Source organism: Peribacillus sp. FSL R5-0717, from assembly GCF_038002945.1.
GTDB lineage: Bacteria > Bacillota > Bacilli > Bacillales > DSM-1321 > Peribacillus > Peribacillus frigoritolerans.
Genome location: NZ_JBBOOF010000001.1, coordinates 4,953,356 through 5,011,026, shown reverse-complemented (window position 1 = coordinate 5,011,026; position 57,671 = coordinate 4,953,356). Strand labels below are relative to the sequence as shown.

The 57,671-nt window shown below is 40.9% G+C and carries 59 protein-coding genes and 1 riboswitch (1 of these 60 cut by a window edge); of the genes, 6 read left to right on the top strand and 53 right to left on the bottom strand.

Annotation, left to right across the window (positions count from 1 at the left end; translation table 11 throughout):
* Window positions 1-994: 994 nt before the first annotated feature.
* Together NYE65_RS24030 and NYE65_RS24025 are read right to left on the bottom strand one after the other, a co-directional pair.
* Window positions 995-2,584 carry a long-chain-fatty-acid--CoA ligase gene (locus NYE65_RS24030; protein ID WP_340861879.1) on the bottom strand — a complete coding sequence of 530 codons (1,590 nt, stop codon included), beginning with the start codon at window positions 2,582-2,584 and terminating at the stop codon, window positions 995-997.
* Between the two features lie 298 nt (window positions 2,585-2,882).
* Window positions 2,883-3,329, bottom strand: a complete 447-nt coding sequence (locus NYE65_RS24025; RefSeq protein ID WP_340861878.1) for a MarR family winged helix-turn-helix transcriptional regulator — start codon at window positions 3,327-3,329, stop codon at window positions 2,883-2,885.
* Window positions 3,330-3,450: 121 nt separating this feature from the next.
* Here NYE65_RS24025 and NYE65_RS24020 point away from each other — a divergent pair, with 121 nt between their 5' ends.
* Window positions 3,451-4,638: an MFS transporter gene (locus tag NYE65_RS24020; RefSeq protein ID WP_340861877.1), complete on the top strand. Its 1,188-nt coding sequence runs from the start codon at window positions 3,451-3,453 to the stop codon at window positions 4,636-4,638.
* 353 nt (window positions 4,639-4,991) lie between these two features.
* Here the strand turns inward: NYE65_RS24020 and NYE65_RS24015 are convergent, their stop codons facing one another.
* From NYE65_RS24015 to NYE65_RS23865, 31 genes are all read right to left on the bottom strand, one after another.
* Window positions 4,992-5,138, bottom strand: a complete 147-nt coding sequence (locus NYE65_RS24015; RefSeq protein ID WP_340861876.1) for a hypothetical protein — start codon at window positions 5,136-5,138, stop codon at window positions 4,992-4,994.
* 327 nt (window positions 5,139-5,465) lie between these two features.
* The gene (locus NYE65_RS24010; RefSeq protein ID WP_340861875.1) at window positions 5,466-6,509 is read right to left on the bottom strand and encodes an oxidoreductase; all 1,044 of its coding nucleotides are present in this window, start codon (window positions 6,507-6,509) and stop codon (window positions 5,466-5,468) included.
* Between the two features lie 45 nt (window positions 6,510-6,554).
* The gene (locus NYE65_RS24005; RefSeq protein WP_328177177.1) at window positions 6,555-6,983 is read right to left on the bottom strand and encodes a DUF1801 domain-containing protein; all 429 of its coding nucleotides are present in this window, start codon (window positions 6,981-6,983) and stop codon (window positions 6,555-6,557) included.
* Between the two features lie 365 nt (window positions 6,984-7,348).
* Window positions 7,349-8,824, bottom strand: a complete 1,476-nt coding sequence (gene nagE / locus NYE65_RS24000; protein WP_328177178.1) for an N-acetylglucosamine-specific PTS transporter subunit IIBC — start codon at window positions 8,822-8,824, stop codon at window positions 7,349-7,351.
* Between the two features lie 191 nt (window positions 8,825-9,015).
* Entirely contained in the window at window positions 9,016-10,221 is a 1,206-nt protein-coding gene (locus NYE65_RS23995; protein WP_340862179.1) for an exo-beta-N-acetylmuramidase NamZ family protein, read from the bottom strand.
* A 46-nt stretch (window positions 10,222-10,267) separates the two neighbouring features.
* The gene (locus NYE65_RS23990) at window positions 10,268-12,208 is read right to left on the bottom strand and encodes a glycoside hydrolase family 3 N-terminal domain-containing protein (RefSeq protein ID WP_445670435.1); all 1,941 of its coding nucleotides are present in this window, start codon (window positions 12,206-12,208) and stop codon (window positions 10,268-10,270) included.
* Between the two features lie 201 nt (window positions 12,209-12,409).
* Window positions 12,410-12,679, bottom strand: coding sequence for a DUF871 domain-containing protein (locus NYE65_RS23985; protein ID WP_340861874.1), 270 nt, complete (start codon window positions 12,677-12,679; stop codon window positions 12,410-12,412).
* A gap of 1 nt (window position 12,680) precedes the next feature.
* Complete coding sequence (locus tag NYE65_RS23980; RefSeq protein ID WP_340861873.1) at window positions 12,681-13,409, bottom strand: MupG family TIM beta-alpha barrel fold protein; 729 nt, start codon at window positions 13,407-13,409, stop codon at window positions 12,681-12,683.
* Complete coding sequence (locus tag NYE65_RS23975) at window positions 13,406-14,776, bottom strand: PTS transporter subunit EIIC (protein ID WP_262868797.1); 1,371 nt, start codon at window positions 14,774-14,776, stop codon at window positions 13,406-13,408. Before NYE65_RS23975 ends, NYE65_RS23980 begins: the two co-directional genes overlap by 4 nt.
* Window positions 14,777-14,808: 32 nt before the next feature.
* Entirely contained in the window at window positions 14,809-15,666 is an 858-nt protein-coding gene (locus NYE65_RS23970; RefSeq protein ID WP_340861872.1) for a MurR/RpiR family transcriptional regulator, read from the bottom strand.
* 10 nt (window positions 15,667-15,676) lie between these two features.
* The gene (gene murQ, locus NYE65_RS23965) at window positions 15,677-16,585 is read right to left on the bottom strand and encodes an N-acetylmuramic acid 6-phosphate etherase (RefSeq protein WP_340861871.1); all 909 of its coding nucleotides are present in this window, start codon (window positions 16,583-16,585) and stop codon (window positions 15,677-15,679) included.
* A gap of 351 nt (window positions 16,586-16,936) precedes the next feature.
* Entirely contained in the window at window positions 16,937-18,118 is a 1,182-nt protein-coding gene (locus NYE65_RS23960; RefSeq protein WP_053534847.1) for an ABC transporter substrate-binding protein, read from the bottom strand.
* A gap of 22 nt (window positions 18,119-18,140) precedes the next feature.
* A complete protein-coding gene (locus tag NYE65_RS23955; RefSeq protein WP_340861870.1) occupies window positions 18,141-18,848 on the bottom strand; it encodes an ABC transporter ATP-binding protein in 708 nt (235 codons plus the stop codon).
* Complete coding sequence (locus tag NYE65_RS23950; RefSeq protein ID WP_445670434.1) at window positions 18,841-19,611, bottom strand: ABC transporter ATP-binding protein; 771 nt, start codon at window positions 19,609-19,611, stop codon at window positions 18,841-18,843. Before NYE65_RS23950 ends, NYE65_RS23955 begins: the two co-directional genes overlap by 8 nt.
* Window positions 19,608-20,576: a branched-chain amino acid ABC transporter permease gene (locus tag NYE65_RS23945; RefSeq protein WP_340862177.1), complete on the bottom strand. Its 969-nt coding sequence runs from the start codon at window positions 20,574-20,576 to the stop codon at window positions 19,608-19,610. Before NYE65_RS23945 ends, NYE65_RS23950 begins: the two co-directional genes overlap by 4 nt.
* 28 nt (window positions 20,577-20,604) lie before the next feature.
* Window positions 20,605-21,468 carry a branched-chain amino acid ABC transporter permease gene (locus NYE65_RS23940; protein ID WP_034312368.1) on the bottom strand — a complete coding sequence of 288 codons (864 nt, stop codon included), beginning with the start codon at window positions 21,466-21,468 and terminating at the stop codon, window positions 20,605-20,607.
* Between the two features lie 1,062 nt (window positions 21,469-22,530).
* Complete coding sequence (locus NYE65_RS23935; RefSeq protein WP_340861868.1) at window positions 22,531-22,893, bottom strand: hypothetical protein; 363 nt, start codon at window positions 22,891-22,893, stop codon at window positions 22,531-22,533.
* A 12-nt stretch (window positions 22,894-22,905) separates the two neighbouring features.
* The gene (locus NYE65_RS23930; RefSeq protein WP_268592784.1) at window positions 22,906-23,436 is read right to left on the bottom strand and encodes an NAD(P)H-dependent oxidoreductase; all 531 of its coding nucleotides are present in this window, start codon (window positions 23,434-23,436) and stop codon (window positions 22,906-22,908) included.
* Between the two features lie 43 nt (window positions 23,437-23,479).
* On the bottom strand, window positions 23,480-24,112 hold the full coding sequence (locus NYE65_RS23925; RefSeq protein WP_340861867.1) for an efflux RND transporter periplasmic adaptor subunit: 633 nt from the start codon (window positions 24,110-24,112) through the stop codon (window positions 23,480-23,482).
* Entirely contained in the window at window positions 24,109-25,749 is a 1,641-nt protein-coding gene (locus NYE65_RS23920; RefSeq protein WP_340861866.1) for an MFS transporter, read from the bottom strand. Before NYE65_RS23920 ends, NYE65_RS23925 begins: the two co-directional genes overlap by 4 nt.
* 314 nt (window positions 25,750-26,063) lie before the next feature.
* The gene (locus tag NYE65_RS23915) at window positions 26,064-26,489 is read right to left on the bottom strand and encodes a MarR family winged helix-turn-helix transcriptional regulator (protein WP_328177189.1); all 426 of its coding nucleotides are present in this window, start codon (window positions 26,487-26,489) and stop codon (window positions 26,064-26,066) included.
* A gap of 579 nt (window positions 26,490-27,068) precedes the next feature.
* Window positions 27,069-28,766, bottom strand: a complete 1,698-nt coding sequence (locus NYE65_RS23910) for a sigma-54 interaction domain-containing protein (protein ID WP_268591855.1) — start codon at window positions 28,764-28,766, stop codon at window positions 27,069-27,071.
* 134 nt (window positions 28,767-28,900) lie between these two features.
* Window positions 28,901-29,302 (bottom strand): MaoC/PaaZ C-terminal domain-containing protein, encoded by a 402-nt coding sequence (locus NYE65_RS23905; RefSeq protein WP_053534836.1) that lies wholly within the window; start codon window positions 29,300-29,302, stop codon window positions 28,901-28,903.
* Window positions 29,299-29,751 carry a MaoC family dehydratase N-terminal domain-containing protein gene (locus tag NYE65_RS23900; protein WP_328177190.1) on the bottom strand — a complete coding sequence of 151 codons (453 nt, stop codon included), beginning with the start codon at window positions 29,749-29,751 and terminating at the stop codon, window positions 29,299-29,301. Before NYE65_RS23900 ends, NYE65_RS23905 begins: the two co-directional genes overlap by 4 nt.
* Window positions 29,752-29,769: 18 nt before the next feature.
* On the bottom strand, window positions 29,770-30,534 hold the full coding sequence (locus NYE65_RS23895; protein WP_340861865.1) for an SDR family oxidoreductase: 765 nt from the start codon (window positions 30,532-30,534) through the stop codon (window positions 29,770-29,772).
* Between the two features lie 20 nt (window positions 30,535-30,554).
* Window positions 30,555-31,730, bottom strand: a complete 1,176-nt coding sequence (locus NYE65_RS23890) for an acyl-CoA dehydrogenase family protein (protein ID WP_340861864.1) — start codon at window positions 31,728-31,730, stop codon at window positions 30,555-30,557.
* Window positions 31,731-31,756: 26 nt separating this feature from the next.
* Window positions 31,757-32,908 carry an acyl-CoA dehydrogenase family protein gene (locus tag NYE65_RS23885; protein WP_034312386.1) on the bottom strand — a complete coding sequence of 384 codons (1,152 nt, stop codon included), beginning with the start codon at window positions 32,906-32,908 and terminating at the stop codon, window positions 31,757-31,759.
* Between the two features lie 45 nt (window positions 32,909-32,953).
* Window positions 32,954-34,549: a long-chain-fatty-acid--CoA ligase gene (locus NYE65_RS23880; RefSeq protein ID WP_328134726.1), complete on the bottom strand. Its 1,596-nt coding sequence runs from the start codon at window positions 34,547-34,549 to the stop codon at window positions 32,954-32,956.
* 314 nt (window positions 34,550-34,863) lie between these two features.
* Complete coding sequence (parC, locus tag NYE65_RS23875; protein WP_268591850.1) at window positions 34,864-37,308, bottom strand: DNA topoisomerase IV subunit A; 2,445 nt, start codon at window positions 37,306-37,308, stop codon at window positions 34,864-34,866.
* Window positions 37,298-39,283, bottom strand: coding sequence for a DNA topoisomerase IV subunit B (gene parE / locus NYE65_RS23870; protein ID WP_048678600.1), 1,986 nt, complete (start codon window positions 39,281-39,283; stop codon window positions 37,298-37,300). The genes parC and parE overlap by 11 nt, the downstream gene beginning before the upstream one ends.
* Window positions 39,284-39,665: 382 nt before the next feature.
* The gene (locus NYE65_RS23865; RefSeq protein ID WP_328177194.1) at window positions 39,666-40,076 is read right to left on the bottom strand and encodes a CoA-binding protein; all 411 of its coding nucleotides are present in this window, start codon (window positions 40,074-40,076) and stop codon (window positions 39,666-39,668) included.
* Window positions 40,077-40,567: 491 nt separating this feature from the next.
* On the opposite strand from NYE65_RS23865, the gene plsY reads away from it, so the two are divergent.
* Window positions 40,568-41,155, top strand: coding sequence for a glycerol-3-phosphate 1-O-acyltransferase PlsY (gene plsY, locus NYE65_RS23860; RefSeq protein WP_034312400.1), 588 nt, complete (start codon window positions 40,568-40,570; stop codon window positions 41,153-41,155).
* 137 nt (window positions 41,156-41,292) lie between these two features.
* Here the strand turns inward: plsY and NYE65_RS27360 are convergent, their stop codons facing one another.
* Entirely contained in the window at window positions 41,293-41,421 is a 129-nt protein-coding gene (locus NYE65_RS27360; RefSeq protein ID WP_170956454.1) for a protoglobin domain-containing protein, read from the bottom strand.
* 119 nt (window positions 41,422-41,540) lie between these two features.
* The gene (locus NYE65_RS23855; protein WP_340861863.1) at window positions 41,541-41,753 is read right to left on the bottom strand and encodes a hypothetical protein; all 213 of its coding nucleotides are present in this window, start codon (window positions 41,751-41,753) and stop codon (window positions 41,541-41,543) included.
* 323 nt (window positions 41,754-42,076) lie between these two features.
* On the opposite strand from NYE65_RS23855, the gene NYE65_RS23850 reads away from it, so the two are divergent.
* Entirely contained in the window at window positions 42,077-42,226 is a 150-nt protein-coding gene (locus NYE65_RS23850; protein ID WP_082609358.1) for a YycC family protein, read from the top strand.
* 253 nt (window positions 42,227-42,479) lie between these two features.
* Here the strand turns inward: NYE65_RS23850 and NYE65_RS23845 are convergent, their stop codons facing one another.
* Window positions 42,480-42,965, bottom strand: a complete 486-nt coding sequence (locus NYE65_RS23845; RefSeq protein WP_328177196.1) for an NUDIX hydrolase — start codon at window positions 42,963-42,965, stop codon at window positions 42,480-42,482.
* A gap of 90 nt (window positions 42,966-43,055) precedes the next feature.
* On the opposite strand from NYE65_RS23845, the gene NYE65_RS23840 reads away from it, so the two are divergent.
* Window positions 43,056-43,352: a HesB/YadR/YfhF family protein gene (locus NYE65_RS23840; RefSeq protein ID WP_034312410.1), complete on the top strand. Its 297-nt coding sequence runs from the start codon at window positions 43,056-43,058 to the stop codon at window positions 43,350-43,352.
* A gap of 37 nt (window positions 43,353-43,389) precedes the next feature.
* On the opposite strand, the gene NYE65_RS23835 is transcribed toward NYE65_RS23840, so the two are convergent.
* From NYE65_RS23835 to acnA, 7 genes are all read right to left on the bottom strand, one after another.
* A complete protein-coding gene (locus NYE65_RS23835; RefSeq protein ID WP_034312413.1) occupies window positions 43,390-43,683 on the bottom strand; it encodes a hypothetical protein in 294 nt (97 codons plus the stop codon).
* 24 nt (window positions 43,684-43,707) lie between these two features.
* Entirely contained in the window at window positions 43,708-44,139 is a 432-nt protein-coding gene (locus tag NYE65_RS23830) for an acyl-CoA thioesterase (protein WP_034312417.1), read from the bottom strand.
* A gap of 157 nt (window positions 44,140-44,296) precedes the next feature.
* The gene (gene tlp / locus NYE65_RS23825; RefSeq protein WP_106026503.1) at window positions 44,297-44,542 is read right to left on the bottom strand and encodes a small acid-soluble spore protein Tlp; all 246 of its coding nucleotides are present in this window, start codon (window positions 44,540-44,542) and stop codon (window positions 44,297-44,299) included.
* 66 nt (window positions 44,543-44,608) lie between these two features.
* The gene (locus NYE65_RS23820) at window positions 44,609-44,752 is read right to left on the bottom strand and encodes an acid-soluble spore protein N (protein WP_048678620.1); all 144 of its coding nucleotides are present in this window, start codon (window positions 44,750-44,752) and stop codon (window positions 44,609-44,611) included.
* Window positions 44,753-44,881: 129 nt separating this feature from the next.
* Window positions 44,882-45,010 (bottom strand): FbpB family small basic protein, encoded by a 129-nt coding sequence (locus NYE65_RS23815; protein WP_072272906.1) that lies wholly within the window; start codon window positions 45,008-45,010, stop codon window positions 44,882-44,884.
* A 341-nt stretch (window positions 45,011-45,351) separates the two neighbouring features.
* The gene (locus NYE65_RS23810) at window positions 45,352-45,885 is read right to left on the bottom strand and encodes a redoxin domain-containing protein (protein WP_340861862.1); all 534 of its coding nucleotides are present in this window, start codon (window positions 45,883-45,885) and stop codon (window positions 45,352-45,354) included.
* A gap of 204 nt (window positions 45,886-46,089) precedes the next feature.
* Window positions 46,090-48,801 carry an aconitate hydratase AcnA gene (gene acnA, locus NYE65_RS23805; RefSeq protein WP_057275902.1) on the bottom strand — a complete coding sequence of 904 codons (2,712 nt, stop codon included), beginning with the start codon at window positions 48,799-48,801 and terminating at the stop codon, window positions 46,090-46,092.
* A gap of 385 nt (window positions 48,802-49,186) precedes the next feature.
* Between acnA and sspO the strand changes: the two genes are divergently transcribed.
* Window positions 49,187-49,339, top strand: coding sequence for a small acid-soluble spore protein O (gene sspO, locus NYE65_RS23800; RefSeq protein ID WP_034312428.1), 153 nt, complete (start codon window positions 49,187-49,189; stop codon window positions 49,337-49,339).
* A gap of 162 nt (window positions 49,340-49,501) precedes the next feature.
* Here the strand turns inward: sspO and NYE65_RS23795 are convergent, their stop codons facing one another.
* Complete coding sequence (locus tag NYE65_RS23795; protein WP_034312430.1) at window positions 49,502-49,765, bottom strand: hypothetical protein; 264 nt, start codon at window positions 49,763-49,765, stop codon at window positions 49,502-49,504.
* A gap of 116 nt (window positions 49,766-49,881) precedes the next feature.
* On the opposite strand from NYE65_RS23795, the gene NYE65_RS23790 reads away from it, so the two are divergent.
* The gene (locus NYE65_RS23790; RefSeq protein WP_063576391.1) at window positions 49,882-50,025 is read left to right on the top strand and encodes a small acid-soluble spore protein P; all 144 of its coding nucleotides are present in this window, start codon (window positions 49,882-49,884) and stop codon (window positions 50,023-50,025) included.
* A 190-nt stretch (window positions 50,026-50,215) separates the two neighbouring features.
* Here NYE65_RS23790 and NYE65_RS23785 read toward each other — a convergent pair whose 3' ends face one another.
* Genes NYE65_RS23785 through tenA form a run of 9 tightly spaced genes read right to left on the bottom strand, consistent with a single transcriptional unit; the run spans window position 50,216 to window position 57,533 of the window.
* Complete coding sequence (locus NYE65_RS23785) at window positions 50,216-51,235, bottom strand: thiazole biosynthesis adenylyltransferase ThiF (protein ID WP_328177199.1); 1,020 nt, start codon at window positions 51,233-51,235, stop codon at window positions 50,216-50,218.
* Window positions 51,232-51,999: a thiazole synthase gene (locus NYE65_RS23780; RefSeq protein ID WP_034312435.1), complete on the bottom strand. Its 768-nt coding sequence runs from the start codon at window positions 51,997-51,999 to the stop codon at window positions 51,232-51,234. The genes NYE65_RS23785 and NYE65_RS23780 overlap by 4 nt, the downstream gene beginning before the upstream one ends.
* 1 nt (window position 52,000) lies before the next feature.
* Window positions 52,001-52,204, bottom strand: coding sequence for a sulfur carrier protein ThiS (gene thiS / locus NYE65_RS23775; protein ID WP_034312438.1), 204 nt, complete (start codon window positions 52,202-52,204; stop codon window positions 52,001-52,003).
* Window positions 52,205-52,218: 14 nt separating this feature from the next.
* Complete coding sequence (gene thiO / locus NYE65_RS23770; protein WP_340861861.1) at window positions 52,219-53,343, bottom strand: glycine oxidase ThiO; 1,125 nt, start codon at window positions 53,341-53,343, stop codon at window positions 52,219-52,221.
* A 1-nt stretch (window position 53,344) separates the two neighbouring features.
* Window positions 53,345-53,956, bottom strand: coding sequence for a thiazole tautomerase TenI (gene tenI / locus NYE65_RS23765; protein ID WP_268591842.1), 612 nt, complete (start codon window positions 53,954-53,956; stop codon window positions 53,345-53,347).
* Between the two features lie 40 nt (window positions 53,957-53,996).
* Window positions 53,997-54,773, bottom strand: a complete 777-nt coding sequence (locus NYE65_RS23760; protein WP_340861860.1) for an energy-coupling factor transporter transmembrane component T family protein — start codon at window positions 54,771-54,773, stop codon at window positions 53,997-53,999.
* Window positions 54,774-56,237: an ABC transporter ATP-binding protein gene (locus NYE65_RS23755; protein WP_328177202.1), complete on the bottom strand. Its 1,464-nt coding sequence runs from the start codon at window positions 56,235-56,237 to the stop codon at window positions 54,774-54,776. It abuts the gene before it with no gap.
* A gap of 18 nt (window positions 56,238-56,255) precedes the next feature.
* Window positions 56,256-56,834, bottom strand: a complete 579-nt coding sequence (locus NYE65_RS23750) for an ECF transporter S component (protein ID WP_034312445.1) — start codon at window positions 56,832-56,834, stop codon at window positions 56,256-56,258.
* 15 nt (window positions 56,835-56,849) lie between these two features.
* Entirely contained in the window at window positions 56,850-57,533 is a 684-nt protein-coding gene (gene tenA / locus NYE65_RS23745; protein WP_034312447.1) for a thiaminase II, read from the bottom strand.
* 134 nt (window positions 57,534-57,667) lie between these two features.
* A riboswitch (TPP riboswitch) is annotated at window positions 57,668-57,671 on the bottom strand; it runs 128 nt beyond the window's last position.

The window sequence follows — 57,671 nt, the reverse complement described above, 5'->3', positions numbered from 1 at the left end:
GGGAAGAAAAACAATCTGTTTTTCTTCCCGCCTTTTTTCACGAATTCACAAAATCCATTGATGAAAGTTTTTACTCTAATTATCCGGAAATAATGCTTTTATTAAAAAACTTACTCTAAATCAGAATAAAGACTAATGGGTTTAAAGGGTTTGAACGGTTCCTCCAAGACACTCGCTATAGAACCCCTTTTGTCTCCAAACTGAATAATTATATCCTTTTTTTCTTTTTATTCAACCATATAATTAATCCAATTATCGCTATAAATAAAATTAATAGGTCTATATTGTACATAGAAAATAAACTTCGATCAGCTATTATTATTGAGGACATCCTGATTATAAAACCTAGACATATAGAAATAAGTACAATTATTACTGTTTTAAAACTATACATTGGCCGAAGAGAAAAATGAAACAATACCTTCATCAACAGTCAACCCCATTGTGGAAGTCAAATTAATTAGGGATGATGTTATACAAATACAACCAACAGCAAGCATCATTGAAATGAGCAAACCTATTGCTCATCAGGCTAAACTAACAAATACCCAATTAGGAAAGTGGTAAAGACTCATCAAAAGGGAACAACATGGTTAAGCATCGTAAGTACTCTTGTGTTTGCGGGTGGCCCAACCGCACCAGCAGGAGTAGCTACTGCACTGGCATCAGCACTTGCTGGCAGTCCTAATAGTTTAATAGCAGCATATTATTCCGGAAAACACGCTTATCATGTATCTGTCTATGCTAGTGTAAAAAACCAAGTATATCTAAAATAACGTATATATATTACACTAAGTCAAATCTTTCATTTAGAAGCCCTCGTTAATTAACCCTTCCTGCTCCTAATATTACAGTGGAAATGTTGCTTTCCATAATATAAAAACCAAGAATGCTTATTTAAAAGCATTCTTGGTCTTGTTAATTTCCGTACTTCATTCGTTTTTCCTTTTCATGACATTCACTTAATATATATATCCCGTTCCTATGAAAGCCGTTAATTTACCTTTTTCGATCCTTTCCAATGGATTTCCCTCAATCGGTATTTTTGTAGCTTACCTGTTGCCGTTTTCGGTAAAGACTCTACGAATTCAACTTTTGTCGGTGCTTTAAAGTGAGCCATTTTTGAGCGGCAAAAGGTAATGATCTCATTTTCCGTCACTTTTGCATTTGGCTGCAGCACAATGATTGCCTTAGGCGTTTCTCCCCATTTATCGTCTGGAATGGCAATGACCGCAGCCTCCAAAACATCTGGATGTTTATACAATACCCCTTCTACCTCTGTTGAAGAAATATTTTCCCCGCCGGAAATGATTAAATCCTTAGCCCTGTCTTGTATCTCAATATACCCATCAGGATAGGTAATTGCCAGATCCCCGGTATGAAACCAGCCATCCCTAATTGCTTCGGCCGTCTTTTCCGGATCCTTATAATATCCTTCCATTACAACATTGCCGCGAGTAATGATTTCCCCCAGTTCCTTTCCATCCCTAGCGACTTCTTTCCCTTCTTTATTGACTACCATCGTTTCCCCATTGAAAACCAATTCAATCCCTTGTCTTGCCTTTATTATTGCTTGTTCGTCCGCCGATTTAGCTTCAAACTCATCCTTCCACTCGTTATATAGGATGAATGGGGAAGTTTCTGTTAATCCATATACGTGGATCATATTCAAACCAAGGATATCTTGTGCCTTTTGTATAAGCGCTGGTGCTGGAGGAGCACCTGCCGTTGCCATCCTTGGATGCACTTTGATATTTGTTTCTTTTGCTTTAGGGTCATTTACCAGCATATTGACGACAGTAGGCGCTCCACATAACAATGTAATATTATGACGGGCGAATAATTTGAGGATAAGAGGGGGATCGACTTTCCTTAAACAAACATGAGTCCCGCCAGTAGCCGTTACCGACCATACCCCTCCCCAGCCATTAGCGTGAAACATTGGCAATGTATGTAAGTATACATCGTCATGCTTCACCCCTAGGTGATAAATGAAATTAGCGGCGTTCATGTAATTCCCGCGATGAGTTAACATGACCCCTTTTGGTTTTGAAGTCGTTCCACTCGTGTAATTTATAGTCAAAAGTTGATTTTCTTCGATTTTAACCTCTGGCAGTCCATCATCATTTGCATGCAAAATGAAATTCTCATAATCTATTCCAGGTAAAGTGGTTTCATATCCTTCAACAGGCACGATGATGATCTTTTCCAAGGAAAGTTTAGTAATGATCTTTTCGACTGGAGCGGTGAATTCTTCATCGACTATCAACATTTTTGAATCGCTATGCTTGATGATATATTCCAAATCCTCTGCAGCAAGCCTGTAATTCAAAGGGACCATTACCGCTCCCATTTGACAAATGCCATAAAAACATTCCAACATATAATGCGTATTTGGCAACATAACTGCAATATGGTCACCTTTTTCAATTCCCGAAGAATACAAAGCTTTGGAAAGTTGATCTGTTCGCTGCCCGAATTCCTTATATGTAAACTTTTTCTCTTCATCGATGACTGCCACTTTATGAGGATAATATTTTACTGCCCTGCGCTTCCAATCAATTGGAGTTAATGGGGAAAACATTTTTACCATCTCCTTCTTTCCGGATTCACTATATACAGCACCCTGCTTGGTTCGTCATGATGGATCCTGAGAAAAAACTTCGTATCCTTTTAATACATATTCATTTTGCAGCCGTCATATCTTCTTTAATGGATTTCCATTTAAAGATTTTTGAATGGCCTATCCGCTTTGAAATGAAAAATCCAAATATTTTTTAATTATTCTGATAATTAGTCTTCTAAAAACAGTGAAATTCACTGCTTTAATAATATAGTGCTTCTTCTTTCTATTATAATGGAAACTATACACGTCAGGAAGATTATATTTTATTATCTATGCATGCCGACAGATGTTCGGTAAGTTTCCCAACGATTTGTTTGAGTCGTTCCGTTTCCTCTTCATTCAGGACGCTATAAAAATCACGAAAGGTTTTGGTAAAACACTTATTGATGGAATGATAGGTATTCCTTCCATTTTCGGTGGATTGGATAAAAACGACCCGCCGATCATCCTCACTGTGTACCCTCTCAATCAATTTCTTCCGTTCAAGCCGATCAATTAGTGCAGTTCCTGCTGCAGGTTTAATTTTCAAATGATTCGAAACATCTTTAACCGCTATGGATTCATTCAAGACTATTAATTGCAATGCGCGATACTGTACAGAAGTTAAATCATATTTAACCAGTAACGGTTCCACCAATTCCTGTGATAGGCTGCTTAGTTCCCTGATCTCTAGATGTAAATTATACAATTCACTTGAATGCATGTTTGACAATCCTTTCTTATTGACACTATCTATCTAAAACTATAACATAATTAACGTATCAAAAAATTAACCATGCGAATTAAATTGGTTATTGATTTTTAAAGAGAGAGAGAGGCTGTCCATGTCAGCAGAACAACGCAAAAAGATCATTATCCTCATGATCAATATGTTTATCGCAATAGGAAGTTTCGGGATCATCATCCCCATTTTACCAGCATACCTGGCCTCCATTAATCAAGGCGGAACCGCCGCTGGCCTAATGATTGCCATTTTCGCAGGTGCACAACTTATCTTTTCGCCAATTGCCGGAAAATGGACTGACCAATTCGGGCGCAGAAAAATGATTATTTATGGATTGGTCGGTTTGACATTATCCATGTTCATTTTTTATGCAGTCAATTCCATTTGGTTATTATATGCTTCACGGATCATTGGCGGAATCGGGGCAGCTTTGCTTATACCCGCAATTTTTGCTTATGTTGCCGATATCACCACATTTGATCAACGCGCTAAAGGCAATAGTTTAGTATCTGCCGCCATGTCCCTGGGAATTGTAGTCGGTCCAGGAATTGGAGGTTTTTTAGCTGACTTTGGCTTGAAGTTTCCCTTTTTGATTTCTGCGCTTGTATCCCTATCTGCAGTCGTATTTTCGATTTTTGTTTTAAAAGAAAGCGAAACGGCACAGGTTACTCAATCCATGGATGCAAAAACTGAAACGATGCTTCGGAAAATCACTTTATCCGTGAAAAAGCCTTATTTCATCCCGCTCATCATTACGCTTGTAATGAGCTTTGGCTTAATGGCGTATGAATCTGTAATTGGTCTTTATCTTGATAATCAATTCAATTCGACTCCTAAGGACATCGCCGTCATGGTAACAGCCACCGGTATCGTCAGTGTAATAGTTCAATTGTTTGTCGTCGATCGGATCGTACAGCGTTTCGGGGAAGTGAATGTGCTGAATATCTTTATCAGTGTTGCAGCCATCGGTTTCCTCCTATCACTTTTTGCATCAAATTACCTGATTTTCTTTTTTATTTCACTTATCATCTTCCTTTCCACTTCCATCTTACGTCCAGTTCTTAACACACTGATTTCCAAGATGGCAGGGAATGAGCAAGGTTTTGCAATGGGTATGAATAATGCGTATATGAGCATCGGAAATGTGCTTGGACCAACACTTGCGGGAATGATGTATGATGTCCACATTACCTATCCGTTCATGTTGGGTCTTATCCTCTTATTCATTACTTTAATGATTACTATGGCTTGGCAAAAGCGATCTCTTCATGCAAAGGCCTTATCTTAGAGCTTAAATGGCATTTCAAAATTTATTCCTTAACGAAACCCCCGAGTAGCATCCGCTATCCGGGGGTTTTCATTATGATTTTTTTATCCATTCTTCTTTTAATTGAAATCCTCTAAAACAGTTTAATAACGAGTAACACTTCAATCTCTTGAGAACTAGCTCCAATTTCATACGGTAACTTCTCATATTTTTGCGTATCACTCGAATTCACGAGTATTTGCTTCAAAATCACGAGTAAATGCGTCAATTTCACGAGTATTTGTTCTGAATTCACGAGTAAATGGCTCTAATTCACGAGTAACGCTTCCAAATCTCGAATATTCGCTCCTATTTCATACGGATTTAGCTCCAAATCATGCGTAATATTTGTATTCACGAGTATTTGCTCCCAATTCACGAGTAAATGCGTCAATTTCACGAGTAACGTCCCCAACTCTCGGATACTCTGCTCCATTTTCTTGCGGAAACTGCTCAAAATCTTCCGTAACACTCGGATTCACGTGTATTTGCTCCATTCTTTCCTAAAGTTGAAGCTTTTATTTCAACAAAATAAAAAAGTTGATTGAAGCGGAAGGTACGAGACTCCTGCGGGAAAAACGCGTTCAGGGGAGACCCCGCAGGCGAAAGCCGAGGAGGCTCCCCGACCGCCCACGGAAAGCGAATGCCCTACGTTCCAATCAACGTCCAAATTGTACAAGCCATAAAAAAATGTAGACAAACTCGACTTTCATCGAGTTTGTCTACATTTTGAAGCGACCTTATTTTTAGAATAAGGCCGCTTATCATTCAGTTTTCTCATTTCATATTGTTATAAAGGGAAATTAATTTCATTTAATATAAATGGCTTTCTTTCCTTTACTGCTTTCAAAAGCCGCATCAATGATTTTAATGACCGCTAACCCCTCTTGGGCAGTGACTGGAGCTTTTTTCCCGCTCAATATACTATCGGCAACTGCCTGGTAATACGTTAAATAAGAACCATGCAGTGTTTCAATGGTTTCATGTATCTCATTTTCTCCTTCAACCGTAACCAGCTTACCATAGAATTCGGGATCATCTGCACCCCAAGAGTCATCAATTGGTTTTTTCCCCTCACTTAAGTCAGCCTCTTGGCAATCAAGACCGTATTTGATAAATGATCCTTTACTTCCATGCACCTGATACCGCGGTCCATTATACGGAACGATTGAGCCCGAATGCAAGATAATCCTCAGCTTTTCATATCCTAATATCACATGGAAATAATCATCCGTTTCTGCATTTTCTTTTTGGGAAAATACATCTGCCGAAACGAATTGCGGCAATCCAAACAAATGAAGTGCTTGATCGATGAGATGTGATCCTAGATCATAAAGCATGCCTGATCCCGGGCCCGGTTTTTCCCTCCATCTATCCCTGACCACAGGCCGGTATCGATCATAATGGACTTGGTATGTATTGATTTCCCCAAGCACTCCATCATCCATAAGTTTTTTCACGGTCAAAAAGTCATTATCCCATCTCCGGTTATGATAGACACTTAAAACAAGATTCTTTTCCTCGGCAATCTTGATGAGCTCCTCCGCCTCCCAAGCTTCCACAACCATCGGCTTTTCGAGAATGACATGCTTCCCGGCTAACAAGCTTTGCTTGGCCATTTCATAATGCAAACCACTCGGTGTCGTAATAACAGCCAAATCAATGGACGGGTCTTCAAGAATTTCCTCTAAGCTGCCTACCACTTCCACATCTTTCAAATCTTTTTGGACTTTTTCCTTATTGGAGCTCACAACTTTCACTATTTGAAACTGCTCTAAAACACTTAGTAATGGCGCGTGGAAAGTAGCTCCTGACAATCCGTACCCAACTATACCCACTTTAATTTTTCTCATTTTCAATCCCACTCGCTTTCTTGTTCCTCTTAAACAAACATTTTATTATATTTCATTGTCCGGGTATGTATCTCTCAAAAACTTGACAGATTGATTAATCAATTCTTTCAATACATTAATATCGATATCTTCCACTTTATTGATGTAAACACACGCTTTTCCGGAAGTGTGTTTTCCAAATACCTGTAACAATTCTTCTCTTTTTTTGTCCCCTGGAGCAAAGTATAAACTGATTTTTGCTTTTCGAGGTGAAAAGCCTACCAGTGGGGCATCGCCTTCGTGACCGGATTCATATTTATAATGATAGGTTCCGAACCCAATTATGCTAGGTCCCCACATCTTTGCCTCATAACCTGTCGTTTCGGTAAAAACATTCAACAATTCGTAGGCATCTTCCCGTTTTTTCGGATTATCGACGTTTTCGATGAACTCAATGACACTACTGTCCGTCTCATTGGTTTTTTGTTTATACATGACCGGAACCTCCCTTATATTAAAAGGCAGAAAAAATTCATAAGATATCGCTTGCTCAGTATCTTAATACCCTATACAATCGTGTTTTTAGGTTGTTATGTATGTATACAGCCTTCATCACCGATGTATCAATGATTGGCGGACGAGCTCCTTTACTATTTCTCTATGCTTCATGGCAAATCCTTCATTCAATACCCTTATATATTATAGAACATTGATTCGTTTTATTCTATTTTAAGAGCAAGTTTATTAAGTAAATCTTTCGCGCTTTAAAAATCAGTACTTTACCACAATCTCTACGATCAGAAATTATTATTCTGATCGTAGATTTTTTTATTAAAAGGCAAACTGCAGTTTAACCAGATCTATTGCCGCCTGATCTTTTCTATTTCATCAGCTATAAATTGCACCTGTGTCCCTACGATGACTTGAATGCTTTGGGGACCCACAATATTGATTCCGGCAACCCCTGCTGATTTGATTTTATTCTGATCGACAGCTCCCATATTTTCCACTTCCACCCTTAATCGGGTAACACAGTTATCTACAGATGTTACGTTAGCGTCTCCGCCTAATCCCTCATAAATAGCGGAAGCCATTCCAAAGAATTTACTCTCATTATTCCCGCCTTGACCGCTGTCTGCTTCTGCAATCGCTCCTCCGCCATCAAGCTCATCTTCTGTATCCTCTTCTCTGCCGGGAGTCATTAAATTGAACCTAGTTATCAAGAATCGGAATAAGAAATAGTAGATGACTGCAAAAGCCAGTCCTTGAAGAAGCAGCATATAAGGTTCATTTGCCATTGGCAATCTTGAGCTTAAAACAAAGTCAATAAATCCTGCACTAAAACCGAACCCTGCTGTCCATTGGAAAGTCGCAGCAATAGCCAACGATATTCCTGTTAATAAGGCATGCACAACGAATAGGGCTGGTGCAACAAACATGAAAGCAAATTCCAAAGGTTCAGTAACGCCAGTGAAAAATGAAGCGAAGCCGGCTGCGAGCATTAATGAGGCCACTTGTTTTTTCTTCCGTGATTTTGCCGAATGGTACATGGCAAGAGCCGCTGCCGGTAAACCGAACATCATGACGGGAAAAAAGCCGGCTTGATACATGCCTGTGGTTCCTTTTATTCCCGTTCCAGCCCAGAATTTACCGATATCGTTAAGACCGATTACATCGAACCAGAATACGGAGTTTAACGCATGATGTAAACCAGTTGGTATCAAAAGCCGATTGAAGAACCCATAGAGTCCTGCTCCAGCGGCACCTAATTCACTTATTCCTTCCCCAAATATAACTAACCAGGAGTAGATGAGTGGCCATACGAAGAATAATATTAGGGAAACCAGTAACATGGCAACCGCAGTAAGGATTGGAACAAGGCGTTTACCGCTAAAGAAAGCGAATGCATCCGGCAGTTCGACCTTACTGAACCGATTAAACATAGCTGCCGCTATAAGACCCGAGAGGATTCCGACAAATGCATTTTCTATTTTCAGAAATGCTGGATTTACATCTTTTACATCGATTCCTTGCAGCATCGCCACCGAGTCCGTGGAAAGCAATGTCGTTACGACTAGATAGGCTACCAGCCCACTCAAAGCGGCAGCTCCATCTTTTCCTTTCGACATTCCCAACGCCACTCCAACGGCAAACAAGATAGCCATATTGTCAATGATCGAAGAACCTGCTTTGATTAAGAAAGCTGCTAACGGACTTCCCGCTCCCCATCCTGCTGGATCTATCCAGTAACCGATCCCCATTAAAATGGCGGCTGCCGGCAATACGGCTACTGGCAGCATCAAGGAACGCCCTATTTTTTGAAGATATTTTTTCATTCCGCTTTCCTCCTGACAATTACTGATTTAGGGCAAACCCCATATTCTATTAGACAACGGTTCCTTCCATTTTAGAACTTCATTTCATTTATAAATTTGACTATATTCAGGAATAAAGTCTTAGCGATTTACTCCTCCTTCGAAAGCCCATAAAAAAAAGAAAAGTCCAACCCGGACTTTTCTTTTTTCACTTATTTATAGAGCAAGTAATTTTTGCGAACCTTTTTAAAGGCATCCTGCTTTACTTGATATTCTTTCAAGATTTCATTTACTGTTGAACCTTCTTTAATTCTAGACATTATCCAGCCATTGCCAATCAATAAATTGAAATTGTTGGCTGCAAGGAATTCGAAATCACCGGGATATAGATCCTGAATGGTCTTGATGATGTGAAGTCCAGTAGGGACAGCCTTGAACACTTCTCTATCCGTTATATAAATTTCCACTCCGTGGCTAAGTTTACCTGCATGTTTTGAAAATGTAGGTGTAAAGGACGCTGCCCTGAATTTTACACCGGGTAACCTTAATGCATTTAATTTCCCAGCAAGCTCATCACCGTTTATATAAGGAGCACCTATCAACTCGAATGGTTTGGTCGTTCCTCTGCCTTCCGAGACATTCGTTCCCTCGATCAAGCCTGTAGCCGGATATACGAAAGTAGTGGAAACTGTCGGCATATTCGGTGACGGCAAGACAAAAGGGAGACCAGTATCGTCATAATCCATATCTCGCTTCCAGCCTTTCATCTTGATGACCTTGAGATCTGCTCCAATTTTAAATTCCTTATTGAACAAAGTCGCGAGTTCCCCAACCGTCATCCCATGCTTAAGCGGGATTGGATACAACCCAACAAACGATGAGAATTCAGGTTCAAGGACCGGCCCATCTACCGACTCTCCGCCTTGTGGGTTCGGCCGGTCCAGCACGATAAAGGGGATATCATTTTCTTTGGCTGCTTCCATTGCATAAGCCATCGTGTAAATATAAGTGTAATAGCGTGTTCCGACATCCTGGATATCAAAAACAAGGACCTCAACATCCTTTAACATTTCAGGCGTTGGTTTTTTCGTTTTGCCATATAAACTATAAACGGGCAATCCTGTTTTTTCATCAATATAATATTCAACGCTTGCACCAGCTTGCGCATCTCCACGCACTCCATGTTCAGGACCAAATAAAGCCGTTAAGTTAATATCCGGATCATCATGAAGGAGATCGACCATGCTGGTTAATTTAGAGTCGATGCCAGTTGGATTCGTAATCAAGCCGACTTTCTTTCCGCTTAAAACGTTCTTTTCTTCTTTTAAAAGAACTTCAATGCCAGGACTGACCTTTTGTTTTTTCTTCTCTTTAACAGCTGTTACACTTTTTGAGGAAACGATGCCGAAAGAAAGCATGCAAATGGCAAATAGGATTATCATTCTTTTCAAATTGCTTCTCTCCTTAATTTTTAATGGGTCTTCCAGATTTAATATCTAATCCATATCCATATTTATAAAGGCTTTCAGAGGGCTTAGTTACTGAAGGTATATCGACCGGCAACGTGCCTTTTGGTCTTGATTCTCCAAAAATGGTCGAGATGCCTGCCGGGATATTTGGCTGTCTATAACGCCCATTCGAATACCCTTTAAACCCGTAAACAGCAAGAATCGCCTTCGCTTCTTCAAAGTTTGCAACATCATAAGGGTTTCTTAAACTCATTAAAACAAATTCTTTGTCTTTTTTCTTGGCATGATTCATGACCGCTCTAGGGAAGGCTGTTGCCCACTTCGACGAATCTTGAATGCTGTCATCTATCACTCCATCATTGACAGCCGGATCGTTTTTGACAATATAGGAACCAGTTATGACAAAATCCGATTCATCAATGAGTCTGGCCACTTGATCTGTAAATGACTTTCCTGAAAAACTCATACCCGTTATTTGGACTTTCTTTATTTTCTTTTTATCAGCTAATTCGCTGATGCTCCTGGACATGGATTCAACTTGGTCATCAAAAGGAGCAAGAATTAAAACTTTATCATTTTTCTTAGGCTTGAAAGGCAATGTTTTGTGTTCATTTTTCAACAGAGTGATGGCATCTTCCGCCATTTTCCTTTCTTTTTTCAAATGATCTTTGTTACCGACCACTTGAAGCGCGTTTTCGATTTTTTTATCTATCGGAGTATTTTCCGGGTTTAGTATCCCTCTTTTCACTTTTAGTTCAAGTATCCTCGTTACAGATTGATTGACTTGATTTAGTGGAATTTCCCCGCTTGCCACTGCTACCTTCAATGCATTGAATACAGAGGATAGATTCTTTTCCATTTGAAGCGAATTAACCTGTGCCGGCATCAAAGCAATATCAACACCAGATTTCAGGGCAAGGACCACAGCTTCTTCCTGTCCAAAGTTGTCCGCGATGGCTTTCATATTCAAAGCATCTGTAACCACAACACCGTCAAATCCCATTTCTTCACGTAATAGACCCGTGATGACCTTTTGTGACAGCGTTGCAGGAATCATAATTTCTTGACCGTCTTTTTTACTGATATAGGTAGTGTCATCGAATGCAGGAAATTGAACATGTGCAGTCATCATCATATCAACTCCAGCATCGATGGCTCTTTGGAAAGGAAGCAGCTCGATGGAGCGCAATCGCTCTTTATCATGAGAAACAAGGGGAAGACCATAATGACTGTCGACTGCTGTATCTCCATGGCCAGGGAAATGCTTGGTCGTCGCTATCATGTTCTGATTTTGCAATCCTTTTATCATCTGAATGCCAAGCTTTGATACAAGGTCCGGATCGGAACTGAAGGAACGAACGCCAATAACAGGATTTCCGGGATTATTATTGACATCGACAGACGGTCCGAAATTGACATTTATGCCAAGTGCCGACAGTTCCTTACCAATAATTTCTCCAGATTGATAAGCGTAACTCTCTTTTCTGGCTGCACCAAGTGCCATATTACCAGGAAGGTTCGTTCCAGTTTGAAGACGAGTTACGATTCCTCCTTCCTGATCAATCGTTATTAACAGCGGAAGGTCCGGGCTTGTCATCTGCAAACCATCCGTGAGACGAACCGTTTGTTCGGTATCGACTACATTCTCAGCAAACAGAATCACACCGCCCAGATGATATTTTTTGATGATGCTTGCAACTTCCGAGTTCATTTCAATAAATCCGGTCGCCTTTGTTTCTCCTTGTTTTTGCCAATTACGAAAATCCGGCATGAGCATTTGACCGACTTTTTCATCGATTGTCATGTTTTCTACGATTTCCTGTATATCTGAAACCGTTTTTTCATTCTCGTATCCCTTTGCCGTCGCATTCCCTCCCATAATGGACAAAACCAAACATAATGCGATTCCAGCTGGGGCACATATCCTTTTTATCATTCAGGCTTCCTCCCTTGTATTCTTTTTAGTTCTGTTAGCAACAATTCCAAACCACTGCCATGAAGGGGTAAAATGAATGGAAATGAACTATATAGATCCTATAAAGAAATCAAGGCAGCATCGGGAATCCCAGCAGCCGCCTCTTTAAAAAGCCTTCATGAAATGTATCCATTTATCCCTGGATTCTTTGAGTCCAATTGTTTACTCAATTTTAAGTTTTATTGTTTGACCAGGCTTTAGAAGGGAGAGCAAGGGAATATCTTCTTCTATAACTCTTCCTATAACGTTGACTCGGTGGTCTGCCCCTAGGTCTCTTTTGCAAATTTGAACCTCTCCCCGATACCTTCCATAAGCATCATTGTCCATCGTTATGGATCCAAGGCTTCGTGCAGCTGTATTACTCGGCTCAACATTTGCGGTGACCCAGGTATTCTGCAGCCGGAAAACATCATGAGAAACATCTGGCCTCAATTTATACTGACCGCTTTGCAAAAGTCCTAATAGTCGGAATGTTCAGATTTTCATATGCGGTTAGATTCTCAAGCAAATTACCCTCCGTTCCTTGATCTCCAACGTAAACTCCTTCCACATGCTGGATCAGCTCAATTCCGGCGGCGTAAGGATTCATCAACCTGTGTTTTTCAAGCGTTGGAAGACCCTCATGAAGAGGACCGCGTTTACTTCCTGCACCCGGGATGAAAGCGAAGATCGGTATGCCGTATTTCTTGAACATTCTATTTTGTTCATGAAAGAACTCTTCTTCAAGGCCCGTTTCTGGCCTTGGATAAAAGTTGTGCCAAGCTATCAGACTTTCCGGTTCCACTCCACCCCCAAGCACGGCTAAAAGTTCATCTTCATTCAACGTACTTGCATTTAGTGAGAGTGAAAACACCTTAGATAAAGATATGACCGTTTCTTTATCGAACCCATCATCAAGGCGAATCCCTTTAATACCTAATGGCCATAAATCCGTAAATTTATTAATCCCCAAATGATCAAGCGTATTTAATGAGACATCTGCATGGATTTCCATTCCATAGTCCTCTGCAAGCTTTAAAAGCGCTATCATCCTCTTCACGAGGTCTCCCTTTTCTTCAGGAATATGGAGCGAGGTAAATGCTCTCTTCACTCCTAGGTTAGCAGCATGTATAATTTGTGTTTCTGCATGCGGGTCCTGTAGATAAAAAGAAATTCCGATCACTTAAATTCAACCGCCATTTCATCTTTAAATCCAAACAGGTACGTAAAAATAAACCCTGCTATATAGGAAATGAACAACCCCGCAAGGAACAGGGCGATTTGGTTTGGATGAACTAGAAAGGTAAGCGGCAGTCCGGACACACCGATGGACGACGTGGCGATCCCGAATTGAGCTTGGAATGCTCCGCCTACTCCTGCACCTAAACATGCAGTTAAGAAGGGCCGGCCCAATGGCAGGGTCACTCCAAATATAAGGGGTTCACCAATACCTAGCATTCCTGAAGGAAGCCCTCCTCCGATAGCCCTCTTCAAACTAGCTTTCTTCGTTTTCATATAGATGGCAAATGCTGCTCCCACTTGGCCCGCGCCACCCATCGCCAAAATGGGAAGCAGTGGATCATCACCAATCGAATTTATCAATTCTAGATGGACAGGTGTTAAACCTTGGTGTAAACCAGTAATGACGAGAGGGAGGAAGGCCGCCCCAAGCACGAATCCAGCTACAACACCGCCGAAATCCAATACATTCAATAATCCATTCGTAATGGCATCCGATAAAAACCCTCCTACCGGCATAAATACAATGTAAGTGACAATCCCGGTAATGAGTAAAGCGATGGTTGGCGTCAAAATGATATCCAGTGATTGAGGAATGAATTTCCTGACCTGTTTTTCCACCAAGGCTATGAAAATAGCTGCAAAGAGTACTCCTATCAACCCACCGCGGCCAGGGAGCAAATTTTCACCGAACAATGAAATGTCGCCGACGGCCGGATTTATGACCAAGATACCCGCAAGGGCACCAAGTGCAGGTGATCCGCCGTATTCTTTTGCAGCATTGGTCCCAACCAAAATCCCCAAGTAGGCAAACAGACCGGATCCGATAACGGTTAAAATGATCGCTAATTGTGATTCTGCTGCAAGCCAGCCCGCTTGAACGATTGCCTTTGTAATACCGGTAATCAAACCTGATGCCACTAAGGCGGGAATTAAAGGGATGAAAATACTTGCAATCCTGCGTAAAAAAAGTCTAAACGGTTTTGCGTTTTTCCTATCAATCTCTGATTTATTCTTCGAGGCCACTTCTTTTAAGTTCAAATCACCAGAAGCTTCCCCCAGAAGCTTTTCAAATTCTGTATGAACCTTGTTCACCACGCCTGGCCCGAGGACGATTTGTATCGTTTCCTCTTCAATGACGCCAAAAACGCCTTCCGTATTTTTTATATCTTCCATTTTTACTTTCGAACGATCGATTGGCAATATCCTCAGTCTCGTCATACAATGTGCAGCATCGGCAACATTAGATGCCCCACCTAATTTCCCCAATAACTCTTCTGCTAAACTGGCGTACTTATCCCCCTTACCCATTCATAAGCCCCCTTTGTCAAATCTCGGATTAATCATTTATATCGATCTGTCATCGATTTAATGGCAGACCTGGTGTTATCGATATATTGGACAGTTTCTTCATACTGCTCTGATGCCATCCCCAAAAACAAAATGTCAATCATATATAATTGCGCCAATCGTGAGGATGTTGCTGCACTTCGAAATGGTGCTTCATTCGAATAGGATGTAAACAATGTGGCATCACACAAAGAAGATACCGTTGTTTGGCCATAATGGGTCAGCCCGATTGTCTTGACCCCACGTTCCTTTGCCAGCTTCAATATATTGACAACTTCAGGTGTTTCCCCAGAGAATGAAATGGCAAAAACGATGTCATTCTCATCAGCATTTGCAATCAGGGTTGCAACTAAATGCATATCTGTAAAAGCCGTTGTTCCTTTATTGATGCGAAGTAATTTTTGCTGAGCATCCGCAGCAACTATATTCGAAGCACCCACACCGCAAAAGTGGACGGTTTTTGCATTCAGCATCAGCGTCATGGCATGTTTGAGATTATCATGATCGATTATTTCAGATGTGTCCCGGATGGTCTGAATCGAATTACTCGTTGTTTTCTCCACAATCCGGTACAGTGATTCGGAAGGCTCGATATCCCGGTAGCCCTGTTCAACCGTCTTCATCAAATCTCCAGCAATCCTTATTTTCAGATCTTGAAATCCTTTTATTCCAAGCGATTTACACAACCTAATAACAGCAGCCCCGCTTGTTTGGGCAGACGTACTTAATTCCTGTACAGTGCTGTTCACAACTTCATGAGGATTTTGTAGAATATATTCCGCTAGTTTTTGTTCTGATTGCGGCAGCTTGCTCAACATCGTCTGTATGATGGATAATCCTCCTGTAGCCATTGCTTCCCTCCTAATCTACATAGATCGAGATGGCTTTCCTGACATCTCCACCCGTTTTTTCCAGTAACTCCATAGCTTTTTCATAATCTGTTGCCGTTTTTATCATGACAATCGCTGGCTTAACTTGATTATTTGCCTTTTCGAGCGTTTTCAAAGCTTGATCATAGTCAGCATTCGTTACTGTTTCTATGATGTTTACTGCACGGGCCTTCAATTTTTGATTACTGACATTTACATCGACCATCAGATTTTCATAGACTTTGCCCAATCGGATCATGGTTGCCGTTGAAATCATATTGAGTACCATTTTATGTGCGGTTGCCGCTTTCATTCTCGTGGATCCTGTTAACACTTCCGGCCCGACCACCACTTCAATCCCTATATCAGCTTCTTTCGTGATGCTCGCGTTATTATTGCATGATAAAGCGACCGCTTTAGCCCCGACCTTTCTTGCATAACGTAAAGCGCCCTTCACATAAGGAGTGCGCCCGCTTGCCGCAATGCCAATAACCGTATCATTTGCTGTAAGCGCCACGTCAATCAGGTCACTTTCCCCAAACTCTTCTTTATCCTCTGCCCCTTCAACAGCCCGAACAAATGCCTTTTCCCCTCCTGCGATTATTCCCAGCACCCTATCAGGCGGAGTGCTGAAAGTCGGGGGACATTCCACAGCATCCAGCACTCCGAGCCTTCCGCTTGTTCCTGCTCCGATGTATATGAGTCTCCCTCCTTTTTTTAACGATTCGCAAGCCCATTCAACTGACATTTCAATCTCTGGCAATACCTCCTGAACTGCTGCTGCCACTTTAAAATCTTCTTTATTGATTGCAGAAATGATGTCCATTGTATTGACACTGTCGATATTCATCGTCTTTTCGTTCCGTAATTCAGTCGTTAATGAACGCAAATGTTCTTCCATAGACTATTAAATCCTCCTATAAACAATCACTTAAATATAATTTCATTTTTTAATAGAAAATAATGAAATTATATTTCATATTATATTCAATGATAGCGTTTTCATTACTTGGAGACAAGATATTTTTGTAAAATTTGTTAACCGGCAATCTCCGTTCTTCAAAACTCGATGCTGGCGGACTTGTATCTATCCCTTTCAGAGTGGCTTAATTTACCCATAGGAGCCTACTATTTTTAGTGTGAATTTTTTCAAAAAAAAAAACGTGTACCGTCACCATATTAGGAACGATACACGCAATTTTGCAAAATGCTAAACTAGTATATTACTACAGACCCGGGACACCTGCACTCCTTAACGGATAGGGACTACTTTCCCGTTTTCTACTGCACCGACGACAATAGTTGATGCAAATCCTCCATTTTCATCTATCGAGGGAATATCGTAAATCTTTTGATCTGGCCCAATATTTGAAAGCCCGTCTTGCATATGTTTACGGATGGCCTTGGCATCATCAACGCTGCCTGCAGATTTCATCGCTTCCACAAACGCATACATCGCGATATAATTCAATCCTACTTCGGAGCTTGGATCTTCCTTATAATTCTTTTGATATTTCTCGACGAATGCAGGCACTGCTTCTTCATCTGAATCCATCAATGGCAGAACGCCAATCGAGCCTTCCAATGTTTCATATGAACCTGCAATCGGCTTCATTTGATCCAGCTTCGCTTGATCCATGATGATGAAACCGCCTTTAAATCCCAGCTCCCGAGCTTGCTTTGCCACTTTTGCCGTAGGTTCCGAAGCTCCACCGATGAATAGCACATCAGGATCTTTTTTCAAGGCATTTGTGACAATCGTAAAGAAATCGGTTTCTTTGGCGAAATCAATCGAAGAATTATAAACGACTTTTCCGCCTTGCTTTTCCCAATGTGGGAGCACGGCTTCCGTCCAGTCCTTACCGTATTGTGAAGATGTTGGCAAAGCGGCAATTTTCTTGCCGAAATGTTCCATAGCATATGTTGTAAAAGGCTCGATATATCCCTCGTAATTCGGTGGGATTCGAACAGTTAATGAATTTCCGCTCTCGGTCACTGCCGGTTCACTCGTATATGCACCAATGATGAATTCCTCTTGTTCATTAAAAACCTGAAGTGCCAGCACGCCTCCGCTGTGAGGCGTGAATATGATCGGCGTATCATATTCCTGAATTAAACGTTTAGCATTCGACCCTGTTTCATTAGGTAAGTATTTATCGTCCAACGATACTAAGTTCAACGTGTATTTCTTACCATCTACTTCAAAACCACCAGCATCATTAATTTCATTGACGGCCATTTCGACACCATTCAATGTCCGTTTCCCATATAACGCTGCTGCCCCGCTTAAAGGACCGCTAAAACCGATGTTTACGACATTGTCATTTTTTCCTTTACTGCCACTGCTGGACACAGGGCTATCCCCTTTATTGCACCCGGTCAAAACAGTGATGGTTAGCAGGAGAAAGACAAATAATACTTTCAGTTTTTTCATAAAAATCCCCCATTCAATTTATTCAGGCCCCAATATACGCTTTCCTTACTTCATCATTGGCTAATAACTCACTTGCTGTCCCTTGAACGACAATTTCCCCATTTTCAAAAACATATCCTTTATCTGCAATGCTTAGGGCAGCATTCGCGTTTTGTTCAGCAAGCAGAACCGTGATTCCTTCGCGGTTTATTTCTTCAATGACTTGAAACATTTGTTCGACAATGAGTGGAGCGAGTCCCACCGAAGGCTCATCAAGCATCAACAATTTCGGTTTTGACATCAAAGCCCTTCCAATTGCGAGCATTTGCTGTTGGCCGCCGCTCAGGCTTCCCGCTTCATCATGATGCTTTTCTTTTAAAATCGGGAATAAGTGATAGACGTATTCCAAGGAATCCTTGATCTCCGCTTTTTTCTTTCGATGCACATAGGCACCCATCCGCAGATTTTCCTGAACGGTCATCTGTGGAAACAGTTTACGTCCTTCGGCACACTGAACGATCCCCTCCAGAACATTCTTATCCGGGGCACGTCCCCCTATCGGCATGCCTTGAAAATGGATTTCCCCCTTGGAAAGCTTACTGATTCCGCTTATGGAACGAAAAGTCGTGCTTTTTCCTGCCCCATTAGCTCCTAGCAAAACAACGATTTCTCCCTCAGCAACTTCGATATTCACATGGTTTATCGCAGTGAAACTTCCATAATTCACGGCGACATCTGTTAACTTAAGCACTGGCACTCCCTCCCAAATAGGCTTTAATGACCGCTTCATTTCCGCGGATTTCCTTAGGAGTGCCCTCGGCAATTTTTTCTCCGTAATTAAGGACCATGATGTGGTCTGCCAAGTTCATGATCATATGCATTTTGTGCTCGATTAAACAAACGGTCAGTCCCGATCGATTCAATTTTTTAATCAGTTCTGTCAAGCCTTCCGTTTCATCCGGGTTGATTCCCGCAGCAGGTTCATCAAGAAAGATGATTTCCGGTTCTGTCGCTAGGGCTAGGGCAATGGCTGTCCGTTTCTTTTCCTCCTGCGAGATGCTCGAGACCATTCTGTCAGCCGATTCCGTTAATCCGACAATATCAAGCACCTCCATAGCCTTATCCCTGCAAGCCGCTTCCTCCCGTTTTAAACGTTTTGTTCTTAGAATGGCATCCACCAAATTGGATTTTGTTCGCAGTCTATGACCGACAATGACATTATCCAACACGGTCGATTGATCGAAAAGGCTTGTCGTTTGAAAGGTTCTTGAAATTCCGAGCCCCGCTATTTCATTGGCAGGAAGTTTGGTGATATCAATCCCTTTAAAAAGGACCGTCCCGGAAGTCGGTCGATGAAAGCCACTGATCAAGTTAAAAAAAGTGGATTTCCCTGCACCATTTGGCCCGATTATTGCATTGATTCTACCTTTTTCAATTGAAAAATCCACATTATTGACGGCCGCCAAGCCTCCGAAACGCTTTGTCAAATCCTTAGTTTCGATTAGCAAATTCATCCCTCCTCAGCTTTTATGTGCAATTCGCCCCTAACCCCTGACAGCGCATTATCTTTTCGCTTTTTTTGCCAATCAAAGAAGGCCCCTGCGATTCCGCGCGGATAAAAAATAATGATCACCGTAAGTAATGGTCCGAATATCAACATTCGATATTCTTGAAGGAATTGCAGATTCTGCGACAGGATTACTAATAATAATGTTCCTACCAATGGACCTGAAAGTGTGCCGATTCCACCAACCAATAAATACATCAATAGATCGAACATGATGGCAGTTGATCCGATATCAGGTCCAATGAAACGGATGAATGAAGCATACAAGGCACCTGCCAAACCTGCGAAGAATGTGGATAGGACAAATGCGGTTAACTTATTCTTCATTGTGGATATACCAATCGTTTGTGCAAGTTCCTCGCTGTTCCTGATCGCCATATACGTTCTGCCGGTCAACGAGCGTATAATTCGATACACGATTAAAATCACTGCAAGCAGGAAAATGAGAACGAGATAATATTGGGATGCTGCAGTATCGAATGTGATCGGCCCTATATTCCCGGGAGCAGGGATCCCGATCAATCCCCTAACCCCCTCTGTAAGTCCCTCCCATTTATCGATCACCAGATATATGATGTAACCCACACATAGGGTATAAATCGCGAAAAAGTGTTCCTTTGTCCTCAGAGCAATCAAACCGATTAAAAACCCAATGACACATGTGATTAAACATGCACATATTAGTGCCAGCCAAAAGTTCATTCCCGCTTTTACTGTGAGCAGGCCAAGAGAATATGCTCCAATCGCAAAAAATCCAGCATGTGCAAGCGAGAGATACCCAGTATAGCCTGCTAATAAATTGATTCCATAAACAGCTATCGCCCAGATGAACGAAAGTGTCAGCATATGGAGATAATAATCGTTTTGCGCGATATAGGGGAATGAAAAAGCAAAGATGATAAGAGCGATAATCCCATTTCTTTTCGTTAATATCCTCACACTACCTCTCCCCCTTTGCAAAAAGACCTGTTGGTTTCACCGTTAATATGATGACTAAAAGTATGAATGCAATGATGTCTTTATAATCATTTGAAATGTAAGTTGCACCCAGGCTCTCACTGAAACCTAGGATATATCCACCTACGATCGCCCCCGGGATGCTGCCCATCCCACCCAATATGATAATGACGAAGGCTTTTAGGATGACTAAATGCCCCATGCCGGGAAAAACAAGATTAATCGGTGATGCAAGGGATGAAGCTATGGCTGCTAATCCCCCCGATATCATGAAGGTAAGCATCGCGACTTTATTAATGTTGATCCCTACTAATGACGCCCCTTCACGGCTTTGGGACATTGCAATTATCGTCGAACCGGCATAAGTTTTCTTTAGGAAAAGGTAAAGTAAAACCATCACTGCAATAGCTGACACGATGATCAATAATCGCTGAAGTGTGAACGTCAGTCCCAGGATATTGACGACTTGACCATATGGCGAAGTCATAGTATGGAAGTCGGCACCCCAGACAAATTGGGCAAAAGCTTCAAGAAAAAGGAGAATGCCGATGGCTGCAATCTTATCGTGCAACGGAGGTGCCTCCCTTAACAGGCGGAACACGAAACGTTCCAAAAGGACTCCCAACAAACCAACAACGATAATGGATACGAACATGGCCATCCAGTAATTGACCCCATATAATGTCATCATTGACAACGTGATATATCCTCCCAACATATATAGGGCACCGTGTGCAAAGTTCGGAATATGCAAAATTCCATATACTAGCGTCAATCCCAGTGCAACGAGACTATATACGCTGCCAATCGTCAAACCATTAAAAAGCTGCTGGATCAAAATTTCCATTTATTTCCTCCTTGAAAATTAATGAATTTCACTTTGCTGTTCCTGGCTCACAATCCTGTCCATATTTTAAAAGCACACATCTGTATTAAAAAACATTTTCACATACTCTCCTATAGCATCAACATCTCGGGAATGGCCAATAAGCTTTAATTCCCTTTATTCTCCGCCTATAGAAAAAGCTTAGGCATTCATTGTTAGCGCTTTCATTTTTTTGGCGTAACGATCGTGCAGACAAGCTGTATTTAGGGGAAGCCGATGATTCCATTTTCTGTTTAATGACGGTTTATACATGGTGGCCGTCTGGTTTTTTCACCCCTTTCACCTCGCACCTTCCATAGGAGAATCATTCCGCAGAATAATTTCCAGATTAATTTCCAGATCCAGATTAATTTCCAGATAATAATGCAAGTGCCGTGCCAAACATTAAATCACCTTCAATAAGGCTATTAACCAATCTGTGAATTCATTATTGAATTGTAAAATCTCAAAAGTATCGGTTCCATACGGGATGTCCTTCATTCACTATTGACTGAAAAAATCATTTCTGAATCAAAAAAATTAAAATGGAAAGGAACCAAAAAATCCCGTTTATAACTTCCATCATTTCACACATTAGCAGGCAGGTAATAATGTAAAAAAATGCAACCTAACCAATAATTTCCTAAGGTAATAAAGCCCGTCATCCCCAAAAACGCGTAAATATAATTAGGAATTCAGTCAAAAAGACAGCACCTCCAATTTTGGATAATATCCAAAATTGGAGGTGCTGCTCATACTTACCTATCATTTACACGACCTCGATATTTTTTAAGTTTCTTCACAATTGTTGCATGAGGAATCAAGCGCTACTCCAATTTCATGGTAATTTGGTAGGTTTAAGCCGCTTTCGTCAAGATTTCCTTATCAGCTTTTACCACGGAGATCAGCTAGTAAATTATTGTTAATCCTCTAATCTCTTACCGATCAAATGGGTCGTCTAAGAACCGTTACCTTGCAGTTGTACTTAACACACGATTTAATGTTACCTCACTTTTTAGAGTTAGTTCATCCTTAGGAATTTTTCTACACTTCTCCGTTTTTTTCATTGTCACGCTTACAATTCATGGTTTTTAATGCTTTTCTATATTCTTCATCCTTCATAGCCAATCCCTTGATGTTTAAATCTTCCTGCGTCGTATCCTGGAAACATTGAAGGGCTTGGCGGTAGGCCTGATCGTTCATGTGTTTAACCTGCCCAACAAAAGCAGTTAGAGTCTCCTCTGGAACCAATTCAGATTTGTCAGGTGAATGGATGGCTTCCTTACCAATTTCGTTTATGACCGTTTCACGTGCCATCTCTTCTTTTGAAGTTGACCTGAAATTCATCTTGAACAATCCCCCAATAACAGCCATAGCCAATCCTATGCAAGCAATAATGGTCACCATCTGACCAACCCCTTACTGTACATGTGTTAGAGTTTGTGTGACTACCGCTACACGTTTTCCTAAAGCTCTTCCTAACTCTTTGGCTTGCTTAGGAAGCAAATCTGTACTATCAACAGGACAGGACACCCCTACCCCGTAATAAGATCCATATAAAGCATTTTCTGGAACATTACCAGGTAAGCCGACGATAATCATCCCTTGGTGAAGCATTGGAGTAATGAGGTTAAGCATCGTTGCTTCTAATCCTCCATGGACGGTAGCAGTCGTACAAAATACAGCACCAATTTTGTTTATCAGCTTACCTTCTGCCCATAAGAACCCTAATTTATCTATCCAAGCTTTTAATCCAGAGCTAATCGTCCCGAAATGTCCAGGACATCCCCATACAATCGCATCCATTTCTGATAGCTTATATACATCTGCCTGATCCACATGATCTATATGCACTTCTGCACCATACACTTCTTGAGCCCCTTCCGCTATTGAATATGCCAGTGCCTTTGTATGTTCACCTTCACTATCATAGACTACATAGATTTTCATAAAATTTCCCACTCCTCTTGGTTGCATTGATGCGAATTTTCATCTACAACGAGATTTTAACTTTAGCATTCATACCAGGAAGTACTTTGGCAGATGGATTCATAATTGAGATTTTAACAGAAACTTTTTGAGTGACCTTTGTGAAATTTCCCGTATTCGACTCTGGTAAAGACGAAAATACAGATTTAGTAGCATAGCCGATTTCTTCAACTTTTCCTTCGAAAGTTATGTCGGTATCGCCATCTACGTTTATATCCACTGAATCGCCTTTTTCAATATCCTTTAAATCGGTTTCCTTGATGTTAGCTGTAATGTATAAATGCTTGAGGTCTGCAGCTTGGGCTAGCACTTGGCCACCTTGTACTAGCTGGTCATTTCCGGCTCCATTTTTAATAATCGTTCCCTCCATGGTAGACTTTATGGAAACGTCTTGACCTTCTTCATCAATTGTTCCTATTGCCTTTCCTTTTGTAACAGCTTTACCCTCTTTAATATTCCAATCTTTGAGCATACCAGAAGCTGGTGCTACAATTTGAACCATGTCTACAGAAACCTTCGCATCATCGGTTTTAACAAAGTTCTCATTTTGATAATAAAAGTAGGCACCGCCTGCTAGCAAAGCAATTACAACAAGAATACCTAAAATATTGGCAATTATTAAACGACCTTTACTCATACGTATTTCCCCTTTTTATTCGTTTTTTCCAATGGTGCTGGAAGTAAAATGTGCTGCTCTTTCTGCACTAGCGACCTTCCTTTGCCCGTTACAGCCTTTCCGATGGAAGCTAACAACATGATTATGCCTAATACCAGGAGAATGGTAAATAAATCATGGTAAGCACCTAGAAGCGCACCTTTTTGACTATTCTCAACCATTGAATAATAAGCCATGCTTTTTGCCTCTGTCAGTGTATGTCCATTATTGATATAATTGCGGACCAATCCGGCCATCTCTGAGTTAGTTTCGGGATTCAATAGAGATATTTCCCCTCGAACATCTTCATAGTGAATCGCATGCATTCGATAAGCGAACCATCCTAGTACTGGTCCAGCAATTGAACCAAATAAATTTCTCATTGAATGCAGGGATGATGACCGTAGTACTGCCTTGTGAATGTCACCTGCTAGTGCTGTTCCCAATGCCCCTGATAATAGCACCATGCTTACGCCTACGCCTATACAAGCCATTTGAACATTTATTGCCGTTAAAGAAACCTCGGTTCCCATTGATTTCCATTGAATACTGATCATTATGATGATGATGGATCCTACCATTCCCAGCCTGCCTGCACCCCATTTGTCATACAGCAAAGTACAGATGATGCCAGACGCCAAAAAGCCAACAAAAAACCACAAATAAAAATACGTAAGGTATATGAATGGAGGATCAAGAATGTTAAGCAAAAACCCATTAGCTCCTGCAATCGCGACGATAAGAGCAATATGAGCAGTTAAAGCCATAATTGTTCCTGAAACTGTTTTTGCTGACCACAATGATCGGATTGGAATAAAGGGATCAACAGCATCAAAATCAACCGCTATGAACAATAACGCCAATAGAAGAGCAATCACAAAAAATGGCCAAACCTGATTTGATGTAAAGCCGTGTTCTTGTAAGTTATACAGCGGGAAAATCAAGTCCAATATTAATAAAGTGAATAAGAAAATTCCTTTCATGTTATGTTTCGTCGTTCCTGAGTTTAACTCTGGCTTCGTTTTGGGTAATATCCTGAACCCTATTACAAGGCAAATGAGGGATGAGAGAATATTTAACAAGAATATCCATCGCCACTCTGAAATACTTAAAGATAAGGATCCAACAAATGCACCTACCGCGCTGCAACCAAATAAACCACCTATCGCAAACAATATAAACAGATTCCGCACCTTGTTTGGGTAAGACCTTAAACTAAGCGGTAGGATTGTCAGAAACAATACACCTGCCCCTAAACCTTGGAGTGATCTGCCAATGGTAAGCGGAATGATCCCCCAGCATAGAATATTGATGATCGTTCCACCAAGGAATATGAAAATGAAAGTAAGATAAATTTTTCTTATTCCATATTTCATGGGAAGGATACGTCCAAATGGGAGACCTAACGAAAAAGCCAAATTTGAGCAAATGGATGGAAGTAACATAACGTGTGTACTTAAGTTAAGTCCATTTTGAATAACCATTTGATTCAAGATGTAGGAAAGACTTGTAAAGTATTGAGGCCCAAATGAAAATAACGTTAATAGAGAAATGAGCACATATTCCGGCAAGAGGGGTTTCTTTATCTCGCCACTCAATACATTATTTTGTGAATTCATATAATTCCCCCTTTCTTTCTAAGCTAATTTTGAATGTCAAATTCCATTCCTTAATATTTTTAAAAGAAAAAAGTCTTCACCATCCATTCATATTGAGCAGTTAAACATGCAACATACCCAAACTTGCTATTTGCAATTTGTATTATACAATATATATAAAATATAGCAATAAAAAAATATTACCCAAACTAACCTATAACACGGAAAAATGAAAAAGCCTAATTCAAATAAGAACATTTGAATTAGGCTTTTTCATGAAAAGGTTCATTAAAATATGTAATAAACATTACTGGTTCTGCTTATCAAAATTCGGATTATCTTTGTTTCCAGTTCTTAATATCCTGATTCAAACGTGTTAAATTCCTCTGAAGAACGGTTAAATCTTCCTCTGACCAGTCTTTAAGAATATCGGATAATCTTTCTTGACGAGACTTCTGAGCATTATGTAATATTTCTTGCCCTTCTTTCGTCATGACAATTAAGCTGATTCGTCCGTTTTTCGGATCTGGATAACGGCGAATGAATTCCTTTGACTCCATAGCGGCAACCTGGCGACTTGCGGTAGACACATTCAGTCTCAATTGGTCTGACAATTCATTAATGCCTAGTGGCCCATGCTTATCCAATTCACTGAGCAATAAAAACTCGGATCGATCTAGGTTGCCTATTTGTCTACTGGGGGATGTTGTTAGACGTACAAGCAGGGCTATGTCATATTCAATTAACTGGAGTGAGTCCAAATTCTATATCTCCCTTCTAGTGATTTACTTGAAAAATAATTAGGCTGAACTGTGAAGCTGGTTCTTTATATATATTTTCCAATTAAAATGATCCACTACCCTTGTATGTGTATAAAAACAATATACATGATTTTCAATCGCTTACCAAGTTTTAAAGCTTTAATAAACCCATTTAAATCAATATATTGAATAGGTTTTAATCAGATATCTTATTGATAAATTCCCCTGTTTGTCTCTGACATTCTGAAGGTTCGAGCGAAAATCAGTGTTGATAAATTAATTCTGTAACTTTACATATTCTTCCTCACCTGTATAAATTGGCTTTTCCTCCTATTCATCGGAACTTTAATAAATTTGTTGATCGAGCAGACTGGTTTCTCAGTAAGATCGTCCTCTAGCCAAAGGTGTTTACATCTGGTGAATCTAGGTTGGACACCGCTGCTCCATTCTATTTTATCTTTTCGTCTTTGGTTCACATTCAATTTATATTTTTTTATTGAATTTTCGCCTCTCGTATAATCAGTCAAAAAAACTGTACCTCCCATTTTTCTAACATTGGGAGGTACAGTTCAAACTCATCTATTCTTTTCCACTGACCTTTAATCGATATTTTTTAAGTTTCCTCACGATTGTTGCCTGACTGGATTCCAGGGCTTCTGCTATTTCATATGTAGTTTGGTAGGTTTGAGCCGCTTTCGTCAAAATTTCCTTTTCGGCTCTTTCCACCGCTTCTTTTAAAGTTAAGGTAGCATTGAGGTTCGGTTGATTCCGATTTTCCGGCTGATATTCTTCCGGAAGGTCGTTAATCGATAATATTCGATTATCCGTCAGCACGACGAGCCTTTCCACAATATTAATCAATTCACGGACATTTCCTGGCCAATCATGTTGATAAAAATATTCCTTCAACCGCGAATCTATTTCTTTTGAGAATTTATATTGTTCGTTTGCTTTTGTTAAAAACAAGTCAGTCAATGCCAAGATATCCTCTCTTCTTTCCCTTAGAGGAGGAATCGTAATCGGAATGACATTCAACCTATAAAAGAGGTCTTCACGAAAATCACCCGATTTGACCATTTCCGAAAGATTTCGGTTCGTGGCTGCTATTATGCGAACATCGATTTTCTTTGGTTTTGTACCTCCGATTCTTTGAATCTCCCTTTCCTGAAGGGCCCGGAGCAGCTTCACCTGAAGTTGCAGGGGAAGCTCACCGACTTCATCAAGGAATAGGATACCACTCTCTGCAAGCTCAAACATCCCTGGTTTTCCTTTTTGATTGGCTCCGGTAAATGCCCCTCCTTCATATCCAAAGAGCTCGGATTCCAATAAATCAGCGGGAATTGCCCCGCAATTTATTTTGATGAAGTCTCCTTTTTTAGACCGGATGCTCCGATTATAGATATTGCGGGCAAGGACATCCTTTCCAACCCCCGTTTCTCCCAGTATGAGTACTGTCGCATCAATATCCGATATTCTTTCTGCTATCTCATAAATCATTTTCATTTTATCACTGACGAATACGACTCCATCTTTGCTCGTTATCTTCCGCAGTTTCTCAATTTCCTGCTTATATTGATTATTCAGTTCATTAGCTTTCGTCAACTCATGCATCAGTTCATTTAAATCAGATAAATCCCTTATATTCGTAACGACTTGCTCTATTTCCCCTTCTGCATTAAAAACGGGACTCCCAGTTATCAATGTTTCCTTTCCCGCAAAATTATCCTGTACGACTGATACCGTTCGTCTCAGCTTCACTACCTTATGAGTCACCGACGCATTCAGTATGCCGCGTTTAATCAATTGGTCCACAGATTTGCCGATATAGTACTCTTTTGGTATGCCTGTGATCCGTTCAATTGCCGAATTGGTATAAAGCGTGATTCCATCTTGATCGGTGATGTATATTCCATCATAGGAATTTTCGATTATTGCATCGAGTGCGCGATTCAATTTATCCGTCGCATGAGCATCAATCAGTAAATCATCCAAAAATTCCGTTTCCCTGCCTATATAAAGAATATTGTCAGCATCCATTTGTTTCATTAATAAAAATAAATACCGTTTATCATGCAGCCTTGCAGCTGCAAGCCTTTTATTATCGAGAAATTGCCACTCATCGAATTGTTCGGTTAATGTATTATTATCATCCTGGCTTAACAATTGATTAAAATAGTTTCCCCAATCCTTAATCCGATTTGCAGAATCCACAACTAGTGCAGGAAAGGTCCACTCTTTGAGCAAATTAAGCTGAGAATCCTGTTTCACTTGATTCATTACTATTCACCTCACCGCCGCAAAAAGAATTCTTTTTAAGTACAATTCTGGATAATTTTCGAAACTCCTTTAAAATTGTCGAATTTCGCTCCTAAAAAAAGTAGTGATGAAATAATTTTCATCACTACTTTACCTCAGTAAGTCTTAAAAATAACCTCTCCACTGATCGCTTCCTTACCTGACTGGTTAGTGGCCGCTACGTTGAAAAAATATCTATTCCCATTTTTTTCTTTTAGATCCGCTTGAAGAGTTATGACATCATTCAAGAAAACCATGCCCTTGAAACGAATCTTGTATTCTTCGATAAATCCAATTTCATAAAGATTACTGAATAGCTTTGCAAGGTTTCCCATCGTCCACATTCCATGTGCGATGATACCTGGAAGACCAGCATTTTTTGCTTCCTCATCAATGGTATGAATGGGATTGAAATCACCTGATGCGCCGGCATATTTAATGAGGTCCAGTCGTGTTACAGGTGCAAGCTCGATAGAATGTAACGAGTCACCAATATGAAGTTCGGTTAATGTCGTCACTTACTCATCACCATCCTTCTGATCGTTTCATTTAAAATGACAAGCTGTTCAGCAGTGAAGACAATTTCCCCATTTTCATCCGTCCCATAATTTTTAAAGGCTAGAAATCCCATTTCCCCTTGGTTCCCTTTTTTCTCATAATAGTCTTTCACTTCCGTATAACAGGTGATTTCTTCCCCTACCTTAAGCGGCCTGTTATAGCGATAAACCTGCTCACCGTGAATCAAGCCTTTATTCGGGAGATTTAAGCTTTCAATCGTCCCAAAATCAAAGACCCTTGGAAAAGTTGGTGGAGCAATATTCGTACCGTACCTTGATTGCCTGCCTGTTTCTTCATCAATGAAAATCGGGTGGGGATCACCAATCGATAATGCGAATTTTTTAACGGCTCCCCGTTCAACTATATTTTTAACGGGGTTGGATCGTTTTCCAATACTTTCGTTGAACATAACATCCCGCCTTTTCCCTTAATTTTTTGGACCCCCCGCAACATATAAAACCTGCCCGCTAATGAATGAGGATGCCTCATCGGCAAAGAATGCAACAGCATGAGCAATATCACTTGGCAAACCGCTTCTGGCAACTGGAATACTGTTTGCCCTATCCTGGATGAATTGTTCAAAACTCACTCCCACCCGCCTAGCTGTTTCTTTCGTCATTTCGGTTTCGATAAAGCCTGGTGCGACTGAATTAGCCGTTATCCCATATTTGCCAAGTTCAATCGCCAGTGTTTTTGTTAACCCCTGAAGCCCAGCTTTTGCGGCTGAATAATTAGCCTGCCCGCGGTTCCCAAGGGCCGAAGTGGATGATATATTGATGATTCTTCCGTACTTATTTTCAACCATATGCTTCTGGGCGGCACGTACTGCATTGAAAGTACCTTTTAAATGCACATCCATTACCGTCTGCCAATCTGAATCGGTCATTTTAAAAAGTAAATTATCCCGGATGACCCCAGCATTATTCACGAGAATATCAAGCGATCCGAATGTGTCGGCTATTTCTTTTATCGATGCTTCCACCTCTTCTGGATTGACCACGTTGGCCACTTCGGTAAAAATGGTATAACCCTTATCCCTTAGTTCATTTCCTGTTGCTGTCAAAACCTCTTCGTTGATATCGATAATCGCTACGTTTGCGCCTTCACTGGCAAATAGTTCGACGATCGCCCGGCCAATCCCCCTGCTTCCACCTGTAACTAATGCCGTTTTCCCTAAAAATCTCCCTGTCATAATCGTCTCCTCCTAATCTATTATAAAAATTGCCCTACTTTAACATGTCCCTTAATCAAATTTCGGGAAATGATCATACGCTGTATTTCATCCGTACCATCATAAATCCTCCAAAGCCTTGCCTCGCGGTACCAACGTTCGATGGGAAGCTCCTTCGTATAGCCCATGCCACCGTGAATCTGCAATACACGATCAACGACCCGATTCCCCATATTGGCTCCATAGAGTTTAGCCATTGAAGCTAAATGGCGGTTGTCTTCTCCATTATCAAGTGTAAAAGCCGCATTCAATACAAGCCATCTAGCAGCTTCAATTTCTACGGCCGAATCAGCTATCTGCCATTGAATGGCCTGGCGCTCAGCGATCGGTTTACCAAAAGTTACTCGTTCTTTAGCGTATTCTATAGCCATTTGCAGCAATCTTTCTGCAGAACCGACAGCACGTGCGCCCACGATCCATCTTGCAAACCCAATCCATTCCAAGCCTAGTTTATAACCGCCATGCACTTCCCCTAAGATGTTTTCTTGGGGTACCCTGACATTATCAAAAACTAAACCGGCCGGTCCCCATTCTCCCATCGTATTGATATATTCTGATCTCCAGCCCATATCACGGTCTACAATGAAACAGGTTACCCCTTCCGTCCCGGTTGCTTGATGACGTTCTTTGTCAGTTACTGCAATGACCATGACGAAATCGGCATCATTTCCTCCAGTGATGAATGTTTTTTCTCCGTTAAGCACCCATTCATTCCCTTCTTTCACTGCCGTCATTTTAATATTTCGCGTATCGGACCCAGCCCCCGGCTCCGTCATGGCAAAACAGGACTTTTTCTCACCATTAATAGTAGGGATCAGATATTTCTGTTTCTGTTCATCATTTGCATAATAAAGGATGTTATCAGCCGAGCCTCCAAAGCTGAATGGTACAAACGTTTTTGACACTTCCATCAAGACAATTGCCATCATGAGCTGACCTAGGTCTGCCCCGCCATATTCCTCCGGGGTATTGATGCCCCAAAAACCGGCTTTTTTTGCTTTTTCCTGTAAATCTTTCAATGTCCCCTCTGGTAAACTAGGTTTTCCTGCCATTTCATTGCGAAGCACTTCATTTTCCAATGGAATCAATTCATTTTCCACGAACTTGCGTATTGTTTTTTGCACCATTTTTTGTTCATCTGTTAGTCGTAAATCCATTTTAACCCCTCCGCTTTCCAATTAAACTAGTTTTGATATTTTCTCTTTAATTGCCCGGTAATGATATTCTTTTGGATTTCGGACGTGCCTTCATATATTCTAGTGATTCGGGCATCCCGATAAAAACGTTCAACTGGATAATCCTTCATGTATCCCATCCCGCCATGAATCTGTACGGCCTTATCAGCGATACGATTATATACTTCCGAACCATACAACTTAAGCATGGCCGCTTCTTTAATGATTTTTTCTTTCTGATCGACCATCCATGCGACCCTGTATGTGAATGAGCGAAGTGCTTCTATTTCCATTGCCATCTCGGCAATCATATGGGACACGGCTTGATGATCAATGATCGGGACATTGAATTGTTCACGTTCTGTGGCATATTTGGTAGAAAGATCGAGCAGGTATTGACAGGACCCCAAATTACGGGCAGCAAGGCCTGCCCGGCCATTTGCAAGGATTTTCAAGGCATTTACATACCCTTGGCCGACGTCCCCCAGTACATTTTCAGCAGGAACCTCGCAATCTTCAAAAAACAATTCGGCCGAATGGGAGCCTCGAAGACCCATCTTCCTTTCCAGGCTACCAACTCTAAAACCCGGAAAATCCTTTTCTACTATGAATGAGGTGATCCCTTTCGCCCCTTTATCTTTGTCCGTAACGGCCATAACTGTAAAAATATCTGCTACATCTGCATTCGTTATATAATGCTTGGTACCATTTAAAATATATTTATCGCCATTTTTGACCGCCGTCATTTTGAGATTCGTAGCATGGGACCCCGCTGCAGGCTCAGTTAAAGCAAAAGCGCCAATTCTATTACCGCTTGCCATATCTGGTAGATATTTTTCCTTTTGCATTTCATTGCCCATTTCAACTATCCCTACCGTCCCTATACCGGTGTGGGCCCCAATCAGAGTGGTATATCCATTATGTGTTTTGCCGATTTCCTCATATAAAGCACATTTTCCCACCATCCCGATTCCGAGTCCGCCATACCTTTCCGGGATACTAAGTCCGAATAGCCCGATTTCCTTCGATAAATTTATGATGGATTCCGGGATATGATCTTCATCCTCTATCTGCATGGAAAATGGATCGATTTGTTCTTCGATAAACTGGCGTATATTTTCTTTAAGTAGCAGGATGTCTTCATCTAAGCGAAAGTCCATTTGCATTCCCCTTTATCTGCGAATTGGTTGTTAACGCTTTCATATCTAGTTCGAGTGAGCGATATGTTTTTCTTGAAGCTTACGTTTTAAAATTTTACCGACCGCCGTCTTCGGAAGTTCACTTTCAAATGTGATTGCTTTTGGGACCTTGAAGGCAGCGAGCTGCTTTCGGCAATAATCCTTCAATTCGTTTTCAGTTATTCTTTCACTTGGTTTTAGAACTACCGCTGCATGTACCGTTTCACCGCGATATTGATCGGGAACGCCAAAGACGGCGGCTTCCAGAACCTTAGGGTGGCTGTATAGTATATCTTCAATTTCAATTGGATAAATATTGAATCCGCCTGCGATGATCATCTCTTTCTTCCGTCCCACAATGTAAAAGAAGCCATCTTCATCCATCTTGGCCATATCACCGGTATGCAGCCATCCGTTTTGAATCGTCTTCTTCGTCTCTTCAGGCATGCCCCAATAACCTTTCATTACCTGTGGACCCTTTATGACCAATTCACCTGGTGTATCAACCAAGAGGGCTGGCTCTCCTGTAATGCTGTCAATTATGGCGGCATCCGTATTTTGTATCGGAATCCCGATACTTCCTGGTTTTTGCAGGCCGCTGACTGGATTCCGGTGCGTGACTGGTGACGCCTCGGACAGTCCATAGCCCTCAGCAATCTTTGTTCCACTAAGTTCGTTAAACCTTGACAATACATTCAATGGCAATGGTGACGAACCCGAAACGCAAGATGTCAAAGTATGCAAATCAAATGGATGGGACTGGTAATATTGTAATAAAGCAATATACATCGTCGGTACCCCTGGAAAAATAGTCGGTTTAAGATTAGTGATAATATCGACGATCTCCGTTACCTGAAATCGGGATACAAGAATTAATTCCCCGCCATTATAAAACGTCAGGTTCATCCCTGAAGTCATGCCGTAAACATGAAATAATGGGGAAACGCCCAGTACCCTTTCCTTCCCCTTTTGAGTATTGATTCTTGAAGTGGCTGCACTTTGCAGCGTATTGGCTACGATATTACGATGGGTTAGCATCGCGCCTTTAGAACGCCCTGTCGTTCCTCCAGTATATTGGAGGACGGCGACATCTCTAGCAGGTTCAATCTCCACAGTGAAATCCGCCTCTGTAACAGATAGCAGTTTTTTTGTCATTTCACATTTGCCCTTTTCCAGCGACACGCTCAACACCTTTTCAACATCGGTTTCAGCTATGACAGCTTCAACTATGGGCAATAAATCGTCGAGTACAATGATGTGCCTTGCACCTGAATCTTTCAGGACATGCATTAATTCGTTCGCCTTATACATTGGATTGATTTGGACAACAATGGCTCCATTCAAAAGAGTTCCAAAAAAACCAATTGGATATTGGGGACAATTAGGAAGCATGATAGCCACACGATCTCCCTTTCCAATCCCTTCATCAGCAAGCAAGCGGGCACATTTTTTCACTAACTTCCCCAACTCTGAATATGTATACCTTTTCTCCATGAACGTTACCGCTGTATTATCCGAATACTGTTCGACTGATTGAAAAAATAGTTCTGTCAATGAAATTTCAGGAATATCAATCTCTATTGGATTTCCGGACGGGATATGCTTTATCCATGGTCTATCCATTTGTCCTCCCCTTTCTTCATTCAAAAATAAAGAAGTCATACTAACAATATGCAAGGAGTGTGCCAAAAATAAATCGTTTTGATACGTTGATTCAGTTAATGCTAAAATTCAAAATTGAATTATTTGCTGCGTTCTTAATAATTCCAGGTTCATAATACTAGGATTTAAATTTGACTCAATAACTCATTTTTGAATTAAGAAATTGCTTTCGTATAATGACCCAACTGTAGTGCTGGCCTGTGGATATACTGATCATTTTCAGGAAAATAAAACGGGATGCTGATCAAGGTCAGCATCCCGTTCAAAAAAATGATTCACTGCTCCATGGCGGTGTCATCTTCCAATGATATTTTCCATAATTCTTTCGCTTTTCCACTAACCGTTTCATCAAAAACAAATGATCCATTCGTATATCGATCATGATTTTTTAATGAAGCGGCATGAATCGTTTCAATGGTTCCCTTTTCGGAAAGAATGAATAGACTGTCGGTTTTGTTAATGATATCGAAACCAATGACCCTATGAGGATTCGATTTCAATTCCCTTAAGAGCACGACTCCGCGTTTTGCCCGGCTCGTTTTTTCAAACTCGGTTAATTTCATTTTCTTAATGGCCCCACGCTGTGTAACGATAAAGATCGATTCTTTACTATCCTTGGCCAAAACTTTTCCGCCAATGACATAGTCATTTTCTTTCAAGTTAATCCCTTTGACTCCTGCTGCCCGGACACCGACAACACTTACTTCTTCTTCATCAAACCATAAACCATAGCCATTATGAGTGACTAGGAAAAGGTCAGCCTGTCCATTCGTATGATGGACATCGACCAGTTCATCATCACCTTTTAAATTGACACCCACCAGCGGTTTTGAATGACGCTGAGCTTTATAGGAAGCTAATTCTGTCTTTTTCACCATACCATTTTTCGTGATGAAAACTAAGAATTCCGGCATGGTAAAATCTTTGATTGGAATCGCTTTTATGATTTGCTCTTCCCTGTCGATTGGAATGATGTTAGCGATATGCTGTCCGGTTTCCTTCCAGCGAATATCAGGCAGCTGATGAACTGGACAATAGAGGTAGTTCCCTTTGGATGTGAACAGCAACAGGACATCAGTTGTATTCATCTCCAGCCTCTGGAGCAGGCGATCGGAATCCTTCATGCCAAAATCAAGCCCTCCTGACGCTGCATAAGATCGTAACGATGTCCGTTTGACATAGCCTTCTTTCGTCACGGTAACCATTACGTCTTCACTCGCAATCAAGACTTCAAGATTTATTTTGATTTCTTCAATTTCTTTTTCGATTTTGGAACGCCGTCCGTCATCAAAGCCCTTTTTAATGAATCGAAGTTCTTTTTTAATTACTTGAAGAAGAACCTTTTCACTGCCAAGAATCTTTGTCAATTCTTCAATTTTGTCCTTCAATTCCGCTGCCTCTGCTTCAAGTGCTGTAATATCCGTATTTGTCAGCCTATATAACTGCAAGGAGACAATGGCTTCAGCTTGCGCTTCTGTAAAAGCAAATTTAGCTATGAGGTTATCTTTAGCGTTCCGTTTGTCTTTAGATGCCCGGATGACAGCGATGACTTCATCTAATATGGATAAAGCTTTCACTAATCCATCGACGATATGTGCCCTGTCATGTGCCTTTTGCAGCTCATAACGTGAACGGTTCACGATTACCTCTTTACGGTGTTCGATATAAGCATCGAGCATTTTAGGCAGGCTCATCAATGTTGGCCGCTTTTTATAAATTGCAACCATATTGAAATTGTAGGCAATTTGGAGATCGGAATTTTTATATAAATAATGCAGGACTCCATTTGCATCTGCTTCTTTTTTCAGTTCGATGACAATGCGCAGTCCTGTACGGTCGGTCTCATCCCTAACTTCGGCGATACCTTCCACTTTCCGGTCTAGACGGAATTCATCCATTTTCTTAACAAGGTTTGCTTTATTGACTTCATATGGGATTTCAGTGATGACGATTTGCTGTTTGCCGCCCCGAATCGTTTCCACTTCCGCCAACCCGCGAATGATTATTTTCCCTTTACCTGTTTCATAGGCCTTACGAATGCCCTCAATTCCTTGAATGATACCACCAGTAGGAAAATCCGGCCCTTTAATGACAGTCATTAAATCAGCGACTGTCGCTTCCGGCTTATCGATTCGCATAATGGCAGCATCAATGACTTCACCTAGTTGATGTGGCGGGATTTCAGTGGCATAGCCGGCTGAAATTCCTGTAGAGCCGTTTACAAGCAGGTTAGGGAACATTGCAGGCAAAACAATGGGCTCTTCAGAAGTATCATCAAAGTTCGGTACAAAATCGACCGTCCTTTTTTCAATATCCCGCAGCATCTCGGAGGCAATCGATGAAAGCCTCGCTTCCGTATACCGCATCGCAGCAGGCGGATCACCATCAATGCTACCATTGTTTCCGTGCATTTGGACCATGACCTTCCGCAGCTTCCAGTCTTGGCTCATCCGAACCATTGCCTCATAAACGGATGAATCTCCGTGAGGGTGATAGTTACCGATTACATTACCGACCGTTTTTGCGGATTTCCTGAATCCTTTTTCCTGAGTGTTTCCTTCGACATGCATCGCATACAATATCCTGCGCTGCACCGGTTTTAAGCCGTCCCTTGCATCAGGAAGTGCCCGATCTTGGATAATATATTTACTATAACGGCCGAAGCGGTCACCAATTACCTCTTCAAGCGGCAAATCCCGAAACGTTTCTTCAAATACCATCGTTAATGACCTCCTCTTCAATCGACATATTTTCATTATCTAAAATATTCGATTCCTCTTCGAGACCAAAAGCGACATTGGCTTCAATCCACTTACGACGCGGTTCAACCTTATCTCCCATCAAAGTTGTCACACGTCTTTCTGCACGTGCTCCATCATCGATCTTCACACGTATCAATGTCCTTGTTTCCGGGTTCATGGTGGTATCCCATAATTGATCGGCATTCATCTCACCCAGCCCTTTATAGCGCTGAATCATATAGCCTTTCCCCACCTTGTCTATCGCTCCCTGGAGCTCCTCATCGCTCCAAGCATATTCAATGACTTCTTTCTTCCCTGTCCCTTTGCTCACTTTATATAAAGGGGGCAAGGCAATGTATACCTTTCCTGACTCTATTAACGGCTTCATATATCGGTAAAAGAAAGTCAGCAGCAGCACTTGGATATGGGCCCCATCCGTATCGGCATCAGTCATGATGATCACTTTATCATAGTTAGTGTCCGGCGTATTGAACTCCGCCCCGACACCTCCGCCGATGGCATGGATGATCGTATTTATTTCCTCGTTTTTAAAAATATCCGCCAGTTTTGCCTTTTCCGTATTGATAACTTTACCCCGCAAAGGTAGAACTGCTTGGAAACGGCGATCCCGCCCTTGTTTAGCCGATCCCCCAGCAGAGTCACCTTCTACAAGATACAATTCATTACGTTCGGGATTTTTCGATTGGGCCGGTGTTAATTTCCCGGAAAGGATGGCATCGGATTTTTTCCGTTTCTTCCCGCTCCTTGCGTCTTCACGGGCTTTTCGTGCCGCTTCCCTTGCCTGGAACGCTTTAATCGCTTTTTTAACCAATAGGGTACTTGTGGTCGGATCTTCTTCAAAAAAGTAGGCTAGGTGCTCTGATACGATGGAATCGACTGCAGAACGGGCTTCGCTGGTTCCAAGTTTGCTTTTGGTTTGTCCTTCGAATTGAAGAAGTTCTTCAGGGATGCGCACTGAAATGATTGAAGACAAGCCTTCACGTATATCGGTACCTTCGAGGTTTTTATCTTTTTCCTTTAATAGCCCCATTTTTCTGGCATAATCATTGAATGCCCGTGTCATGGCCGTTTTTGCACCAATCTCATGGGTGCCTCCGTCTTTTGTACGAACGTTATTCACGAAGCTTAGAATATTTTCTGAATAACCATCGTTGAATTGAAAGGCAAGTTCGACTTCGATCCCATTTTGTTCCCCTTCTAAGCTGACTACACTATGGAGTGTCTCTTTCTCTTCATTTAAATAATCAACAAACGCTTCAATGCCATTTTCATAGTGAAAAATTTCATTATGGTCGTTACGCTCATCCGTCAATTCTATCTTCATGCCTTTTAAAAGAAAAGCTGATTCGCGAAGGCGCTCACACAGGATCTCATAATTAAAAGTCGTCACCGAAAATATTTTAGGATCGGGCTTGAAGTGGATTTTGGTCCCAGCTTGATTTGTTTTGCCGATTTTCTCCAGTGTGGTTTCTGGCTTTCCGCCATTGAAAAAACGTTGTTCGTATATGAACCCGTCCCTCTTGATTGTCACGACAAGCCATTCAGACAACGCGTTAACGACCGAAGCACCGACTCCATGAAGGCCTCCACTCGTTTTATATCCGCCTTGTCCAAATTTACCTCCAGCATGAAGAATCGTTAAAATGACCTCAGGCGTCGGTTTACCTAATTTATGCATGCCAATAGGCATTCCTCGCCCTTTATCGGATACACTTACACTGTTATCTTTATGTATTTTCACACTAATTTGGTCTCCATATCCAGCTAAAGCCTCATCTACGGAGTTATCTACAATCTCGTACACTAAATGATGAAGTCCGCGTGCATCAGTACTGCCGATATACATACCGGGACGTTTTCTGACCGCTTCGAGTCCTTCCAGTACCTGAATTGCATCATCATTGTACTCGATTGTTTTTACTTTCTTTGCCACAGAAATTCCCCTTTCCTTACTAAACACAATTTCCGGGCCAAATCATACTGCAATGAAATGACTCACTAGCTTAACAAATCCATTAATACGTTATAATCATTATAACAAGTATAATACTTTCACGAACAAAGAACAAGTGTTCTATTTTTTTGTCCTTTTTATTAGCGTTAGCACATTTGTATGGAACAAAACGTATCATAGCTACCATTCTAATTGTAGCGGTAAATTTTCATTTGGCAAATATACTTTTATATTTAAATCAAATTAAGCTTTAATGGCTTAATTTTGCCCGACCGCTCAATGCCCGCTATGGCTGCCTTTCAGTTTTTCTCCAGAAATAAAGCGATACCTTAAAAAAAGAGCGGAAGTTCCGCTCTTCATTTTACTTAGTAAGGGCGTGTTCGACTTTTATACATCGATTCATGATGACAGTATGTCCTTTTTCTTTCAAAAAATTATAGGCTTCTTCATTTTCCACTCCTAGCTGCGCCCAAAAGATATCTGCATCGATTTCTGCAAATTCCTTGGCTATCTCCGGAAGGAATTCTGAACGGCGGAAAACATTGACGATATCGACGCGCCCTTCAATATCTTTCAGGGCTTTTACTGCCTTTACACCCAGCACTTCAGCTACAGCAGGGTTTACCGGGATGATTTCATATCCGCTATCCTGCATGGCCTTCGATACCATATAAGATGTGCGCTCAGGGTTATCAGATAAACCGACGACAGCGATGCGCTTCGATTTTTTCAACATCTTTCCCATTTCTTCCCTGCTTGGATTTTCTATCATTCTTTTCAATCCCCTTTTATAATAAAATGTAATATTTGATTAAAGAGTATTCCTAACAAAAGTATTTTACAGAGAAAAGCTGTTTATTACCATTATTAAGAAAAATCATTATACAAGAAAGAATAAGTTTAGAAAAGGCATGACTCACTTAACTTTCTTATGTCCATACAGACTACCACGTATTGTAACAATTTATACAAGGAGGCATCGTTCATTATATATTTACGAAAATAAGGAAGTCTAAACCTTTTACCGTTCATGAACTTAACGTATATCAAAAGATGTAGGTCCATCAAGGAAAATTCATTTTTTTAGTGGATTTTTTTTGGACAGCCGTACCATTTTGTCACGAAAATGTTACAATAAGAGAAGCTTAACAGGTATTTCAGGGCTGTTTTTAGCTATTTCTACACGTTTATTTTTGAAAAAGGGAACAATCTTCCTTAAACGTGATAAAAAAAGAAGATTTTTCTTAAAGAAAGGGTAATAGAATGCTTACATTTATCACTATACTGGCTGCCTACCTGATCGGTTCGATTCCGTCCGGTTTAATAATCGGTAAAACATTTTACAAAATCGACATCCGGGAGCATGGCAGTAAAAATCTAGGCGGGACAAATACCTTCAGGACACTTGGTGTCAAGGCAGGACTAACCGTTACTATCATGGATATACTTAAGGGTACCCTAGCAACTTATCTGCCGTATATGCTAGGCGTGGAAATGCATTTATTGCTAGCCGGAGTTATTGCGGTAGTCGGTCATATGTTTCCCATTTTTGCAAACTTTCGGGGCGGAAAAGCCGTGGCAACTTCTGCTGGTGTCATTCTTGCTTATGAACCATGGTTTTTTGTCTTTGCCGTCATCATTTTCTTTATATCCTTATACATATCCAAATATGTCTCGCTTTCATCCATGATTGCTTGTCTACTTGCTCTCATCTACAGTTTAGTTTTTCATATTAAAGATTTGCCGCTCATTATTGTAATCAGTTTAATAACGATCTTCATTTTTTACCGTCATCGCGCAAACATCAAGCGGATTATCGATAAAACTGAACCTAAAGTAAAATGGTTATAAGAACATGTGCATTACCATGTGAAGATAGGCCCGTATGCAAGGGCCTATCTTCCATTCTACAATTCATTTGTAAGGCATGCCTCGAAACCTTTTCACTAATTGCTATTCGAGATTGAGTATCTATCCTATCACTGATATTAAGGCCGCTGCTCATCTTCATTCTTGGTTTGTTCAAAGACGATTCTTTGCAAGTGATTCTTTACATTTTGAAAACCGGGTGAATACCACCGGGGCTGTAAGCCTATACAATAATGAGTCTTCGCCACTTTGTCCTCAATTTAACAAAATCATCGTCAATTACAGCATGAATAAAGATAACATATGAGTAATTAACGTTTTTCTCAATCTTCCCACTGTGCTGTGCACCGTTATAATCTCTTTCAATTCAGGAACCTGCAGAATTTTGATAAAAGGCATCAACAACTCCCTCGACCCGGGGGTTCAATTGCCTTTCTAAAATATTGATCAGCTTTAAATCGTATTCCGTTAAATCGATAATATTAACCTGAAGTTTCACCTGTTCACTGCTTACATCCAATATGCCATCTGTTTCATTTGCTTTTTGAAACCAGCGCTTTACTTTTATGAAAATCCCCATATCCCACTCCCCGGATTTTGTAAATCGCGACAAAGTTAATCCATTATACCCGACAACAAAATGCGATTCTTTATACCTGTTTAATTGAAATTAAGTCAAGTTACCCTCAAAAAAAGTGATTCTTTTAGTCTATTTATATTTCATTCTGGACTCCACACGATTCTTTTGTCAAGGTAAAAGGGCCTGATACATTTCTACATTAACTTCCAAACGAATAAATCGTTTGGAATTCGTTTAGTGGAAAGAGTCAAGTAAGGATTGAATAATTGTTGAACAGGGGCTACACTGGAACTAGTTATTACATATCGATAGGAGAAAGTGCCATGAAACCATTGCAAATATCACCGGAAACTGCATTAAAGTTATCCAAGTCACTAAACTTGCCTTTAGAGCAAATCATGCATATGCCTACACCAGTCTTGCTGAAAAAGCTTGCCGAGGCTGAAGCAAAAGAAAAAGGCAATACAAAATAGCTGCAGGAATCTGCAGCTATTTTTGTGTGTGCTCATATGGGTACGAAACGATCTTACGGGCAATACCATTTCCGGATTTCCTTTTACAAGCCCCGACTTTATGAGGAAATTAATTAGATGGATTTCGTTTTATCCTAACAATATATAATTTCAGAGGCTTGCTTAACTCATAAATATATCAATATTCCGAATATTCCCCCGCCGCTTTGGCTCAGGAATCAAAAAGGAAAAAAAAACCGCAAATGGGCGGTTTTCAATTGAAAGTCAATTCTTTTGCCATATCATTCAGAGGCTTCTTTTTGACTGATATTAATTGTTCATTTTCATAGGTACATGCAAATTCTTGTGGTGGTTCATCCTGTAATATATCTTTCAGGTAATACTTTATGTTGGACACAACTTCACTTGCCTCCATAACCCATTGAAATGGCTTCCAGGCAAGTTCCCCTTCATCACAGGCAGATAGCCCTCCCCCTGCATCTTCAGCTCTGTAAACATACATTCCACCTGTTTCATTCCATGTCACGATTCCTCGAAAGCTCATCCCCCTTACTTTCAATCCAGTTTCTTCAAGAATTTCGCGTTCCATCGATTCATCGATGGTTTCACCTTTTTCTATTTTCCCGCCTATGCCATTCCATTTATGCCGATTGGGATCCTTTCGGCGAAATAGCATCAACACTTCGACTTCGTTGGATCTTTTTCGAGTTATGAAACAAATATTGTATATAATATCCATTGTTATTTCCTTTCTTAAACGCACATTATTCGCATCTACCGTATAATTACTTTATACTTAAATAACGAACCTCTAGGAAGGAGAATGAGTATGAAACTGACCATTTCCGATCAAGCAGCTAAGTGGTATATTGATGAACTGGGGCTTCAAGAAGGCTCTCATTTGCGCTTTTATGTAAGATATGGCGGGCATAGTACCGTCCAAAGCGGCTTTTCATTAGGTATCATGCAAGAAGAACCGGAAAATGCAGCGGCCGCAACGACTATGAACGAGATTAATTTTTATGTAGAAGAAAAAGATTTATGGTACTTTGATGGCCACGATTTACTTATTACTTTTAATGAAAAACTGACTGAACCAGAATTTCAATATGAAAAGAGTGCTTGAAAATAAAGCAGCGGTGTAAACTGCTGTTTTTTCTTGTTCAATCGAGAAGGCGCTCTTCAATATCTTCCGCCCTAAGAATTTCCGCTTGTTTATCCCCTAAAAGATCAAAATGAGAATAGCCATCCTTCCTGTGATGAATCCACTCTTTTTTTAGCCCGTATTGCTTGCCCCACTCCGCTAAACGCCTTAAATCCTTGCATCCGACTTTTGTTACCGTCTTGCAACCGGGAAATCGGTCATCCAGCCAATAATGAGTTAAAAAAGCTATTTGGCCTTGATCGATTTTCTGCTTCCAGGCTACGATGTCTACCCGTTTAATCCCAAAAGCCATTTTTGATCACCTCAATAATTGTAATTAAACCAATTCATCCTGCTTTTTATTTTTCTCATAGGCCTCATGCCATTCAGGATACATGCGTTTAATGGATATTGGGCGGAAGCTCTCCTTTTTAACGCAAACGTGGGAAGAATGACCTGTAGCCGCCACTTCATTTTTCCCATTAACGATCTCATACCCATAAACGACGCGTAAACCGTCATATTTTTCAATCCAGGTTTTAATTTTCACCTTATCACCATATCTAACAGGCGTTTTATACGAAGCTTGAATATCCATTACAGGAGAGAGGATGCCATCCGCTTCCATATCAGCATAATAAAACCCTAAATCATTTATCAATTTTGTCCTGCCTAGTTCCATCCATATTAAATAATTCGCATGGTAAACAACACCCATTTGATCTGTCTCTGCATACCGCACTTCAATTTCGTTTTCAGCTATGAACATTTTGTTTCCCCACTTTCATTTCTCTTGCAATAAACATTTTACCATAACAATTGTGCAAATTTCATTTAAGCTGTCTTTATAGACTGTTTCCCTTCATTGAACCTAAAATGAAAGGGGAGAAAGATTTCTCATCTCTTTCTCCCCTTTACCTAGTTGTTTACATATTATCGTTACTATAACCGCTTTCCCGTGCTTCCTGCTCATCTTGCATTTCTTCCTTCATTCCATCAATGCTCTTTCTTCTTCGTTCATTTTTATCCTGAATTGCCTGCTTTTCTTCCCCTGAAGAAAATGATAACGTTTCATTTGCAGCGATTATATTTTCTTCCGTATTTTCTATTGCATCTTGAATTTTTTCAACATTATCCAAACGATTATCCGGATTGTGCTTATTTGTGCCCATTATTTTCACCTCATATTATTTATTCACATAATATTATTACGATTACTTTATAACCTTGTCCCTTGATTACTCGCCTTTAGTTTGAATGACCTGAGCATGTTTGCCTGATTTGTCCTGCATTTTCTTACCGTTGTTCCCGCCCGCTGCTATTGGCTGTGTTCCTTGATGGCTCGGTCTAAAGTGTTTGGAATCTTTTTTTGGATTACCCATTCTATCGCCTCCTTCTCTTATCATGGATAAAAAAGAGGAAATTCATGAATGCCAGTTTTTGAAATAGTTATGAAAAAAGAGCCAGCACCTTGAAGGGACCTCATGGCACTGACTCTTTTTAAGCAAAGACTATTCAGCCTTTTGCATATGTTTTTTTTCAAGACGTTCTTCAAGTCTTTCCATTTGTTTAACGTCCATCAATAATTCCCTTTTATTTTCTTTAATTAATTCTTCAAATGTCCTTTTTCTTTTCTTCATGCTTTTCACCTACTTATTTTTAATATACAATTCAGCATTGCCAAATTAACGTAAAATTATGACTATATGGTTTCCATCCCTTTAATTGTCATAATTATCAGATTTTTAACCTGATAAAAATTCCATATCTCCACTTTTACTTTAACCCTTTTTTCATAAACTTTAACCATAATTTTTTAATTTTTTTGATTTTTCCATAAAAGTTTGACAACTTTGTTAACATACATAAAAACGGAACCTCATAAGGTTCCGTCTTGTAATAAAAAACGTTCCTTGTTTTCAGAAACCGGGGTTTTCGGCAGGAGTGTGTCGCAATTCACTTCAAACTTCATAAGATTACCCTACTGCATACTATTTATATTTCGTTCCATATCTTTTAAGGTCATGGCCGAAATTACCTTATTCCTGATAATGCCTTTTTTGTCGATGAAGTAAGTTGTCGGTATGCTAAGAATTTTGTAGCGCTCATTCACTGGATTTTTTGCACTTTGACTATCCAGCGGTATGGTAAAAGTAATTCCATTATCCTCCACAAATGCTTGTACATCATTTTCAGGGTCAATATTGACTGCAAGTACGACGACATCATCACCCGCTTGTTGTGTGTATTTCTCCATATCCGGCATTTCCTTCTTGCAAGGCGGACACCACGTTGCCCAAAAATTCAGCATTACCTTTTTTCCCTCATAATCCGATAATTCAACTTGTTTACCATCCAAAGTTTTCAGGGAGAAATTCGGTGCTTTAGCTCCAATTTTCAATCCGCCCAAAGCATCTTTTTCGTCATTTCCCTTCGAGTCATTATCCATCGCCTGCACGATCGCTACAGTAATAAGTGATAGTAAGGCCACCGAAGCAATAATTTTTTTAAGCATACTCGTCCTCCTAGTCCCATTACAATAAAAATATTAGTCCATTTCCAGAATTAGAACAACTTCCCTATTCCATCTTAACAATAAAAGGGTATGCGGAAAAGTGCAATTCCTATAAATCATATCATGATATCTCATTGTTTCATAAACCTGACACAAAAAAAGCGGTAAACCTATAATAGGTTTACCGCTTCCTAAATGCTGAAATTAGCCTTTTAATTTATTACGTAATACCATTTGAAGGATACCACCGTGACGGTAGTAGTCGATTTCGATTTCGGAATCGAAACGAACAAGTACATCAAATTCTTTTACGTTTCCAGCTTCATCAGTAGCTGTAACTGTTACGATATCACGCGGTTTAACCGTTTCGTCGATTTTAACTGCGATTGCTTCTTTACCAGTCAATCCAAGCGTTTCAGCGTTTTCGCCTTCTTTGAATTGAAGTGGAAGAACACCCATTAATGCAAGGTTAGAACGGTGAATACGTTCAAAGCTTTCAGCGATGACTGTTTTGATGCCAAGAAGGTTAGTACCTTTCGCAGCCCAGTCACGAGAGCTTCCCATACCATAGTCTTTACCAGCGATTACTGCAAGACCTGTTCCATCAGCTTTGTATTTCATACAAGCATCATAGATAGCCATTACATCGCCTGTTGGCCAGTAAGTAGTGTAACCACCTTCTGTACCTGGAGCAACTTGGTTACGGATACGGATGTTTGCGAATGTTCCGCGCATCATCGCTTCATGGTTACCACGACGAGAACCGTAAGAGTTAAAGTCACGCGGTTTCACACCGTTTTCGCGAAGATAGATACCAGCTGGTGTATCTTTACCGATTGCACCTGCAGGGGAAATATGGTCAGTTGTTACTGAGTCGCCGAATTTACCAACTACACGCAAGCCGGAAAGTGGGTTAACTGAACCCGGTTCTGGTGATAATCCTTCAAAGAATGGAGGATTTTGAATGTAAGTCGATTTAGAATCGAAAGCATAAATCGCTTCGTTGCTTGTTTGGATTTCATTCCAACGTTTGTTATCGTTGAATACTGTTTCGTATTCTTTACGGAATAATTCCGGTGTAACTGTCGCTTTAACAGCAGCGTTAACTTCTTCTTGTGATGGCCAAATATCAGCAAGATATACATCGTTACCATCTTTGTCTTTACCAAGAGAATCATTGTTAAGATCGAAGTCCACAGTTCCAGCAAGAGCATAAGCTACAACCAAAGTAGGTGAAGCAAGATAGTTTGCTTTCACTAGTGGGTGAATACGACCTTCAAAGTTACGGTTACCAGAAAGTACTGAAGTTACTAGTAGATCAGCTTCAGCAACAGCTGCTTCGATTTCGTCAGCCAATGGACCTGAGTTACCGATACATGTTGTACAGCCGTAACCAACTACGTTGAATCCTAATTGATCAAGGTATGGTTGAAGACCTGCATCACGAAGGTAACCAGTAACAACTTTAGAACCTGGTGCCAATGATGTTTTTACATAATCCGGAACAGTCAAGCCTTTCTCAACTGCTTTTTTAGCAATAAGACCCGCTCCAAGCATTACGTACGGGTTAGAAGTGTTTGTACAGCTAGTGATTGCAGCAATTGCAATCGCACCTGTTTTCATTACCGTTTCTTTGCCATCGGCAAATTTAACAGTTACTTCTTTATCCAATTCAGAATTGTCCATGCCAAAACCTTGGTTGCCCATAGGTGCATTGATCGCGTCATGGAAAGATTTTTTCATTTGAGAAAGTGGAATCAAATCTTGCGGGCGTTTAGGGCCTGAAAGGTTTGGTTCAATTGCTGAAAGGTCGATTTCCACAACATCATTGTATGCTGGATCTTCGTTTTCAGGAGAGTAGAACAAACCATTTTCTTTGCAGTATGATTCAACCACTTTAATTTGTTTTTCATCACGGCCTGTTAAGCGCATGTAATCGATCGCTTCTGCATCAACAGGGAAGAAACCAACTGTAGCACCGTATTCAGGAGCCATGTTAGCGATTGTTGCACGGTCAGCAAGTGGAAGGTATCCTACTCCTGGGCCGTAAAACTCAACAAATTTACCAACTACGCCGTGTGCACGAAGAACTTGTGTTACTTTCAATGCAAGGTCAGTAGCTGTTGTACCTTTAGGAAGTTGGCCAGTCAGTTTAACACCAACGACTTTTGGAACCGGGAAGTAAGATGGCTGTCCAAGCATGCCTGCTTCTGCTTCGATACCGCCGACACCCCAACCAAGAACACCAATACCGTTGATCATTGTAGTATGTGAATCTGTACCGAAAACAGAATCAGGGAATACTTCGAAGTCTCCGTTTGGAGTTTCAACAGCATGAACCACGTTCGCAAGGTACTCTAGGTTAACTTGGTGAACGATACCAGTTGCCGGTGGAACTGCACGATAGTTGTTGAATGATTTTTGAGCCCAGCTTAGGAACTGGTAACGCTCTGCATTACGTTCGAATTCAAGATCCATATTGGCATCTAGGGAATCCATTGTACCTGCTTTATCAACTTGTACAGAGTGGTCAATTACAAGGTCAACCGGGATTTCCGGGTTGATTTTGTCAGGATCTCCACCAAGTGCCGCGAAAGCATTACGTAAAGAAGCTAAATCAACAACAACTGGAACACCAGTGAAATCTTGTAGGATTACACGTGAAGGCTTGAACGGAACATCTATATCTTGTTGCTCGCTTGTTCCCCATTTAGCAAGGTTCGCAACATGTTCTTTTGTGATTACTCTTCCGTCTACTTGGCGAAGGACCGCTTCAAGTAATACTTTAATGGAATATGGAAGGCGTGATACTTGGCCATCCCCTGCTTTTTCAATAGCGTCTAGGCTGTAGTAGTTGTAGCGTTGCCCATCAATTTCAAAGGACTTACGCGCTTGGTATACGTCATTTTTCGTCATGAATATTACCCCCTATTAAACTGTCAGAACGTATTCTGCACATGAAAGTAAAACCTGGTTCACTGAAACCATGTTTACTATAAATATAAGTAAAAAAGTTAGTTTGTCGAATTTTCTCTCTCTTCTCCCACCCTAACTCTTCCTTCAACTTAATACTAATATAGAAATGAGTATAAGTAAATAACAAGAAAGTTATTGTTTTTGATAAGTTTCTCTTATAGAAAAAAATCCCCCACATATTAAAGTGCATTTAAGAAGACTTGCTGATATGCACTTTCTTGAAAATCCCCCTATTTGCGGCCTGATAAATTATTCCATCAAAACATATTGACACTTCATACATAATCATTCGACATTATCACATTCTATGGGTGGAGGTGTCGAAATGACAAAACAAAAGGCAAATCATGTTATACCAGGTATGAATGCAGCAAAAGCGCAAGGTAATGGGGCTGGATACAATGATGAACTGGGAAATGAACCGCCATTATCGGAAATGCAAAGGCAAAACAATAAAAAAAGAAAGAAAAACCAATGATTCCCCTCATTTTTAGACTTTAAATAGGATAGGCTTTTTGAAATGGCAGATGTCCTGCATTTTTCAAAAAGCCTATTCCTTTCTAAAATCAATTAACGCACAAGTAAAACGCGCAAAACCCAAGACTAATGCGCATGGACTCATGACGAAAGAACCTGTCACTCAATAGTCCTCAGAATTGACCTCATTGACGATTGCCTGGATATCCTGTTCGAATTTTTTCAATTGTTCTTTCTGATGTTCGGAAGCGGTGACTAAAGCAGATTGTATTTGTTGATAGGCCTCGTTCACTTCCTGCTTCACATGTTTCAATTCCGTTCCGTAATTCGGTGCGTTTTTCTCAATGGATGAGTATACATCAAATACTTGTTGATAACTTTGCTGGGCTTCCTGAAAAGACCTTCGCTTATCTTGTTTATCCTGCATTTGGATTCAGCTCCTTAAATATGGTGTCCATCCATAGCATGTACGAGGTTTGCAAATATATGTATGTGAATAAAATTTCACGGACTGATTATCTTAAGAGATAGGAGGGATCGAACATGAACAAAAACGATGGTAAAGATATGCGAAAAAATGCTCCTAAAGGAAATAACCCAGGTCAACCAGCACCGTTAAGCGGTTCTCATAAGGTGAAAAACAGGCAGCACTCCCGTCAGAAGCATAATAGCAGTCATGATATGTAAGCTGCTTAAATAATCGTTCCATAACAAAGCGGTGCCGCCCCAAAAAGGCAGACACCGCTTTCGTTTTATATTTCAGAAGCAAATAAGCCACATTGGAAAAATGTTCGATACCTTCCTATTATAAGGGCACCTTTTTTTTGGCACTCTTTCACGGGTATAAACGTGAATTGCAAGTCGGTGCCATTCCATTTCAGCCAAAATAACGATGATATAACGTTTTTGCTTCTGCAATATCTTTTGTTCCATGAATCAACGCCCGCCCGTCTTTAAAAACGACCAACCGATGGGCTCCAATGGTAAATGAAAGTAAATAAGGATTCCTGTCGATCTTACCACCTTGTGCGATAAGATTATTTTCGAGTTCCGCTAAGTCTCTTTCAACCTTCATTGCCGGCCTGATTTGGACGGAATCCCTACCGCATAAAACGGCGGTCTTTGTTCGATTTGAATAAGAGAGGTGGGGATACGTTCGATTTGACCCACATGACAAACAAGTATCCTTTTTTAATTTCGCTACATTTATCGATGAATGTTCATTTTTCCAAAGATCAAATGAAACGATTTTGTTTCGCAGCGATTCGTGATCTTCGACAAGGATTTTTAAAGCTTCCGCCATTTGATGGGCAACGACCGTTTGAACGGCAGGACTGATGATTCCCGCCGTATCACAAGTCAGTCCTCCAATCGGGACCGTTTCCAGCAAACAATTCAAACATGGTGTCTTCTCTGGGATCACCGTGTAACTTATCCCATAACTCCCTACACAGGCACCGTAAATCCAGGGGATTTTATATTTTTGTGCAGTATCGTTAATAAGCATCCTTGTATCGAAATTATCAGTGGCATCCAATATCAAATCCACGCCTTCAACAAGCTTCGCCAATTCATCAACCGAAACATCCGCCACATGTGATTTTACGATTACATCCGAATTTAGCGCATTCAGGCGATTCTTCGCTGCCACTGCTTTCGGTATTCTTTTTTGTGCATCATCTTCACAATAAAGCTGTTGTCTTTGAAGGTTGCTCCACTCTACATAATCCCTGTCAACAATGGTGAGTTTCCCAACTCCGGCCCGAACAAGGCCTTCCGCAGTTCCCGTACCGAGAGCACCCGCTCCAATCACCAAAACGTGTTTTTGGCGAATTTTCATTTGCCCTTCTTCCCCAATAGGACCAAAAAGTTCTTGACGTGAATAACGCTCATTCATCCAATGCTCAATCCTTCAACTGGGCTGCTTGCAATCGCGTAATCATTTTTTTCGATTCTTCCTGCTTCATACCCCAATCGCCCTGCCTCAATGGCAAGTTTCATTGCTCTCGCCATTTTGACTGGGTCTTTCGCCCCAGAAACAGCAGTGTTAAGTAATACGCCATCCGCCCCCAATTCCATGGCGATCGCTGCATCAGAGGGTGTTCCGATCCCTGCATCAACAATTACCGGCACCTCTGATTGTTCCATGATGAACCGTAAGTTCAGCGGGTTTATAATGCCTTGACCAGAGCCAATTGGTGAAGCTCCGGGCATGATTGCATGGCACCCCACTTCTTCCAGGCGTTTAGCGAGCAAGACATCATCCGAAGTATAAGGTAATACGGTGAATCCCAGTTTCACTAATTCTTCAGCAGCTTTCAATGTTTCAATCGGGTCAGGCAGCAGTGTTTTTTGACAGCCTATGACTTCAACCTTAATCATGTCACATAAGCCAGATGCCTTTGCAAGCTGGGCTATGCGCACTGCTTCTTTGGCTGTTTTAGCTCCTGCCGTATTGGGAAGGAGTGTGTATTTCTTCAAATCAAGCTTTTCCAAAAAATTGGGCTGACTGGCTTCAAAAATGTTCATTCTCCGGACCGCGAATGTTAATATTTCCGTCTCCGAAACCTCCACTGATTGTTTTTGAACATCAAAATTTGGATATTTCCCAGTACCTAATAATAATCTTGAAGAAAATTCATAAGAACCAATCTTTAACATATCATCCGCCTCCTACAAAATGTACAATCTCTACCTTGTCTCCATTTGACAAAAGTGTTTCACTTAGACTTTCTTTTGCTAATATTTCATCATTCAATTCAACGATCACTACTTTTTGATGTAGATTAAAGTGTTGTAAAAGCCCTGTAACTGTTGATTCTTCAGCAGGAATCCGTATCTTTTCCCCGTTAATAATCAATTCCAATTCATCCACCTCCATCAAGAAAAAAGGGGCTGTTTCGAACGGTCCAATCGAAAAGGGGACCATTCGGGATTTGCCTTCCTTTCCAAAATATCCGCTATAAGTACACCTGTAATTGGAGAAAGCAAGATGCCATTCCTATAGTGCCCCGTTGCAATGAAAAGTCCTTTGCATGCCGGATGTTCACCAAAGTACGGTAAGCCGTCCCCAGTTTGGGGGCGTATACCTGCCCATGTCTTTTCCAATTCGGTTCCTTTAATCGCCGGAAGCAATTGCGTTGCTCTTTCTATTAATGTAGAAATCCCCTCGAGACTTACCTTTTGATCGAAAGTGTTCGCTTTAACCGTTGCCCCGACAATGATTCTTCCGCCAACTTTGGGCACAAGATAGCAGCCATGTGAGAAAATTGTCTTTTCAAGCAATGGACGATCGGTCAGAACGGAAAAGCACTCTCCCTTTACTGGATAGCTGTCGAGTATGATCCCTGATTTTTCTAGGAGGAAAGCACTCCAAGCGCCACCTGCCACGATGACATTTTCACTTGAAAATCTACCTATGTCCGTGACAACTCCCGTTACACATCCGTTTTCCGTAACCAAATCGGAGACATGAACAAATTCCTTTATATCCACACCAAGGGCAGCTGCAGATTCAGTAAAAGCGAGCGACAGTCTTGTGGCTGAAACTTGTCCATCATTCGGAATGAACATGGCTCCTTTAATCTCATCCGATAAAAGCGGTTCCGTTTTCCTTATTTCGGCAGTCGATAGCCATTCAGCCTCAAGTCCGGCATTTTGCTGGACTTTGATCATGTTCTTCAACTCGGCTACTTGATCACTCGATAGCGCCACCTTATACATGCCCTTATTCACTAATTCGATGTCTATTCCACTTATGTCTTTTAATTCTTCCGCCAGTGCAGGAAACATCGCCCTGCTTCGACTTGCCATTGTAAAAAGGGGATTATCAGGATCTAACTCGGATTGTGCTCCTAACATCCCGGCTGCAGCATTGGATGCTTTACTGGCAAGTCTGTCTTTTTCCAATAAAAGAACCTGTTTACCCCGCTTGGCTAATTGAAAGGCAATGGATCCACCTATTACTCCTCCCCCAACAATGATTGCATCATATATGGAATTCATATTATGTCTCCTTTCCCAAAGACTTCGCGTATTCTTTAACGGCTTCAATCGGATTTTCAGCTTCAAGCACACCTGACATGACCGCAATTCCGTGTGCCCCCGCATCCAGCACGTCTTGGCAATTGAAAGGTGTTATTCCTCCTATCGCAATTATCGGAAGATCGACATTTCTTGTGATTGCATGAAGCTCCTCAACTCCCCTAGGAGGAAGGCCAATTTTTGAAGCCGTTTCAAAAACATGTCCATAAATCGCGTAATCGGCCCCTTTGCTGAATGCGGCTTTCGCTTCATCCATGGAATGGATCGAACAGCCAACATTCATCCCTGGAAAAGCTCCTTTTACGACTTCTGCATCTAAGCTATGAAAAGCCAATTGCACACCAAATACTTTGTGTACCCAGGCTACATCCACCCGGTCATTAATGATGATCTTAGAAAGCGGAATCTTATTATCATGTAATAGCCTCACTGCTCGAAAGAGTTCCGAAGCACTCCTATGCTTTTCCCTTAGATAAAAGAAATCAACATGTTCCTGAATGTTTGAAGCGATTTCCACAAACTTTTCAATTGGCTGTTTCCCAGTGGAAATTATATGCAATTCATGTGCATTCATACTAGAACCCCCAACTAGTAAAGTTACAATCTCATAAAAATCAAATAGATACTAACGGGAATTGAATCGATAGGTAAAAGCCGGCCAACAGCAGGATGATAAAATACAGAATGAAACCATGGTCCATTTTTGAAAAACCAAATTCATAATAGTATGTTCGATCCCGAGTGTCTGTAAATCGCTTTGCCTCCATCGCAACCGCGATTCGGTGAGCACGTCTGATGCTTCCGGATAACAACGGGATGGAATAGGCTTTCATTTTAAAATATACCGACCTTATCCCTTTTCCTCTTTCGAAACCGCGTACCTTCATCGCGTTTCGTATCGTTTGGAACTCCTCCATCATGATGGGAATCAGCCTTAATGCCGCCATGAAACTATAGGCATATTTCGGTTTAAGCTTAACTTGCTGCATTAACGAATAAAACAAGTTCACTGGTCTCGTCGTTAAGGAAAAAGTTAAACCAAGGGCCGCAAAGAACAAAGCTCGAAAGCCTACCAGTAATCCCCTCATGAAACTTTCTTCCGTAATCGATATGAGGCCCCACTCAACCCAAAGCGTCTCACCTTGCCCGAATAATATCATTGCAGAAGAGGTGGATATAAAAATGAAACAAAAGGGAATCGACAAAAGCAGGATGCGTTTTATCGAATGCCCGGTAAAAAACAAAAATAATATCAATACGCCAATGGTGATGTTCATCATATAATTCAGGTCATGAATGAATAACGCCACGATGCATAATACAATCAGTACACCAAGTTTAAGGCTTGGATTAATTCCATGGAGCCATGTTTCTGCGTTTGAAACATTCATCTACATGACACTCCTTTTAACTTTGGTCTCGACAAATCCGGCTTGCGCGATGTTTTTATCACTTATTACGTTTCCGCCCTTAACCGTCCAGATCCTGGTTGCAAAGTTTTTTGAAATATGTTCGTCATGAGTTACCATGATCACGGTTATTCCGCGCCTTCGATATTCCTCGAACCATTCCAATAATGCAAAGGTATTTTTCGAATCTTGGCCAAATGTCGGCTCATCCAGGAGAATGATTTTTTTGTCGATTACGATTGATGCTGCTACGCTTAAGCGACGCTTTTGACCCATTGATAATTGAAACGGATGTTTATCCCGATGTGCCTCAAGGCGGAACACTTTAAGCAATGAGCGGACTCTCTCATCTATTTCTTGTTGCGGCCTTTTATCAATACGCAATGAATAAGCAATCTCTTCATATACAGTATTTGCAACGAACTGAAACTCAGGATTTTGAAAGACAAACGTCATATGATCCGTTGGATTTTTCACCATTTTAATGGGGTTCCCCAATAATTCATACGTACCTTTCGTTTTTATGAACTGCATCAATGCATGCAAAAGTGTACTCTTGCCCGCGCCATTTTCTCCCCTGATCACAATCCATTCTCCTGAATGTACCTTCAGCTCTTCAACCTTGATTTTTTCCTCTTTATTCCGAAAACCGCTAAATCCTTGCACATCCATAAGAGGTAAACCATCTGTAAATTGGTGTTTTCTAGTGGGTGCATACTTCTGTATATATTCATCCCAAACACCAGGGAACCAAATTCCATGTTCTCTCATTTCATTTTTATATTGGGAAAGAATGGTGTCTCTTGGACCATCAGCTATGATTTGACCGTCATCGTTTAAAAGCACGATTCGTTCGATGAATTCTAAAACATGGTCAATTTTATGTTCGACGATAATAACCGTTTTGTCTTTTCCGACTTCCTTCAACAAGTCCCAGATTTCTTTCGTTCCTTCCGGATCAAGCATGGCTGACGGTTCATCTAAAAATAGCACTTCTGGTTCAAGGGCCAATACTGAAGCGATTGCCAGACGCTGTTTCATCCCGCCTGATAATGTTTCTATACTTGTATGCCCTAGGTTCAATCCTACATTACGGATTTGATTTTCAATTTTCTCTTTCATTTCTTCTTTAGGAACGGAAAGATTCTCAAGGACAAAGGCAATTTCCTCATCGGCAAATGGCATGCAAAACTGGCTATCAGGGTCTTGAAAAACATACCCCCATGAAGAAGGGCATTTCAATTTCTCCGCTTTCATCGGGACTTCGATGGAATTCGGAATCAATCCGCTTAACACTTGCAACAGAGTGGACTTACCACATCCTGATGGTCCCAACAATAGCACTTTTTCTCCTTGATCAAACGATAGTGATAGGTCCTTGAATATCAAAGATTCATCACCGGGAAATTTCATTCTTAACTTTTCAACAGAAACGATTGGTTCCATGGCCCTCAACCTCTTCTTTTAATCAAGTTCTGCATAATCTTTATTGGAAACCGGACGCACAAGATTAGTTACCCCTGTTGCTTCCAGGACTTTAACTAGATAATAAGCGGTCACACCTGCAAAGAATATGGAACCCACAAACCTCGCTATCATGAATAACGATAGATTCCAAGTAGAAAGAGCACCTATTTCCCCGTATGCAAAATCCATGATAACTGATGCCAGGCAGGAAGCCATCGCAGCTAAAACGGCCACCGGCATATTAAATTTTTTATATTTGAACCCCATGAACACCAGTTCCGCGAACAAACCTTGGACCACTCCATATAACAGTACAGTCAGCCCCCATGGGGAACCTAGAAAGAATTCCCCGGAAGCTGCAGCTATCTCCGCCAAAAGTGCCACACCCGGTTTCCGTAAAATGAAAAAGGCGACAGGGCCAGCTATAAACCACATTCCATAAATAAGTTGATCCAGATGTAATCCTAAGGGTTTAACGGAATAATAAATCGAACCCCAAAGGATATAAACGATTCCAAATGCTACCGCAATCACGATCGTGACTAGTATATCCGTTAATTTCAATCCTTTTTTCATTGTTTCATTCTCCTTTTATACTTCTAATGTTTCCTTATGAACGGGCCATGTCTCTAAACGATAAGCCATTTCCCAAAATGAGTATTCATATTGGCTGCTGAGAATAAAATGCTCTTTCATTCTCGCCTTATCTTCTTCAGTTACTTTTTCAGCTATCTCATCCAGCCTCGCAATTTGTTCTTCCACCAAAGTGCGGAACCACTCTCCTCCGTAAGCCGCTATCCATTCTTGATAAATCGGCTCTTCGGGCATGCACCCTTGCAGCTTTTCACCTATCTCATAATACAGCCAGTAACACGGCAAGATAGCTGCAATAACATCTCCTAAATGTCCCGAATATGCCGCACGATACATATGGGAAGTATAAGCATAGGCAGTCGGGGCAGGCTTGAAATTTTCCCGTTCTTCTTTTGTGATGCCTAATCTCTCGGAAAAATTCTCATGAAGTTTCAACTCCGCTTCATATGTTCCTTGTGCATGGCCGGCAAGCCTGCTTGTTGTATGTAAATCTGTAGCTTTGACTGCCCCTAAGGCTTGAACTCTAGCAAAATGAGATAAATAATAGGCATCTTGCATGACATAAAAACGGAAACACTCCAATGGCAATGTGCCATCTCCTATTCCTGCAACAAACGGATGATTAAAACTAGCTTCCCAAATGTGATCAACTTCCTTACGGATCTCCTCTGAAAACTTCATGTCCATTACCTCCAAATTGTATTTTTTCATTGAACGTTACGGAAAAAACACTTATCACCCCTTTTTTTGCAAACAAAAAACCACTTTCTTAAACGTAAAGAAAGTGGTTGTACAAGAAATAATACAGAAATGTATAGT

Excerpts from the sequence above, each read along its gene's own strand:
- tlp (WP_106026503.1), bottom strand. The coding sequence starts at position 44,542 with ATGGGCACAAATAAGCACAATCCGGATAATCGTTTGGATAATGTTGAA.
- NYE65_RS23835 (WP_034312413.1), bottom strand. The coding sequence starts at position 43,683 with ATGGCTTTTGGGATTAAACGGGTAGACATCGTAGCCTGGAAGCAGAAA.
- NYE65_RS24020 (WP_340861877.1), top strand. The coding sequence starts at position 3,451 with ATGTCAGCAGAACAACGCAAAAAGATCATTATCCTCATGATCAATATG.
- NYE65_RS23785 (WP_328177199.1), bottom strand. The coding sequence starts at position 51,235 with ATGAATGAGCGTTATTCACGTCAAGAACTTTTTGGTCCTATTGGGGAA.
- NYE65_RS23995 (WP_340862179.1), bottom strand. The coding sequence starts at position 10,221 with ATGCTTTCTTTCGGCATCGTTTCCTCAAAAAGTGTAACAGCTGTTAAA.
- sspO (WP_034312428.1), top strand. The coding sequence starts at position 49,187 with ATGACAAAACAAAAGGCAAATCATGTTATACCAGGTATGAATGCAGCA.
- NYE65_RS23880 (WP_328134726.1), bottom strand. The coding sequence starts at position 34,549 with ATGGATAGACCATGGATAAAGCATATCCCGTCCGGAAATCCAATAGAG.
- NYE65_RS23855 (WP_340861863.1), bottom strand. The coding sequence starts at position 41,753 with ATGGGGATTTTCATAAAAGTAAAGCGCTGGTTTCAAAAAGCAAATGAA.
- NYE65_RS23990 (WP_445670435.1), bottom strand. The coding sequence starts at position 12,208 with ATGATAAAAAGGATATGTGCCCCAGCTGGAATCGCATTATGTTTGGTT.
- NYE65_RS23830 (WP_034312417.1), bottom strand. The coding sequence starts at position 44,139 with ATGTTCATAGCTGAAAACGAAATTGAAGTGCGGTATGCAGAGACAGAT.
- NYE65_RS24010 (WP_340861875.1), bottom strand. The coding sequence starts at position 6,509 with ATGAGAAAAATTAAAGTGGGTATAGTTGGGTACGGATTGTCAGGAGCT.
- NYE65_RS23780 (WP_034312435.1), bottom strand. The coding sequence starts at position 51,999 with ATGTTAAAGATTGGTTCTTATGAATTTTCTTCAAGATTATTATTAGGT.
- tenA (WP_034312447.1), bottom strand. The coding sequence starts at position 57,533 with ATGAAGTTTTCAGAGGAGATCCGTAAGGAAGTTGATCACATTTGGGAA.
- NYE65_RS23930 (WP_268592784.1), bottom strand. The coding sequence starts at position 23,436 with ATGAAAATCTATGTAGTCTATGATAGTGAAGGTGAACATACAAAGGCA.
- NYE65_RS23885 (WP_034312386.1), bottom strand. The coding sequence starts at position 32,908 with ATGGACTTTCGCTTAGATGAAGACATCCTGCTACTTAAAGAAAATATA.
- NYE65_RS23840 (WP_034312410.1), top strand. The coding sequence starts at position 43,056 with ATGAAACTGACCATTTCCGATCAAGCAGCTAAGTGGTATATTGATGAA.
- plsY (WP_034312400.1), top strand. The coding sequence starts at position 40,568 with ATGCTTACATTTATCACTATACTGGCTGCCTACCTGATCGGTTCGATT.
- NYE65_RS23790 (WP_063576391.1), top strand. The coding sequence starts at position 49,882 with ATGAACAAAAACGATGGTAAAGATATGCGAAAAAATGCTCCTAAAGGA.
- NYE65_RS23850 (WP_082609358.1), top strand. The coding sequence starts at position 42,077 with ATGAAACCATTGCAAATATCACCGGAAACTGCATTAAAGTTATCCAAG.
- NYE65_RS23910 (WP_268591855.1), bottom strand. The coding sequence starts at position 28,766 with ATGAATCAAGTGAAACAGGATTCTCAGCTTAATTTGCTCAAAGAGTGG.
- nagE (WP_328177178.1), bottom strand. The coding sequence starts at position 8,824 with ATGAAAAAATATCTTCAAAAAATAGGGCGTTCCTTGATGCTGCCAGTA.
- NYE65_RS23820 (WP_048678620.1), bottom strand. The coding sequence starts at position 44,752 with ATGGGTAATCCAAAAAAAGATTCCAAACACTTTAGACCGAGCCATCAA.
- NYE65_RS24005 (WP_328177177.1), bottom strand. The coding sequence starts at position 6,983 with ATGTATAAACAAAAAACCAATGAGACGGACAGTAGTGTCATTGAGTTC.
- NYE65_RS23975 (WP_262868797.1), bottom strand. The coding sequence starts at position 14,776 with ATGGGTAAGGGGGATAAGTACGCCAGTTTAGCAGAAGAGTTATTGGGG.
- murQ (WP_340861871.1), bottom strand. The coding sequence starts at position 16,585 with ATGGAAGAACATTTGCGTTCATTAACGACTGAATTACGGAACGAAAAG.
- NYE65_RS23940 (WP_034312368.1), bottom strand. The coding sequence starts at position 21,468 with ATGGAAATTTTGATCCAGCAGCTTTTTAATGGTTTGACGATTGGCAGC.
- tenI (WP_268591842.1), bottom strand. The coding sequence starts at position 53,956 with ATGAATGCACATGAATTGCATATAATTTCCACTGGGAAACAGCCAATT.
- NYE65_RS23890 (WP_340861864.1), bottom strand. The coding sequence starts at position 31,730 with ATGGATTTACGACTAACAGATGAACAAAAAATGGTGCAAAAAACAATA.
- NYE65_RS23810 (WP_340861862.1), bottom strand. The coding sequence starts at position 45,885 with ATGCTTAAAAAAATTATTGCTTCGGTGGCCTTACTATCACTTATTACT.
- NYE65_RS23865 (WP_328177194.1), bottom strand. The coding sequence starts at position 40,076 with ATGATAGAAAATCCAAGCAGGGAAGAAATGGGAAAGATGTTGAAAAAA.
- NYE65_RS23895 (WP_340861865.1), bottom strand. The coding sequence starts at position 30,534 with ATGACAGGGAGATTTTTAGGGAAAACGGCATTAGTTACAGGTGGAAGC.
- NYE65_RS23935 (WP_340861868.1), bottom strand. The coding sequence starts at position 22,893 with ATGGTGACCATTATTGCTTGCATAGGATTGGCTATGGCTGTTATTGGG.
- NYE65_RS23960 (WP_053534847.1), bottom strand. The coding sequence starts at position 18,118 with ATGAAAAAACTGAAAGTATTATTTGTCTTTCTCCTGCTAACCATCACT.
- acnA (WP_057275902.1), bottom strand. The coding sequence starts at position 48,801 with ATGACGAAAAATGACGTATACCAAGCGCGTAAGTCCTTTGAAATTGAT.
- NYE65_RS23755 (WP_328177202.1), bottom strand. The coding sequence starts at position 56,237 with ATGGAACCAATCGTTTCTGTTGAAAAGTTAAGAATGAAATTTCCCGGT.
- NYE65_RS24025 (WP_340861878.1), bottom strand. The coding sequence starts at position 3,329 with ATGCATTCAAGTGAATTGTATAATTTACATCTAGAGATCAGGGAACTA.
- NYE65_RS23900 (WP_328177190.1), bottom strand. The coding sequence starts at position 29,751 with ATGTTCAACGAAAGTATTGGAAAACGATCCAACCCCGTTAAAAATATA.
- NYE65_RS23815 (WP_072272906.1), bottom strand. The coding sequence starts at position 45,010 with ATGAAGAAAAGAAAAAGGACATTTGAAGAATTAATTAAAGAAAATAAA.
- NYE65_RS23750 (WP_034312445.1), bottom strand. The coding sequence starts at position 56,834 with ATGAAAAAAGGATTGAAATTAACGGATATACTAGTCACGATCGTGATT.
- NYE65_RS23795 (WP_034312430.1), bottom strand. The coding sequence starts at position 49,765 with ATGCAGGATAAACAAGATAAGCGAAGGTCTTTTCAGGAAGCCCAGCAA.
- parC (WP_268591850.1), bottom strand. The coding sequence starts at position 37,308 with ATGGTATTTGAAGAAACGTTTCGGGATTTGCCGCTTGAAGAGGTAATT.
- NYE65_RS23845 (WP_328177196.1), bottom strand. The coding sequence starts at position 42,965 with ATGGATATTATATACAATATTTGTTTCATAACTCGAAAAAGATCCAAC.
- NYE65_RS24030 (WP_340861879.1), bottom strand. The coding sequence starts at position 2,584 with ATGTTTTCCCCATTAACTCCAATTGATTGGAAGCGCAGGGCAGTAAAA.
- NYE65_RS23920 (WP_340861866.1), bottom strand. The coding sequence starts at position 25,749 with ATGAATTCACAAAATAATGTATTGAGTGGCGAGATAAAGAAACCCCTC.
- thiO (WP_340861861.1), bottom strand. The coding sequence starts at position 53,343 with ATGAATTCCATATATGATGCAATCATTGTTGGGGGAGGAGTAATAGGT.
- NYE65_RS23760 (WP_340861860.1), bottom strand. The coding sequence starts at position 54,773 with ATGAATGTTTCAAACGCAGAAACATGGCTCCATGGAATTAATCCAAGC.
- NYE65_RS23970 (WP_340861872.1), bottom strand. The coding sequence starts at position 15,666 with ATGGCTACAGGAGGATTATCCATCATACAGACGATGTTGAGCAAGCTG.
- NYE65_RS23950 (WP_445670434.1), bottom strand. The coding sequence starts at position 19,611 with ATGAATTTGCTAATCGAAACTAAGGATTTGACAAAGCGTTTCGGAGGC.
- NYE65_RS23925 (WP_340861867.1), bottom strand. The coding sequence starts at position 24,112 with ATGAGTAAAGGTCGTTTAATAATTGCCAATATTTTAGGTATTCTTGTT.